Origin of the sequence: Sutcliffiella horikoshii (assembly GCF_021991925.1) — a bacterium.
GTDB lineage: Bacteria > Bacillota > Bacilli > Bacillales > Bacillaceae_I > Sutcliffiella_A > Sutcliffiella_A horikoshii_F.
In genome coordinates this window covers 979,606-1,037,276 of sequence record NZ_RXZI01000001.1, presented here as the reverse complement: position 1 = coordinate 1,037,276, position 57,671 = coordinate 979,606, and the positions used below count along the sequence as shown (strand labels likewise).

At 39.7% G+C, this 57,671-nt stretch carries 56 protein-coding genes, 1 pseudogene and 1 riboswitch (2 of these 58 only partly in view); of the genes and pseudogenes, 50 read left to right on the top strand and 7 right to left on the bottom strand.

Going from position 1 to position 57,671, the window contains the following annotated elements:
- From EKQ44_RS05075 to paaX, 5 genes are all read left to right on the top strand, one after another.
- Positions 1–680, top strand: the 3' portion of a protein-coding gene (locus EKQ44_RS05075) for an enoyl-CoA hydratase-related protein (protein WP_237662455.1). Its footprint begins 94 nt before the window's first position; only the last 680 of its 774 coding nucleotides appear in the window; the start codon falls outside the window, past its left edge; it ends in the stop codon at positions 678–680.
- A gap of 24 nt (positions 681–704) precedes the next feature.
- Entirely contained in the window at positions 705–2,222 is a 1,518-nt protein-coding gene (locus tag EKQ44_RS05070) for an aldehyde dehydrogenase family protein (protein WP_237662454.1), read from the top strand.
- An 82-nt stretch (positions 2,223–2,304) separates the two neighbouring features.
- Positions 2,305–3,150 (top strand): 3-hydroxyacyl-CoA dehydrogenase, encoded by an 846-nt coding sequence (locus EKQ44_RS05065; protein ID WP_414491243.1) that lies wholly within the window; start codon positions 2,305–2,307, stop codon positions 3,148–3,150.
- A 21-nt stretch (positions 3,151–3,171) separates the two neighbouring features.
- Positions 3,172–4,383, top strand: a complete 1,212-nt coding sequence (gene pcaF, locus EKQ44_RS05060; RefSeq protein ID WP_237662452.1) for a 3-oxoadipyl-CoA thiolase — start codon at positions 3,172–3,174, stop codon at positions 4,381–4,383.
- A 152-nt stretch (positions 4,384–4,535) separates the two neighbouring features.
- Positions 4,536–5,411, top strand: a complete 876-nt coding sequence (paaX, locus tag EKQ44_RS05055; protein ID WP_237662451.1) for a phenylacetic acid degradation operon negative regulatory protein PaaX — start codon at positions 4,536–4,538, stop codon at positions 5,409–5,411.
- Between the two features lie 482 nt (positions 5,412–5,893).
- On the opposite strand, the gene EKQ44_RS05050 is transcribed toward paaX, so the two are convergent.
- Positions 5,894–6,412, bottom strand: a complete 519-nt coding sequence (locus EKQ44_RS05050; RefSeq protein WP_237662450.1) for a gamma carbonic anhydrase family protein — start codon at positions 6,410–6,412, stop codon at positions 5,894–5,896.
- A gap of 79 nt (positions 6,413–6,491) precedes the next feature.
- Between EKQ44_RS05050 and EKQ44_RS05045 the strand changes: the two genes are divergently transcribed.
- The 16 genes from EKQ44_RS05045 to EKQ44_RS04970 all read left to right on the top strand — a co-directional run bounded on the left by EKQ44_RS05045 (position 6,492) and on the right by EKQ44_RS04970 (position 24,740).
- A complete protein-coding gene (locus tag EKQ44_RS05045) occupies positions 6,492–7,439 on the top strand; it encodes an NAD(P)H-dependent flavin oxidoreductase (RefSeq protein ID WP_237662449.1) in 948 nt (315 codons plus the stop codon).
- 462 nt (positions 7,440–7,901) lie between these two features.
- Positions 7,902–8,900: an ABC transporter substrate-binding protein gene (locus tag EKQ44_RS05040; protein WP_237662448.1), complete on the top strand. Its 999-nt coding sequence runs from the start codon at positions 7,902–7,904 to the stop codon at positions 8,898–8,900.
- A 34-nt stretch (positions 8,901–8,934) separates the two neighbouring features.
- Complete coding sequence (locus EKQ44_RS05035) at positions 8,935–9,957, top strand: ABC transporter permease (RefSeq protein WP_237662447.1); 1,023 nt, start codon at positions 8,935–8,937, stop codon at positions 9,955–9,957.
- Positions 9,935–10,729, top strand: a complete 795-nt coding sequence (locus tag EKQ44_RS05030) for an ABC transporter ATP-binding protein (RefSeq protein WP_237662446.1) — start codon at positions 9,935–9,937, stop codon at positions 10,727–10,729. The genes EKQ44_RS05035 and EKQ44_RS05030 overlap by 23 nt, the downstream gene beginning before the upstream one ends.
- A 997-nt stretch (positions 10,730–11,726) precedes the next feature.
- The gene (locus EKQ44_RS05025; protein WP_237662445.1) at positions 11,727–12,110 is read left to right on the top strand and encodes a thioesterase family protein; all 384 of its coding nucleotides are present in this window, start codon (positions 11,727–11,729) and stop codon (positions 12,108–12,110) included.
- A 35-nt stretch (positions 12,111–12,145) separates the two neighbouring features.
- Positions 12,146–13,282, top strand: a complete 1,137-nt coding sequence (locus EKQ44_RS05020) for a Leu/Phe/Val dehydrogenase (protein ID WP_237662569.1) — start codon at positions 12,146–12,148, stop codon at positions 13,280–13,282.
- Between the two features lie 16 nt (positions 13,283–13,298).
- On the top strand, positions 13,299–14,363 hold the full coding sequence (pdhA, locus tag EKQ44_RS05015; RefSeq protein WP_237662444.1) for a pyruvate dehydrogenase (acetyl-transferring) E1 component subunit alpha: 1,065 nt from the start codon (positions 13,299–13,301) through the stop codon (positions 14,361–14,363).
- Positions 14,363–15,358 (top strand): alpha-ketoacid dehydrogenase subunit beta, encoded by a 996-nt coding sequence (locus EKQ44_RS05010; protein ID WP_237662443.1) that lies wholly within the window; start codon positions 14,363–14,365, stop codon positions 15,356–15,358. The genes pdhA and EKQ44_RS05010 overlap by 1 nt, the downstream gene beginning before the upstream one ends.
- A gap of 18 nt (positions 15,359–15,376) precedes the next feature.
- Positions 15,377–16,630, top strand: a complete 1,254-nt coding sequence (locus EKQ44_RS05005) for a dihydrolipoamide acetyltransferase family protein (protein ID WP_237662442.1) — start codon at positions 15,377–15,379, stop codon at positions 16,628–16,630.
- Positions 16,631–18,067: a dihydrolipoyl dehydrogenase family protein gene (locus EKQ44_RS05000; RefSeq protein ID WP_237662441.1), complete on the top strand. Its 1,437-nt coding sequence runs from the start codon at positions 16,631–16,633 to the stop codon at positions 18,065–18,067.
- A 311-nt stretch (positions 18,068–18,378) separates the two neighbouring features.
- Positions 18,379–19,497 carry a 4-hydroxyphenylpyruvate dioxygenase gene (gene hppD, locus EKQ44_RS04995; RefSeq protein ID WP_237662440.1) on the top strand — a complete coding sequence of 373 codons (1,119 nt, stop codon included), beginning with the start codon at positions 18,379–18,381 and terminating at the stop codon, positions 19,495–19,497.
- A 58-nt stretch (positions 19,498–19,555) separates the two neighbouring features.
- Complete coding sequence (hisC, locus tag EKQ44_RS04990; RefSeq protein ID WP_237662439.1) at positions 19,556–20,644, top strand: histidinol-phosphate transaminase; 1,089 nt, start codon at positions 19,556–19,558, stop codon at positions 20,642–20,644.
- Between the two features lie 19 nt (positions 20,645–20,663).
- Entirely contained in the window at positions 20,664–21,272 is a 609-nt protein-coding gene (locus EKQ44_RS04985) for a flavin reductase family protein (RefSeq protein WP_237662438.1), read from the top strand.
- A gap of 19 nt (positions 21,273–21,291) precedes the next feature.
- Positions 21,292–22,203, top strand: coding sequence for a fumarylacetoacetate hydrolase family protein (locus tag EKQ44_RS04980; RefSeq protein ID WP_237662437.1), 912 nt, complete (start codon positions 21,292–21,294; stop codon positions 22,201–22,203).
- 171 nt (positions 22,204–22,374) lie between these two features.
- Positions 22,375–23,526 (top strand): homogentisate 1,2-dioxygenase, encoded by a 1,152-nt coding sequence (locus tag EKQ44_RS04975; protein WP_237662436.1) that lies wholly within the window; start codon positions 22,375–22,377, stop codon positions 23,524–23,526.
- Positions 23,527–23,903: 377 nt separating this feature from the next.
- A complete protein-coding gene (locus EKQ44_RS04970) occupies positions 23,904–24,740 on the top strand; it encodes a CAP domain-containing protein (RefSeq protein ID WP_237662435.1) in 837 nt (278 codons plus the stop codon).
- Between the two features lie 60 nt (positions 24,741–24,800).
- Here EKQ44_RS04970 and EKQ44_RS04965 read toward each other — a convergent pair whose 3' ends face one another.
- Entirely contained in the window at positions 24,801–25,178 is a 378-nt protein-coding gene (locus tag EKQ44_RS04965; protein WP_237662434.1) for a hypothetical protein, read from the bottom strand.
- Positions 25,179–25,526: 348 nt separating this feature from the next.
- Entirely contained in the window at positions 25,527–26,891 is a 1,365-nt protein-coding gene (locus tag EKQ44_RS04960) for an MATE family efflux transporter (RefSeq protein WP_237662433.1), read from the bottom strand.
- A gap of 604 nt (positions 26,892–27,495) precedes the next feature.
- On the opposite strand from EKQ44_RS04960, the gene EKQ44_RS04955 reads away from it, so the two are divergent.
- The 10 genes from EKQ44_RS04955 (at position 27,496) to EKQ44_RS04905 (ending at position 38,395) form a co-directional block, all read left to right on the top strand.
- The gene (locus EKQ44_RS04955; protein WP_237662432.1) at positions 27,496–28,278 is read left to right on the top strand and encodes a TerC family protein; all 783 of its coding nucleotides are present in this window, start codon (positions 27,496–27,498) and stop codon (positions 28,276–28,278) included.
- A gap of 163 nt (positions 28,279–28,441) precedes the next feature.
- Complete coding sequence (locus EKQ44_RS04950) at positions 28,442–29,314, top strand: ATP-binding protein (protein WP_414491242.1); 873 nt, start codon at positions 28,442–28,444, stop codon at positions 29,312–29,314.
- A gap of 10 nt (positions 29,315–29,324) precedes the next feature.
- Positions 29,325–31,250 (top strand): vWA domain-containing protein, encoded by a 1,926-nt coding sequence (locus EKQ44_RS04945; protein ID WP_237662431.1) that lies wholly within the window; start codon positions 29,325–29,327, stop codon positions 31,248–31,250.
- A 63-nt stretch (positions 31,251–31,313) separates the two neighbouring features.
- Positions 31,314–31,970, top strand: a complete 657-nt coding sequence (locus tag EKQ44_RS04940) for a phosphatase PAP2 family protein (RefSeq protein ID WP_237662430.1) — start codon at positions 31,314–31,316, stop codon at positions 31,968–31,970.
- Between the two features lie 52 nt (positions 31,971–32,022).
- The gene (locus tag EKQ44_RS04935; protein ID WP_237662429.1) at positions 32,023–32,529 is read left to right on the top strand and encodes a YusW family protein; all 507 of its coding nucleotides are present in this window, start codon (positions 32,023–32,025) and stop codon (positions 32,527–32,529) included.
- A gap of 339 nt (positions 32,530–32,868) precedes the next feature.
- Entirely contained in the window at positions 32,869–34,071 is a 1,203-nt protein-coding gene (locus EKQ44_RS04930) for an MFS transporter (protein ID WP_237662428.1), read from the top strand.
- Positions 34,072–34,466: 395 nt separating this feature from the next.
- A complete protein-coding gene (locus EKQ44_RS04920) occupies positions 34,467–35,882 on the top strand; it encodes an NAD-dependent succinate-semialdehyde dehydrogenase (protein WP_331254642.1) in 1,416 nt (471 codons plus the stop codon).
- 422 nt (positions 35,883–36,304) lie between these two features.
- Positions 36,305–36,952: a 5-bromo-4-chloroindolyl phosphate hydrolysis family protein gene (locus EKQ44_RS04915; protein ID WP_237662426.1), complete on the top strand. Its 648-nt coding sequence runs from the start codon at positions 36,305–36,307 to the stop codon at positions 36,950–36,952.
- Positions 36,953–36,971: 19 nt separating this feature from the next.
- Positions 36,972–38,174 carry a toxic anion resistance protein gene (locus tag EKQ44_RS04910; RefSeq protein WP_237662425.1) on the top strand — a complete coding sequence of 401 codons (1,203 nt, stop codon included), beginning with the start codon at positions 36,972–36,974 and terminating at the stop codon, positions 38,172–38,174.
- Between the two features lie 56 nt (positions 38,175–38,230).
- Positions 38,231–38,395, top strand: coding sequence for a hypothetical protein (locus EKQ44_RS04905; RefSeq protein WP_237662424.1), 165 nt, complete (start codon positions 38,231–38,233; stop codon positions 38,393–38,395).
- A gap of 260 nt (positions 38,396–38,655) precedes the next feature.
- Here the strand turns inward: EKQ44_RS04905 and EKQ44_RS04900 are convergent, their stop codons facing one another.
- Positions 38,656–39,192 carry a YhcN/YlaJ family sporulation lipoprotein gene (locus tag EKQ44_RS04900; protein ID WP_237662423.1) on the bottom strand — a complete coding sequence of 179 codons (537 nt, stop codon included), beginning with the start codon at positions 39,190–39,192 and terminating at the stop codon, positions 38,656–38,658.
- Positions 39,193–39,340: 148 nt separating this feature from the next.
- Here EKQ44_RS04900 and EKQ44_RS04895 point away from each other — a divergent pair, with 148 nt between their 5' ends.
- Together EKQ44_RS04895 and EKQ44_RS04890 are read left to right on the top strand one after the other, a co-directional pair.
- Positions 39,341–40,204, top strand: a complete 864-nt coding sequence (locus tag EKQ44_RS04895; protein WP_237662422.1) for an alpha/beta hydrolase — start codon at positions 39,341–39,343, stop codon at positions 40,202–40,204.
- Between the two features lie 58 nt (positions 40,205–40,262).
- On the top strand, positions 40,263–40,454 hold the full coding sequence (locus EKQ44_RS04890) for a DUF2187 family protein (protein WP_237662421.1): 192 nt from the start codon (positions 40,263–40,265) through the stop codon (positions 40,452–40,454).
- Positions 40,455–40,503: 49 nt separating this feature from the next.
- Here the strand turns inward: EKQ44_RS04890 and EKQ44_RS04885 are convergent, their stop codons facing one another.
- Positions 40,504–41,091: a cell wall hydrolase gene (locus EKQ44_RS04885; RefSeq protein ID WP_237662420.1), complete on the bottom strand. Its 588-nt coding sequence runs from the start codon at positions 41,089–41,091 to the stop codon at positions 40,504–40,506.
- Positions 41,092–41,318: 227 nt separating this feature from the next.
- Between EKQ44_RS04885 and EKQ44_RS04880 the strand changes: the two genes are divergently transcribed.
- A complete protein-coding gene (locus EKQ44_RS04880; RefSeq protein WP_237662419.1) occupies positions 41,319–41,771 on the top strand; it encodes a hypothetical protein in 453 nt (150 codons plus the stop codon).
- Between the two features lie 25 nt (positions 41,772–41,796).
- Here EKQ44_RS04880 and EKQ44_RS04875 read toward each other — a convergent pair whose 3' ends face one another.
- The gene (locus EKQ44_RS04875; protein ID WP_237662566.1) at positions 41,797–42,495 is read right to left on the bottom strand and encodes a class I SAM-dependent methyltransferase; all 699 of its coding nucleotides are present in this window, start codon (positions 42,493–42,495) and stop codon (positions 41,797–41,799) included.
- 105 nt (positions 42,496–42,600) lie between these two features.
- On the opposite strand from EKQ44_RS04875, the gene EKQ44_RS04870 reads away from it, so the two are divergent.
- The 13 genes and pseudogenes from EKQ44_RS04870 to EKQ44_RS04810 form a co-directional block, all read left to right on the top strand.
- Positions 42,601–42,804 (top strand): DUF6501 family protein, encoded by a 204-nt coding sequence (locus EKQ44_RS04870; RefSeq protein WP_237662418.1) that lies wholly within the window; start codon positions 42,601–42,603, stop codon positions 42,802–42,804.
- A gap of 117 nt (positions 42,805–42,921) precedes the next feature.
- Entirely contained in the window at positions 42,922–44,028 is a 1,107-nt protein-coding gene (locus EKQ44_RS04865) for a PQQ-dependent sugar dehydrogenase (RefSeq protein ID WP_237662417.1), read from the top strand.
- A gap of 95 nt (positions 44,029–44,123) precedes the next feature.
- Positions 44,124–45,551, top strand: a complete 1,428-nt coding sequence (locus tag EKQ44_RS04860) for a phospholipase D family protein (RefSeq protein ID WP_237662416.1) — start codon at positions 44,124–44,126, stop codon at positions 45,549–45,551.
- Between the two features lie 300 nt (positions 45,552–45,851).
- Positions 45,852–46,481: a cell wall hydrolase gene (locus tag EKQ44_RS04855; protein ID WP_237662415.1), complete on the top strand. Its 630-nt coding sequence runs from the start codon at positions 45,852–45,854 to the stop codon at positions 46,479–46,481.
- A gap of 266 nt (positions 46,482–46,747) precedes the next feature.
- The gene (locus EKQ44_RS04850; RefSeq protein WP_237662414.1) at positions 46,748–47,422 is read left to right on the top strand and encodes a hypothetical protein; all 675 of its coding nucleotides are present in this window, start codon (positions 46,748–46,750) and stop codon (positions 47,420–47,422) included.
- 89 nt (positions 47,423–47,511) lie between these two features.
- Positions 47,512–47,976 carry a DUF3888 domain-containing protein gene (locus EKQ44_RS04845; RefSeq protein WP_237662413.1) on the top strand — a complete coding sequence of 155 codons (465 nt, stop codon included), beginning with the start codon at positions 47,512–47,514 and terminating at the stop codon, positions 47,974–47,976.
- 268 nt (positions 47,977–48,244) lie between these two features.
- The gene (locus tag EKQ44_RS04840) at positions 48,245–48,820 is read left to right on the top strand and encodes a hypothetical protein (protein ID WP_237662412.1); all 576 of its coding nucleotides are present in this window, start codon (positions 48,245–48,247) and stop codon (positions 48,818–48,820) included.
- Positions 48,821–48,920: 100 nt separating this feature from the next.
- Complete coding sequence (locus EKQ44_RS04835) at positions 48,921–49,787, top strand: protein kinase family protein (RefSeq protein ID WP_237662411.1); 867 nt, start codon at positions 48,921–48,923, stop codon at positions 49,785–49,787.
- Between the two features lie 219 nt (positions 49,788–50,006).
- Positions 50,007–50,537 carry a hypothetical protein gene (locus EKQ44_RS04830; protein WP_237662410.1) on the top strand — a complete coding sequence of 177 codons (531 nt, stop codon included), beginning with the start codon at positions 50,007–50,009 and terminating at the stop codon, positions 50,535–50,537.
- Between the two features lie 473 nt (positions 50,538–51,010).
- Positions 51,011–51,454: a hypothetical protein gene (locus tag EKQ44_RS04825; protein ID WP_237662409.1), complete on the top strand. Its 444-nt coding sequence runs from the start codon at positions 51,011–51,013 to the stop codon at positions 51,452–51,454.
- A 70-nt stretch (positions 51,455–51,524) separates the two neighbouring features.
- On the top strand, positions 51,525–51,782 hold the full coding sequence (locus EKQ44_RS04820) for a CPCC family cysteine-rich protein (RefSeq protein WP_237662408.1): 258 nt from the start codon (positions 51,525–51,527) through the stop codon (positions 51,780–51,782).
- A 216-nt stretch (positions 51,783–51,998) separates the two neighbouring features.
- Entirely contained in the window at positions 51,999–52,472 is a 474-nt protein-coding gene (locus EKQ44_RS04815; RefSeq protein WP_237662407.1) for an SRPBCC family protein, read from the top strand.
- Between the two features lie 116 nt (positions 52,473–52,588).
- Positions 52,589–52,780: pseudogene (locus tag EKQ44_RS04810) on the top strand (hypothetical protein); the annotation flags it as partial.
- Between the two features lie 149 nt (positions 52,781–52,929).
- Here the strand turns inward: EKQ44_RS04810 and EKQ44_RS04805 are convergent.
- Complete coding sequence (locus EKQ44_RS04805; protein ID WP_237662406.1) at positions 52,930–54,090, bottom strand: FAD-dependent monooxygenase; 1,161 nt, start codon at positions 54,088–54,090, stop codon at positions 52,930–52,932.
- 1,005 nt (positions 54,091–55,095) lie between these two features.
- On the opposite strand from EKQ44_RS04805, the gene EKQ44_RS04800 reads away from it, so the two are divergent.
- The 3 genes from EKQ44_RS04800 to EKQ44_RS04790 all read left to right on the top strand — a co-directional run.
- Entirely contained in the window at positions 55,096–55,401 is a 306-nt protein-coding gene (locus tag EKQ44_RS04800; protein ID WP_237662405.1) for a hypothetical protein, read from the top strand.
- A gap of 92 nt (positions 55,402–55,493) precedes the next feature.
- A riboswitch (cobalamin riboswitch) is annotated at positions 55,494–55,681 on the top strand.
- Positions 55,682–55,861: 180 nt separating this feature from the next.
- Positions 55,862–56,410, top strand: a complete 549-nt coding sequence (locus EKQ44_RS04795) for a cob(I)yrinic acid a,c-diamide adenosyltransferase (RefSeq protein WP_237662404.1) — start codon at positions 55,862–55,864, stop codon at positions 56,408–56,410.
- A gap of 19 nt (positions 56,411–56,429) precedes the next feature.
- Positions 56,430–57,671: the 5' portion of a cobyrinate a,c-diamide synthase gene (locus EKQ44_RS04790; protein ID WP_237662403.1), read on the top strand. 141 nt of this gene lie beyond the right edge of the window; 1,242 of the gene's 1,383 nt are visible here — the first part of the coding sequence; the start codon lies at positions 56,430–56,432; the stop codon falls past the right edge of the window.

Below are 57,671 nucleotides of genomic sequence, written 5' to 3'. Positions count from 1 at the left end.
ACAAAGAAATTACAAAAGCATTAAAGCAGGCAAGTGCAGATGAGGGTGTTCGGGCCATTGTCATTACAGGTGAAGGCAGGGCGTTCTCTTCTGGCCAGGACCTTGCAGAAGTGGATGAAAATATGGACCATGGGCATGTCTTGCGTACTAGGTACGGCCCGATGATGAAGCAGTTGGCCCGTTGTGAAAAGCCTGTCATCGCAGCGATAAATGGAGTTGCAGCCGGCGCAGGATTCAGCCTCGCCTTAGCATGTGATTTCCGTATTGCTTCTGAAAAAGCAAGCTTTGTTCAAGCATTTATACATGTGGGGTTAATTCCTGACTCGGGTAATCTGTATTTTCTCCCTAAGTTAGTGGGAACTGCCAAAGCATTGGAGTTAGCTATATTAGGGGAGAAGATAAAAGCAGAACAAGCAAAAGACCTTGGACTTGTTACGAAATTAGTTTCTGTAGATAGTTGGAACGAAGAAGTGGAAGCTTTTGCAAACCAACTTGCTAACATGCCTACACAAGCGATTGGACTCATCAAACGATCCATACAAGCTAGTTGGAACGTTACGTATGAGGAGTATTTGGAGCATGAAGCGCATGGTCAGAGAATTGCCGGTCTATCAGAAGACCACAAAGAAGGGGTAACTTCTTTTATAGAAAAAAGAAAACCGGCATTTAAAGGAAGATAATAAAAACTTAAAGGAGATGAGAGTATGTCTACAGTTAAAGAGCAAAAAATGGAACAACTTGATATGAAACGAGACACTTATCAACTTATTATCGCAGGTCAACGCATGGACAGTTCCACAGGAGAAACGTTTACCTCATACAATCCTGCAACAGGAGAAGCGGTTGCAACGATCGCGAAAGCTTCTAAAGAGGATGCAGAAAAAGCAGTCCAAGCAGCGCGTCAAGCATTCGATAAAGGAAAGTGGAAACTCTTCCCTTTAAACAAGCGTGCAAGAACATTAAATAAAATTGCCTCTATCATGCGCTCCCGTTTCAATGAGCTGGTAGAGTTAGAGATTTTAGATACTGGTAAATCCCTTGCAGCTGCACAAGGGCAAGTCATGCAAGCAATCGAAGACTTTGAATTCTATGCAGGTGCAATCGTTGGACACCGTGGATCTGTAAATAACGTACCTGGTCAATTCCACAACTTCACAGAAAAAGAACCAGTAGGTGTTTGTGCACAAATCATTCCATGGAACTATCCATTAATGATGGCAGCATGGAAGATTGCCCCGGCAATAGCAGTAGGCTGCTCCGTTGTCGTAAAACCAGCTACCCTAACTCCGTTGACTGCCATTGTCTTAGGTGAAATTTGCGTAGAAGCAGGAGTACCTGAGGGAGTTGTTAACATCATCCCAGGTGCCGGGTCTGACGTTGGAAACTACTTGGTTGAACATCCTCAAGTAGACAAAGTAGCATTCACAGGCTCAACTCCAATCGGAAAAGATATCATGGAGAAAGCTTCCCAAACACTTAAACGAGTAACATTGGAGCTGGGCGGAAAGTCTCCTAATCTAGTATTTGAAGATGCAGACATTGATGCTGCTGTAGACGGGTCTTTATTTGGGATTTTCTATAACACAGGTCAATCTTGTGAAGCGCGTTCCCGTCTGTATGTCCACGAAAATATTTATGACGCATTTATGGAGAAGTTTGTAGAAAAAGCGAAAAAGCTTTCTCTTGGTAATCCTTTTGCAAAAGAAACCCATATTGGTGCCATTATCAACCAAGGTCAATTAGATGTCATTGACGGGTATGTTCAATCTGCAAAAGAAGAAGGAGCCAACATCGTTTTAGGTGGAAAAGTGGCGAAAGTGGAAGGCTATGAAAATGGTTTCTGGTATGAGCCAACCATCATCACAGGTGTTACGCACGAAATGAAAGTGGTAAAAGAAGAAATTTTCGGACCAGTAGTGGTTGTTATGCCATTTAGCGATGAGAAAGAGGCAGTTAAGCTTGCGAATGACAGCGAATATGGACTTGGTTCCGCTATCTGGACAAAGGACCATGGCCGCGCAACCCGTGTCGCTAAACAGATTCAAGCTGGAATCGTGATGGTAAACTGCCCATTCTCCGCATTCCCTGGGACGCCGTTTGGAGGATACAAGCAATCCGGCTTCGGACGTGAGCTATGCATTGAAACGCTTGATCTTTACACAGAAACGAAGAGCATCATTTCCTATTTTGGAAACCGTCCGCTCAATCCGTTTGGTGTATAAAAAGAATAAATCTTAATCTTTGGAGCAAAGGGGCATGGTCCTCTTTGCTTTTTTTACAGCATGATGAAGGAGGAGAGTTTTGATGGAAAAAGTAGTGGTCATCGGTTCAGGTGTCATGGGACGCGGCATCGCATATGTAAGTGCCCTAGGCGGGTACCATACAACGCTAATCGACGTAAAAGAAGAACAGCTTGCAGGAGCTAGAAAAGAAATAGAAGTCATCATCTCCAAAGGGTTAGAAAAAGGGAAATTAACAGAACAAGAAGCAGGGGAATTAAGGGATAGCCTTTTTTATTCTACAGAACTTGAGGAAGCCGTGAAGGAAGCAAATCTTATAATAGAAGCGGTACCTGAAAACATGGAAATCAAGAAATCTGTCTACGAAAAATTAGACAAAATTGCACCTTCAGATTGTTATTTCGCTTCCAATACCTCTACGATGAGTCCAACTGAAATTGGTAGCTTCACTTCAAGACCGGAAAAAGTGATCGCGATGCACTTTTTCAACCCTGTACATAAAATGAAACTTGTAGAAATTGTCCGCGGTTTGGAAACAAGCGATGAAACGGCAGAGTTTATCCGAGCTGCAGCAGAAAAAATGGGGAAAGAAACAGTTGTAGTAAATGAATTTCCTGGCTTTGTGACAAGCAGAATCAGTGCCCTTGTAGGGAATGAAGCCTTTTACATGTTGCAAGAAGGGGTAGGTACCCCTGAAGAAATCGACAAAGCAATCAAGCTTGGGCTCAATTATCCGATGGGACCATTCGAACTTGGAGACCTGGTGGGATTGGATACACGCCTTAATAACCTGAAATACCTTCATGAAAAATTAGGGGAAAAGTATCGCCCGGCACCTCTGCTCGAAAAGTATGTGAAAGCCGGAAGATTGGGCAGGAAAAGTGGAAAAGGAGTTTATGAATACCAATAAACAACGAGAGAGGTGTCGATTATGAAGGAAGTTGTAATTGTAGATGCTTGCCGTACACCGATTGGAAGGTATAAAGGTGCGTTAAAGGCGGTCCGACCTGATGACCTCGGGGCGATTGTAATTAAGGCTTTGGTAGAAAGAAACCCGAATGTGCCAGTAAACGAAATAGAAGAAGTCGTGTTCGGAAATGCAAATCAAGCGGGGGAAGATAACCGCAATGTTGCAAGGATGAGTGCTCTATTGGCCGGTCTTCCGGTAGAAGTGGCAGGTACCACGATCAACCGTTTATGCGGCTCCGGTCTTGATGCGGTAAATTATGCGGCACGAGCCATTATGGTAGGAGAAGGCGACATTTTCATAGCCGGCGGGACGGAGAGCATGACAAGGGCTCCATTTGTCATGGCAAAGCCAGAAATGGACTATCCCCGCGGCAATATGGAATTGATGGATACGACCATTGGCTGGAGATTCACCAACAAAAAACTTGAAAAAATGTACGGAGTGGACACGATGCCGCAAACGGCAGAAAACGTTGCTAAAGAGTTCTCCGTTTCCCGTCAAGATCAAGATGTATTTGCCTATGAAAGTCAGCAAAAAGCTAAAATGGCAATGGAGTCCGGCCGCTTTAAAGAAGAGATGGTACCAGTCACAATTGTGGATAGAAAAGGTAAGGAAACAATTGTTGACTGCGACGAACACCCTCGACCTGATACAACATTGGAAAAACTGAATAACTTGAAGCCTATTTTTGGCGAAGGTACGACAATTACTGCAGGCAACGCGTCCGGTGTGAATGACGGCGCATCGGCACTGCTTTTGATGAGTGCAGAAAAAGCGAAAGAGCTTGGCTTAAAGCCATTAGCGAGGTATGTCACGTCTGCCGCTGCAGGGCTTACTCCTTCCATTATGGGAATAGGGCCTATCTATGCCACTAGGAAGGCACTCGGGCGTGCTGGGTTGTCTGTTGGAAATCTAGACCTCATTGAGTTAAATGAAGCATTTGCATCCCAATCGCTTGAATGTATTCGTCAACTGGAATTAGATCCAAGCAGAGTGAATGTAAACGGGGGAGCAATTGCGTTCGGACACCCGCTTGGTGCCAGCGGGGCAAGAATCTTAACTACGCTTGTGCATGAAATGAATAAGCGGGACGCACGATACGGCCTTGCGACAATGTGTGTAGGGGTTGGACAGGGAATTGCGACAATAGTAGAGAGAATACAAGAATCATAGAGCATGATGCCCTATGATTCTTTGGGATGTTTTTTGAAGAATACTTGGAGATAAGTTTTCCGTTCCGTCTTTTCTATAACGCGTTACTCTGTTAAAATGAAATTACTGTAATATAGCGATTTATCTTATGTGGTAGAAAGAGGATGCTCGAAATGAATACAAGATCAATGATTTTTACTTTATATGGTGATTATGTTAGACATTATGGGAATAAAATCTGGATCGGAAGCTTAATCAAATTACTTAATGAATTTGGACATAATGACCAAGCCGTGCGAGCTGCGATCTCACGTATGAACAAGCAGGGATGGGTCCAAGCGGAGAAAAAGGGAAACAAAAGTTATTATTTTCTAACAGAACGCGGCGTGAAAAGAATTGACGAAGCGGCAAAACGTATTTTCAAACTGAAGACAGATAGCTGGGATGGAAAATGGCGCATGCTTATGTACACCATACCAGAAGAAATCAGAAGTGTTCGGGATGAACTGCGTAAAGAGTTGGTCTGGAGTGGGTTTGGAACGTTATCAAACAGTTGTTGGATTTCGCCCAACTCATTGGAAAAACAAGTACATGACCTTATTACCAAATACGAAATAGAAGAGTATGTCGACTTTTTCATTTCTGAATATCATGGGCCATATGAGAACGAACGCCTTGTCATGAAAAGCTGGGATCTGAATGAGATTAATGGACGGTACCAACAATTTATCCAAGAGTATAGTCAGAAGTATATCATCGACAAGAATAAGATTGGAAAAGGACAAATGACAGATGCCGAATGTTTTGTGGAGAGGACCAAGCTTGTCCATGAATATAGGAAGTTTTTGTTCGTTGATCCGGGGCTTCCCGAAGAACTGTTACCTGATATGTGGCTTGGTAGTCATGCGGCTTCTTTATTTAGTGAGTATTATAAAGAATTGGCGGAGCCAGCTTCCCGGTTTTTTGAAGAGGTCTTTGAGGACGGTAATGAGTTGGAATTGAAGGATAAGAAGTATGATGTGATGAATCATCCTTATATTATGGAGTGATGGGGGCATTTCCACTAGGTAGTTGGTGGGAGTGCTTTTTTTTTGATTGTTTTCGGGTGGGGGTGAGGGTTTGAGGTAGTTGTTGTTTACATAACATTATTATGATGGATATGTTTTGTGTCGGTTTTTGTTGAAAGGTAGAAGGTCGGCTGAAAAGTGTAGAAGGTTTGTTCTTTGTTGTAGAAGGTTCTTAATAAAGTGTAGAAGTTTCATTTTTAAATGTAGAAGATCATCATAAAGTTGTATAACCTAGCAAACTAAATCTAATAAGAGAGAACCAATAGATAAATCAACTCATCAAATATCGAATCAAACAAAAAAGCACCTTTATGAGGACCTCTCTAATCCTATTTTCCTGTAACTGAAGTCTTGATCAAGTCTATGAGGACCTCTCTACCCTTATCTTCTCGTTAGAGAGGTCCTCATCACGACAAACAAAAAACCGAGCCATCTACACAGCCCGGTCCCACCAAAACTTCCATTTATCCCTCGCCCAATTCCTTCTGATAATCCTTCCCATTTTGCACATATGTATCAATGGACAACTGTATGAGCTCCAAATCCTTTTCTGTTAGTTCACGAATAACCTTACCAGGGGACCCAACAACCAACGAACGTGGAGGAATCTTTTTACCAGAAGGAATTAAAGTATTGGCACCAATAATACTCTCCTCACCAATATCCGCTCCATCTAAGATCGTGGATCCCATTCCTACAATACATCGTTTTCTAACCGTACAGCCATGCAAAATAGCTGTATGTCCAACTGTTACTTCATCCTCAACCACCAAAGGGAATCCTTCGTACAAATGCGCAGTTACATTATCCTGGATGCTGCATCTTTTCCCGATTGATATTGGTCCTTCATCACCACGTAGAACTGCGTTAAACCAAATAGTCGATTCTTCCCCAATCGTTACGTCACCGATAATTCGTGCGCCCGGTGCTACAAATACAGAATCATGAAGTTGCGGTTTTTTTCCTCCAAAAGGATAAATCATTCATCCATCACTCCCCAAATATTATTGTCTAAATTTTAAAATTAGTATAACATTATTTTTACGAGGGGTGAATTAATAGGTGAATATATTACAAGAAATTCTTAAAATAAGCATTCCTATTATCCAAGGTGGAATGGGAAATATCAGTAATGCACCATTAACTGCAGCTGTCTCCAACGCAGGCGGCCTCGGTACAATTGGAGCAGGAACGATGAAGCCGGAAGAAGTGGAAGATATTATCATAAAAACCAAAGAACTTACGGAAAAACCTTTCGCAGTGAATGTTGCTTTGTCGGTTTCTCCATATACAAAAGAGGTTCTGAAGCTCATAATTAAGCACCAAGTAACGGTTGTATCCCTTTCAGCAGGGAATCCAGCTCCTTATATTCCTAGGCTAAAAGAACATGGGATAACGGTTATATGTGTGGTAGCTTCTCCTAAACAGGCAATCAAAGCCGAAAATGCTGGCGCTGATATTATTGTGGCAGAAGGTTATGAAGCTGCCGGTATCAATTCAAATCTTGAAACAACCACCATGACACTTATACCACAAGTGGTAGAGAGTGTGTCCATACCTGTTGTAGCCGCTGGTGGAATTGGGAATGGAAAGGGGCTTGCTGCTGCTATAGCACTTGGTGCCTCTGGAGTTCAGATGGGGACGAGGCTGATTGCAACGAAAGAAGCACCGTTTCATAATCATTATAAGAATTCCATCTTAACGGCTGATGATCAAGGTACTGTTATTGTGGGCAGAACAGTTGGGCGAGTAAGACGGGTCATTCGCACACCATATGCTGATCTGCTTCTTAAGAAAGAGCAGGAAGGGATTACGCTGGAGGAGTTTAATCTATTGACTACGGAGGATCACCATATTAAAGGCGCTGTTGAGGGAGAACTGGAACACGGTTTTATTAACGGTGGTCAAATATCTAGTATCATCCAAACAATACCAAGTGTAAGTGAACTTTTCGAGCAAATGGTTACTGAAGCCAAAGAGCAGCTTCAAAGAGCAGTCGCCCAGTTATAAATGTCAAGAAACCTCTTAATCATTCAGAGGTTTCTTTTTTAATGGCTATTTTCGTAAACTCACTTGCTTTTTCGTATTAACCAACTAACCGTTATATTCCTTACTGTCGTGCTCTTTTCCCTGTTTTTTTTTGTATATTCTACATGTTTATTTTAGAGCAGGTAAGAGGACAAAAAGACCAAATGCCGACTTTTTGCTAGTGGTTAGCAACAATTTTTTAGAAAAGAGCACTTTTATTTTATAAAAAGAAAAAGGGTTTTAGGGAAAAATGGCGTATTTATTGTAAAATAATAAATTTATTTAAATTTTTCGAATATATTGACACTATTTGTTTGTTGGTGTTAATATAACGTTGAAAAAACGAATAACGTTTTGTCCATCATAGACAACAACATCATGTAAACGGTTTCAAAAGCATACATAATTTTATGTAGCTTAAAAACATATATAAGGGGGATAAGTATGAAAAAGTTCAAGATGAAGTCTATTTTGGCAAGTATGGCATGCGCCGCTTTATTAGTCGGCTGTAGCTCCGACTCAACAAGCGGGGATGCAAAGGACCAAGTGGTTGTAGGGGTAACCCAAATTGCTGAACATCCATCTTTGGATGCTGCGTTTGAGGGGTTCAAGAAGGCGCTAGAAGACAATGGATACAAAGAAGGCGAGAATGTCAAATATGATGTTCAAAACGCTCAAGGAGATCCGAATAACAACAAGCCAATTGCAGATAAGTTTGTTGCAGATGAAGTGGATTTGATTTTTGCTAACTCCACTCCAAGTGCACAAAGTGCCTTGCAGGCGACAAAAGATATTCCAATCATTTTTACATCTGTTACTGATCCTGTCGGTGCAGAATTAGTAGAATCCTTTGATAAACCAGGCGAAAATATCACAGGGACTTCAGATACACACCCTGATGCTATTTCTACTACTATCAATTTCATGGTAGACGAGCTGGGTGCGAAAAATATTGGTGTTATCTATAATACTGGAGAACAAAACTCCGTTGTGCAGGTGGAAACAGTAAAAAGTCTTGTTGAGGAAAAAGGCGGAACTTTAGTAGAAGCTTCCGTTTCTACATCTGCAGAGGTTCAGCAGGCTGCAGAATCTTTAATTGGAAGAGTAGATGCGATCTATATGCCAACAGATAACACAGTGGTTTCAGCTATACAATCACTCATTACAGTAGCATCGAATGAAAAGATTCCTTTGTTTGCAGGAGATCTTGATTCCATGGAAGCAGGAGCAGTTGCGGCAAGTGGATTTAATTATTATGACCTAGGTTATGAAACCGGCTTGATGGCCGTTCAAGTATTAAAAGGTGAAAAGAAACCTTCTGAAATTCCAGTATCTTATCCTCAGAGCTTAAAGTTAACTATTAATACAGACGCTGCAGAAGCTCAAGGCTTGGAAGTGCAAGATGCTTGGACTGAGTTTGCAGAATTCCATGATGAAAAATAAGATATTTTAAGACAACCAAGGAGATGATTCTGACATGATAACAGCAATTTTTGGTTCAGTCGAATTGGGAATCATCTACGCAATCATGGCCCTAGGGGTATATCTTTCCTTTAGGGTCCTTGATTTTCCCGATTTGACAGTAGATGGTAGCTTTGTAACTGGCGCTGCAGTTGCTGCGACAATGATTGTCAGCGGATATAGTCCTATCACAGCTACAGTGGTGGCGATGTTTGCAGGATTTATCGCAGGCTGCATTACCGGTTCCTTACATACGTTTGGAAAAATTAATCCACTATTATCTGGTATTTTAATGATGATCGCCCTTTATTCCATCAATTTGCGAATAATGGGAAGATCAAATGTGCCATTATTGAATAGTGATACCTTTTTTACCAACATCCGTTCTTCGTGGGGGAGTACCGGAATAGATGAATTTTTAAATAATATATTTTCAACGATCGGGTTAGGAGCTTTTGTCCCTAGAACATGGGGGATCATTTTCATCATGTTGATCGTCACGTTTGCGATTAAGATACTAACAGATTTATTCCTGAAAACTGAAATTGGCTTGGCAATAAGAGCGACGGGTGATAATAAGCGAATGATTCGCAGTCTTTCTGCCAATACAAGCGGACTGGTTATTCTTGGTTTAGGGATTTCCAATGCCATGGTTGCATTTTCTGGTGCATTGATCGCCCAGCACGGCGGGTATGCAGACGTTGGAATGGGGATCGGGATGATCATCATCGGGTTGGCATCTGTTATTATCGGAGAGGCCATCTTTGGTACAAAAACGATTGCATGGACCACGTTTGCTGTAATCGGTGGCGCTATCATCTATCGTATTGTAGTGACGCTTGCTCTGAGAGTAGAATTTTTAGAAACAGGTGACTTGAAAGCCATTACGGCAACGATTGTTATCTTGGCGCTTATCACCCCTAAATTTATTGATAGCTATAAAGATCGAAAGAGGAAAAAACAGAAGATGCTTAAACTGGCTTCTTTACAACCTGCCAATGAAAAGGGGGATCAACGTGCTACATTTAACACAGATTAACAAAATCTTTAATGAAGGAACACTAGATGAAAAAAATGCGCTTGATACCATCAACCTTTTCTTAAAAAAAGGAGATTTCGTTACCATCATTGGGAGTAACGGAGCCGGTAAGTCTACTTTAATGAATATGATTTCAGGTGTACTGACGCCTGATACCGGCAAAGTGGAGATTGATGGCCGCGATGTCACCTATATGGCAGAGCACAGAAGAGCCAAATATATCGGAAGGGTGTTCCAGGACCCGATGGCAGGAACGGCTCCTACGATGACGATTGAAGAGAATTTGGCAATGGCCTATTCACGGAATAAAAGCCGCACCTTAAAAATGGGCGTGACAAAAAAGAGAAAAACATATTTTAAAGAGGTGCTCGAAACGCTGCACCTTGGTTTGGAAAATAGATTGAGTGCAAAAGTGGGATTGCTTTCAGGTGGGGAAAGGCAAGCTTTGTCCCTTTTGATGGCAACATTCACGGAACCGGATATTCTGCTTTTGGATGAGCATACTGCAGCTCTTGATCCATCTCGTGCCGAATTGATTACTAACATCACAAAAGAAATCGTTGCAGATAAAGGGTTGACGACACTGATGGTAACCCATAACATGCAACAGGCACTTGATCTTGGGAATCGTTTAATTATGATGGACAAGGGACAAATCATACTTGAAGTGGGAGAGGAAGAAAAGAAATCTCTTACCATTGAACGATTGCTAGCTGAATTCCAACGAATACGCGGTCAAGCAATGACTAACGACAGAGCATTATTAAGTTGAATATGTAGAGGGGAGAATGACCTGGTCATTTTCCTCTTTTTTAGTTTAAGAATCTATATAAAGCGGTTGATTTCCGTTCCAGCCGCTTCGCTTGCCTGCGGGCTGCCCGTGAGCCTGCGGAACATTGTAGCCAGATAGATTGTCTCTATGGCTCTGATGACGACAATCTCAACGGAGAATCCATCTCCAGAATGTCTTTATAGCACTGATGACGACAATCTCAACGGAAAATCCATCTCCAGAATGTCTTTATAGCCCTGATGATGACAATCTCAACAGAAAATCCATCTCCAGATTGTCTTTATAGCCCTGATGATGACAATCTCAACAGAAAATCCAACTCCAGATTGTCTTTATAGCCCTGATGATGACAATCTCAACGGAAAATCCATCTCCAGCATGTCTTTATAGCACTGATGATGACAATCTCAACGGAAAATCCAACTCCAGATTGTCTTTATAGCCCTGATGATGACAATCTCAACGGAAAATCCATCTCCAGAATGTCTTTATAGCACTGATGATGACAATCTCAACGGAAAAACCATCTCCAGAATGTCTTTATAGCACTGATGATGACAATCTCAACGGAAGATTGCTTCCTCCCGCAGGGGCTGCGTTCCTTCTTCCGATTCAATCAACAAGAAAGCTACTTTTATCCAAGGGTTTATGAAAAGGCATCTAACTGATGAAGTAGCCTATTAAGCATTCACTTACCATATATGAGATTAACAGTTGTGCATGGAAGCAAGTGACGAAGACTCCAGCGGGGGAAAAACGGTAGATTGTGACCCCTGAAGCGTGGTGAGGAGGCTCAAGCACCGTCCCGCGGAAAGCGAAGCCATTTGCGGAAAGGAACAGCGGTGATAAACCAATCAACTTAACTTCTCACCATTTATGATTGACTATTTATAAAATTTCTACAATTTATTGACTGTTCATTTAACGAAATGTTATTATAGCGTTGAATAAACGTTATACGTTTTGAGGTGAACACATGAAGCCCGAAATAACCATAGGTACGAAACATTCCATTCAAATCACCGTTACCAACAAAATGTTTGCCCAGTTTGAAGGGGAACTAGTGCATCCCGTGTATTCCACAGCAATGATGGTCTATCACATGGAATGGGCATCAAGACAGATAATTTTAGGGATTTTGGAAGAGACAGAAGAAGGAATGGGTGCAGAAGTTAAAGTAAAGCATCTGGCACCGGCAACAGAAGGAACTATTTTAACAATAGAAGCAACGGTAGTGGCTCTTAAGAAAAACTTCATCATCACAAAAGTCCTAATATTTTCTGAAGATCGCGTTGTTGGTGAAGGGGAAGTTACGCAAGTGATATTACCAAAAAGTAAAATTCAAGCAATGATAGACTAAAAGAATAAAGAAAAAGGGTGGTTCTTTTGACAAATATGAAAACGCTTACTTCTGAAGTTGGGGGAATGGAAATGTTCGATAAAATTCAACAACACCAACAAGTAGTTTTTTGTAACGATCCGGATACTGGGTTAAGGGCCATTATTGCGATACATAACACAACATTGGGTCCTGCTCTAGGTGGATGCCGTATGCAGCCTTACCAATCTGTCGACGCAGCCCTATATGATGTTCTTCGTCTTTCAAAAGGGATGACATATAAATGTGCTGCGGCGGATGTGGATTTCGGTGGTGGGAAGGCAGTAATCATCGGCGATCCCAACAAAGATAAAACACCGGAACTTTTCCGTGCATTCGGTCAGTTTGTAGAATCATTGAATGGGAGATTTTACACTGGAACAGATATGGGGACATCTCCCGAGGACTTTGTTCACGCTTTAAAAGAAACAAACTGTATTGTAGGAGTAGATGAAGTTTATGGTGGAAGTGGAGATTCTTCCGTTCCAACGGCACAAGGCGTCATTTACGGAATTGAAGCAACAAACCTCACCTTGTGGGGCTCTAAAAATTTGTATGGAAAAAGTTATGCAATCCAAGGACTTGGAAAAGTCGGAGCAAAAGTGGCAGAGCAATTGATGACTGCCGGTGCTGACATATATGTATCGGACATCAATGAATTCGCCATCAATCAACTTGTTGCGAAAGCTAAGGAAATAGGAGCAGGCATTAAAGTGGTAGGTGGGGATGAAATCTATTCTGTGGATGCCGATGTATTCGTTCCTTGCGCACTCGGAGGAATCATCAATGATCAAACTGTGGAACAACTGAAGGTAAAAGCGGTTGTAGGTTCTGCCAACAACCAGCTTATAGAAAATCATCACTGTGCGATGCTACAAGAAAAAGGGATCCTCTATGCTCCAGATTACATCGTCAATGCTGGTGGACTCATTCAAGTGGCAGATGAATTATATGAACCAAATAAAGAGCGTGTTCTTCGCAAAACGATGGCTATCTACAACTCTTTGATGGATGTATATAAAGAAGCAGAGAAAATGAATATTACGACAGTGGAAGCGGCAAATAATTTCTGTGAACAGAGATTAGTAGACAGAAGCAGAAGAAACAGCTTCTTTACCCATTCCAAACGACCAAAATGGTCAGTACGAGTTTAATAGAGGGGGAAATAAGTTGAACGATCAATTTCCTATCATTCAAATAATCGATAATCAGGGCAATATCCTTGATAAAACGTATGAAGAAAGAATCACAGAAGATTTGGCAAAGGCCATGTATAGACATTTACTTAGAATTCGCACCTTTGACAAAAAGTGTATAAGTCTTCAACGCCAAGGACGTATCGGGACATATGCACCTTATGAGGGTCAAGAGGCTTCACAAGTCGGCAGTGCGTTGGCTCTAAATGAAGATGACTGGTTATTTCCTTCCTACAGGGACCATGGAGCAACTATGACGTTTGGCCACTCCCTTCGTAATATCCTTTTATTTTGGAACGGCAGAAATGAAGGGTGTATTCCGGCAAACGGGAAAAAAGTCTTTCCGCCGGGTATTCCTATTGCTACTCAACTGCCGCATGCTGTAGGCGCAGCGTATGCAGAGAAAAGAAAAGGCACTAAAAATGCTAGTATTGTTTATTTTGGGGATGGAGCAACATCTGAAGGGGATTTCCATGAAGGGTTAAACTTTGCAAGTGTTCTGAAGGCGCCGGTTGTGTTTTTTAACCAGAACAATCATTTTGCCATATCCGTACCCCTATCCAAACAAATGAATACGGCAACAATTGCTCAAAAAGCCCTTGCTTATGATATGAGAAGCGTTCGAATTGACGGAAATGATATTTTTGCCGTTTATTTTCATACGTTAGATTCATTAGAACAAGCGAGAAACGGGGAGGGGCCAGCTTTAATTGAAGCGGTAACCTGGAGATATGGCGCCCACACCACTGCGGATGATCCAACCAAATATCGAGACCAATCTGAAAATGAGAAAAGACGAGAGAATGACCCTATTTTACGCTTAGAACGCTTTATTAAAAATCAAGGCTGGTTTACAGAAGACGAGAAAGAGTCATTGTTAGTGGAGCTTTCTCAAGAAGTCGATACTGCGATAGAAGAAATGGAGAATTTTCCAAAGGCAGATCCAGCTGACATGTTTGACTACGTGTTTGAAAAACCAACATGGGGAATTGAGCAACAGAAAAAAGAACTTCTTCAACTGATGAGAGGTGAAGCATAGTGGAAACGGCATTGAAAACGAAGACATTGACAATTGTTCAAGCGATTACGGATGGACTTGATACTATGCTCCGCGAAGACGAACATGTACTTCTAATGGGTGAAGACATTGGGGTAAATGGCGGTGTTTTCCGGGCCACTGAAGGCTTGCAACAAAAATATGGCGAAGACCGTGTCTTGGATACTCCGTTAAGTGAAGCAGGATTCATCGGCGCTGCAATCGGAATGGCGATAAATGGGTTCCGTCCGGTTACAGAAATCCAATTTCTTGGATTTATCTATCCTGCATACGAACAAATCATGACACATGCTTCAAGAATCAGGGCTAGAACGATGGGGCATTACACCGTCCCTATGGTCATCCGTGCGCCATACGGGGCAGGTGTAAGGGCGCCTGAAATTCATTCAGACAGTACAGAGGCAATTTTCACCCATATGCCTGGTATTAAAGTGGTGTGCCCGTCTAACCCATATGATGCGAAAGGATTATTGATTGCTGCCATCGAGGATCCAGATCCGGTACTATTTTTGGAGCCGATGCGCTGTTATCGATCAGTCAGAGAAGAAGTGCCAGAAGGAAAATATACAGTTGAAATCGGAAAAGGAAAGATTTGCAGGGAAGGGGAAGATGTCACCATTATCGCGTGGGGAGCGATGGTTCCTGTGGCCCTTCAATCAGCAAAAAAACTAGAGTCTGAGGGTGTAAGTTGCGAAGTAATCGACCTGAGAAGCCTCTACCCGATTGATAAAGATATCATTGCGGAATCTGTCCAAAAGACGGGAAGAACGGTTATTGTGCACGAAGCGCATGCGGCAACAAGTGTAAGTGGTGATGTGCTTGCCATCATAAATGAAACATCATTCCTTTATCAAAGGGCGCCCGTAGAGCGAGTGACAGGGTTTGACGTTCCTGTTCCTTATTTTGGATTTGAAGACTATTACCTGCCAACTACTGACAGAGTCGTTGCGGCAGTAAATAAAGTGATGAAGTTTTAGTGAAAGGGGGTTCAACATATGATCGAGGTCAAACTTCATGATATTGGCGAAGGCATGACACAGGCTGATATTTTATCTTTCTTTGTTAAAAAAGGAGATAAGGTAAAGCCTGATGAGCCTCTAGTTGAGGTACAAACAGATAAAATGACTGCTGAAATACCAGCACCATATGCAGGAGTAATTAAAGAAATATTGGTGAAAGAAGGGGAGACCATTCCTGTTGGGACCACCTTATTTCTATTAGAAGCTGAATCAGCTGGGAAGGAATCCATCACTACTCCCAACCCAGCACATACAAACACTTCCACAAAAACTGTCGAAACAACAAGAGAGCATCAACCTTCAACAAAGTTACATTCATTTAGAATCATGGCAGCCCCTTATACAAGAAAAATTGCAAGGGACGCCGGGGTTGATATTGAACAAATCGAAGGAACCGGTCCTGCTGGTAGAATCACAGATGAAGATGTATATAGATTCATAGAAAGTAAAAAGCAACCTGCACTGAAAGTGGAAGTTAATGAAGAGGAAGCTCAACAAGTTCAATCAAAAACAGAATCGAATAACCAGCAAGAGCCTTCTACAATCATTCCATATAGAGGCCGAAGAAAACAAATAGGCAAAAAGATGTCACAGTCCCTGCTTACCATCCCGCATTGCACACACTTTGAAGAAGTTGATGTAACCAATATATTAGAACTAAGAGAAATATGGAAAAAAAGCAATCAAAGCATATCAGCAACTTCTCTATTTTTAAAAGCCATATCCATCGCCCTGAAAGATTATCCAATATTTAATGCAAGATTGAACGAACAGGAAGAGACAATCGAGCTTGTAAAAGAACATCATATTGGAATCGCCACAGATACAGAAGACGGTTTAATTGTCCCTGTGATTCGTAATGTGGAAAAGAAGTCATTAAAAGAAATCCATGCCAATTTAAAAGAATTAACGAAAAAGGCCCAGGAAAATAAGCTTTCCATGAAAGAATTGACTGGGGGCAGTTTTACTATCAGTAATGTTGGTCCTCTTGGTGGAAGTATTGGCGCCACACCGATTATCAACCAACCTGAAGTAGGCTTGATCTCCTTTCATAAAACCAAAAAGCGTCCGGTTGTAAATGAGCAGGAAGAGATTGTGATAAGGTCCATCATGAACATCTCCATGTCATTTGATCATCGTGTGGCAGATGGAGCTACAGCAGTCGCCTTTACCAACAGGCTGACTCAACTTTTAGAAGAACCAAAATTATTGATGCTGGAGCTGGTTTAAATGGTTGTAGGCGAACTTACTCAAGAACGGGATGTAATGGTGATCGGCGGCGGCCCTGGTGGTTATCACGCTGCAATCAGAGCGGCTCAGTTGGGCCGACAGGTTACCATCATTGAGAAAAACAAGCTTGGCGGCGTCTGCTTAAATGAAGGATGCATTCCATCAAAAGTACATACCGCAGCAGCGCAGGTCTTCCAACGGATGAAACCTTTTCAGCAGCTCGGCCTGGATACAAGCGGAGTCACATTCGACCTTCCAAGATTACAGGAACACAAACAAAAGGTAGTGGAACAACTGTTTCAAGGTGTCGTGGCATTATGCAAAGCAAATAAAATTGAGATCATAGAGGGGGAAGCCTCTTTTATATCCGCCAGTAAAATAGGGGTGGAGAATGGGCATCAATATGATACTTTCACCTATAACGATGTCATTATTGCAACTGGGTGCAGTAAGAAGCCAATTGCTGAAATAAACCCGCAAGCTTTAACACCAACATCCATATGGAATCTCGAAGAATTGCCAAGTGAACTTATTTTATATGGAAATGATGATTTCACCCTTGAAGCCGCAACAACATTTAACAGCCTAGGTTCAAGAGTGACTTTGATTCTTCCGCCAGGTCAGCATGAATTTACATTTGATCCATCCATAAACAAAGAGCTGCAGAGACAGTTAAAAAAGCAAAAGATAAAGCTCTATAAAACTGAAATAACTCCCAAGTTCAGATTCGAAGAGAACCAGTGGGAAGTGGTATTTGAAAACGATAAGAATGAATCAGTTATTCTAGAAAGTTCACATCTTTATTGTGCTGAAGAAAGATATCCAGTAACGGAATCACTTGGTATTCAGCGAGCAGGAATTCATATAAGTGATGAAGGCTTTATAAAAATTAATGAAGCTTGTCGTACAAATAATACTTCCATTTATGCAATAGGTGATATAACAGAAGGCCCTGCCTTGGCTGTTAAAGCAATTAAACAGGGTAAAGTGGCAGCGGAAAACATGGCAGGCTATCAATCGGAGTGCGATTTTACGTTTCTACCTAGAATTATTCAGACCATTCCTCCGATTGCGGCAGTCGGAATGACGGAAACAAATGCGGTTGAAAATGGGTTTGAAGTGAAAATAGGGGAAAGCACTCTCCAAACAAATGGGTATGCAAGCATTCTTGGACAAAAAGAAGGCTTCAGTAAAACGGTAACAGATACGAAAACAGATTTAGTCTTGGGTATTCATATGATGGGCGCCCAAGCGGTAGAGATGATCAGTACCGGGACGCTTGCTTTAGAAATGGTGGCAAGACAAGAGGATATGCTGTTTCCTTCCTACCCGCACCCAAGTGTAAATGAAAGTATGTGGGAGTCGGTGGAGGATCTCGATGGAAAAGCAATTCATAAGGCTCCGAGAGCCACAAAACAAAAAGTAACATCTTCATGACACGTTGTCGCGTCAAAGCATTCTAGCTTTAAACGAGACTCTTGCGGACGTTGAAAATTTTAGATTATATTATATTCAGAATAATAATATTTTTTAGATAAGCTTTGTTAAAGTATATTGTTGATTTTAGAAGCAACCTAGCTGTTGTTTGGAGCAATAGGCGAAGACTCCTTAGGGAGATAGCGTATAGGGGAGACCCCGCAGGCGAAGCCGAGGAGGCTCCCCAAACGCCCCTAGGAAAGCGAAGCCTATTGCGGAAATCAACAGCGGTCTTTAACAGAGCCTTTAGATAAAAATCAGGAGGGATATTTATGAACGTAGAAAAAACGATGCAAGTGAAAGATCAAGTAGAAGAAGTATTCCCAGTAAAAGATGTTGACTATTTGGAGATCTACACAGGCAACGCTAAACAAGCATCACACTTCTTTGCTACCACATTCGGTTTTCAACCTATAGCCTATTCTGGTTTAGAAACAGGCAATAGGGAGACGGTTTCCTATGTATTAAAGCAACGTAATGTACGACTTGTCATTACAGGTTCACTTAAACAGGATACAAAAATTTCGGAGTTTGTTAAAAAGCATGGAGACGGGGTAAAGGATATCGCACTTGTTGTGGAAGATGTTGAAAGTGCTTACAACGGAGCGGTGGAAAGAGGAGCTATTGCCATCCAACCTCCACAAGAACTGACAGACGAGAACGGAACATTGAAAAAAGCGGTAATTGGTACATATGGAGATACCATACACACCTTGATTGAACGTAAAAATTATAATGGCGTATTCATGCCTGGATTTAAAGCATATACGAACTCCACACCAGTTAAAGATGCAGGAATTATCGGAATTGATCATGTGGTAGGGAACGTAGAGCAAATGGAAGAGTGGGTTGCTTATTACGAAAAAGTGATGGGCTTTAAAGAAATGACTCATTTCACAGATAAAGATATTAACACAGAATATTCCGCGCTAATGTCAAAGGTAATGCACAATGGCGGCAGAATCAAATTCCCAATCAATGAACCTGCTGAAGGAAAAAGAAAATCACAAATCGAAGAATACTTGGAGTTCTATAATGGTGCCGGTGTTCAACATATTGCCATTTTAACGGAAGATATTGTTCAGACAGTAAGCAAATTAAAAGAAAATGGTGTTGAGTTCTTAAATACTCCTGACACTTACTATGAAATGTTATCAGAAAGAGTAGGGGAAATTGATGAGGAAATTGCAAAGCTTCGCGAGCTGAGCATTCTCGTTGACCGAGACGATGAGGGTTATCTGCTTCAGATCTTTACTAAACCTATTGTAGACAGACCGACTCTTTTCATAGAAGTCATCCAACGTAAGGGTGCAAAGGGCTTTGGTGAAGGAAACTTCAAAGCATTATTTGAATCCATCGAAAGAGAACAAGAATTAAGAGGAAATCTGTAAGCAAGTCACAAAAGGGAGGACCAGTTTCCTCCCTTTTTTATAGGAGGTAGATGAACCAATGGCGGTAAAAGTAAAAAGCCGAGAAATTCTCCAGCATATTGCTGCCTACCCTTTAGGGAAAAGCTTGCAGGATATACAGTCGGAATTAGGAATCGCGACGATAAGGAACATGTCTGAAATTGAAAACGTGTTCGGTTGTTCCCCGCTTGTAAAGAAACAACTAATGCAAAGGCTAGATTATTTATTTACATACCCTGACGGTTCCGCGAGAGCTCTTTCTAGCAGATTGGCGGATTTTTTAGGGGTAGCCCAAAATCAGTTGTTCATTGGAAATGGTTCAGATGAAATAATCAGGCTGCTGATCCGAGCTTTTCTAAATACAGAAGAAGAAGCCATAATGGCTGATATTACATTCCCGAGATACAAAACCAACGTCTCCATTGAAGGCGGCAAGCCAGTGGTCGTTCCATTAAAAAATGGCGTACATGATTTGACGGCGATGCTTGCTAATATTACAGAACAAACGAAAATGATTTTTGTCTGCAATCCTAACAATCCAACAGGGACAATTGTAAATAAGGAAGAACTTACTTCCTTCATTGAAAAAGTCCCGGAACATATCTTGATTGTGTTAGATGAGGCGTACTATGAATATGCAACAAGTGAGGAATATCTCCAATCGACCCCTTTATTAAAGACACATGCAAATCTTGTTATTTTAAGAACGTTTTCTAAAGTATATGGCCTGGCTGGATTAAGAATTGGCTATGGCATCATGGACCCTTCCATAACAGCAGAATTAAACAAAGTAAAAGAGGTATTCAATGTAAATCAGCTTGCTCAAGCAGCTGCGATGGAAGCCATTAAGGATCAACAATTCAGAAGAGAGTGTATCCTTCGCAATGAACAAGGGAGAGCATACTTGGAGAAAGAATTAGACGAATTAGGTTATACCTATTTCCCTACACAAGCAAATTTCATGATGATACATATTGGCAAAGATGGAAATGAAATCACTCAAAAATTACTAACAAAAGGGATCATGGTTAAAACAGGAGCAGCTTTGGGGTATCCGAACAGTATAAGGGTCACCATTTGCTCCATGGAGGATAACCGTTCTTTTATTGAGGCGTTAAAAAATTTGTAGCAAAGTGCAGGTGACATACATGGATATTCAACCAAGCAATCTTGCCTGGAAAGATGCATACAAGCTGATGGTGGGTTCTATCTTGCCAAGACCCATTGCACTTGTTTCTTCTATTAATAAGGAAGGGATTGCAAACATCGCTCCTTTCAGTTTTTTTACAGCTATCAGTGCAGAGCCGATGCTTGTCTGCTTTTCTCCTATGCGAAGAGGGACTGATGGTTCAAAAAAGGACACCTTAATGAATATTGAAAGCACAAAGGAGTTTGTCATCAATATTGTCAGCGAGGAAATTGTGGAACAGATGAATATTACTGCAACGGAATTCCCAAGTGATGTGGATGAGTTTGAAGAGTCTGGCTTCACAAAAGAACCTAGTTTCATGGTTACACCACCGCGGGTGAAGGAAAGCCTAGTCCAAATGGAATGCTCACTACATGAAGTGCTCCATTTCGGTGATGTACCAGGTTCCGGCAGCCTTGTTATCGGAAAAGTAGAGAGTTTCCATATTTCAGATGACCTGTATTTCGAGGGGAAAATTGATACAACAAAATTGAACCCTGTAGGAAGAATGGCAGGAAGTATGTATACAAAGGCCATTAGTGATATGTTCGAGCTTCAACGTAAATAAGGAAATGTGAGGGTTTGTCATGAAGTATATTACTTTTAAAAATAGCTCTGGTGAGATCAAAGCCGGCTGGATCAATCATGACATTGTTGTCGACATGAACGAAGCATCAGATGGTCTATTACCAACCGACCTTCTTACATTGGTAAACCATTATGAGAAATATAGAGATATTGTAACACTTCATTTAGAAGATGATCATTCTAAAGGAAGATACAAAAGAGAGGAAGTCACCCTTCTTGCACCTTTACCTAGACCTGTAAGTGTTCGAGATTTCTACGCGTTTGAGGAGCATGTAAAGACTGCGCGCGCCAGAAGGGGATTGGATGTAATTCCGGAGTGGTATGAGTTTCCCGTTTTTTATTTTACCAACCACTTGGCCATTAAAGGCCCCGGGGAAGGGATCGATAAACCATCCAATTGTGAGTGGCTGGACTATGAGCTGGAAATTGCCTGCATCATTGGAAAAGAAGGCAGAAATATTAAAGTGCAGGATGCCGAGGATTACATTTTTGGCTATTGCATCATGAATGATTGGAGTGCAAGGGACCTTCAAGCAAAAGAGATGAAGGTTGGTTTGGGTCCTGCAAAGGGAAAAGATTTTGCGACATCCTTAGGGCCTGTCATTGTGACACCTGACGAACTTGAATCTTTTAAAACAAGTAGAGGCTACAACTTAGAAATGACTGCTTCTGTAAATGGAAGTTTACTTTCAAAAGGGAATGTCGAGCAGATTCACTATAGCTTTGCTCAAATGATTGAAAGAGCATCAGCCGATGTTACCTTATACCCTGGAGAAGTGATAGGATCAGGGACTGTTGGTACCGGTTGCATCCTGGAACTAGGTACAGAAGTACACCGCTGGTTACAACCTGGTGATGAAGTAGAACTATCGATCACTGGCTTAGGAACATTGAAAAACACTATAAAATAAGTGTGTTTAGAAGCGTAAGGCACTCGGCTCCGGCGGGAGGTAGCGGTAGACATGGGACCCCTGAAGCGTGGTGAGGAGGCTCAAGTACTGCCCCGTGGAATGCGGGTGCCTGCAGCGAAAAGGAATGTTCAAGTTTTAAATAACAACTAAACAATATAATGAGGTGAGCTCATGTATTATCGTAAAATGGGAGAAATACCACATAAACGCCATACGATGTTCAAAAAAGAAGATGGCACATTGTATAGAGAACAGGTAATGGGTACCAAAGGTTTTTCAGGTACACAATCCATCCTCTATCATCACTACCTGCCAACAGAAGTGGTAAAATCCACGGTACTTGGCAGCTATATTCCGAAATATGAAGAACAAGAAGCTCTGAATCACCGTCATTTACTCACCACTTCACTAGAGACCAAAGGAAATGCCCTTGATGCCAGAGAATACTTATTAGGAAACAGTGATTTATTAATAGGAACAGCGCTGGTTACAGAAAAGATGGAGAATTACTACCGAAATGGAGACGGAGACGAACTGCTATTCATCCATTTCGGTTCAGGTAAAGTAGAAACCATGTTCGGGACCATCACCTATCGTCCCGGGGATTATGTGACCATACCAATCGGAACCATCTACCGTGTCATTCCTAATGAAGAAACTAAAATTCTTTTCATTGAATCTTTTAGTCAACTAACTACTCCTAGAAGGTATCGTAATGAATATGGCCAGATGTTAGAACACAGTCCATTTTGCGAACGTGACTTCAGGGGGCCTGAAACGTTAGAAACATATACAGACAAAGGTGAGTATGAAGTAATCACCAAAACAAGGGGTTATTTGCACTCACACGTACTTGGACATCACCCCCTTGATGTAGTGGGTTGGGACGGTTATCTCTATCCATGGGTATTCAATATAGAAGATTTTGAGCCTATTACAGGCAGGGTTCATCAGCCACCTCCCGTCCATCAAACCTTTGAAGGGCATAACTTTGTTGTCTGTTCCTTCGTACCAAGATTGTACGATTACCATCCAGAAGCAATACCGGCTCCGTATTACCATAGTAATGTGAATAGTGATGAACTGCTTTATTATGTGGCAGGTAACTTCATGAGCCGCAAAGGTATTGAGGAAGGGTCCATTACGTTACACCCATCAGGTATCCCACATGGCCCGCATCCTGGTACGACCGAGGCTAGTATCGGAAAGAAGGAGACCTTGGAACTTGCAGTCATGATAGATACATTCAAGCCTTTAAAGGTCGTTAAAAAAGCTCACGGTATCGAAGATAAAAAGTATATGTTTACTTGGATAGAAAAGTAAATCATCGTAAAACACCAGGCTTTCCAAAGCTTGGTGTTTTTATGGTTATATTATCCAAAAAAGTAAGATTTCCTGTAATGAATGTAACATAAAAGTACTATCTTGTAATAAAATGGACTGTATCAAAACTTGTCAATACCGTTTTTTTAGTATAATTTTAATCTGTTTCATTTTACTGGAAAAATACTTAAAATGCATCGATGTATACTTTTTAAATAATCCGTTGATACATAAAGATTCTTGTAGTATATGGATAATTATAGAAAATCGATATTGTTGATATCCACAATATTCCTCTAATATTACACAGATCCCGTGTTATGATTTTCGTGTAGCAAGAAAGCAACACAAAAAAATTTCAAGGGGGAAACACACCTATGAAAATCAACAAAAAGTCTTTCATCACTGCTGTAACAACTGCAGCTGTACTAACTGCCGCACCATTCGGAATGAATGCGAAAGCAGAATCTAACGCTCCAACAAAACCAACATGTGACTTAACAAATAAAGTCACTTCATTTAATAGTAACAAAGCTTTCACTAACCAAGAAGATGCCAAAGCGTTCTTAGATGGATATGTAAAAGAATTGGAAGAAAAGTATGGTGTTAAAGTAAACATGAATGGCGCACCAGCTGCTGAAGCAAGTGAAAAAGAAGCTCCAAAACAAGCTGAGCAGAAACCAGCTGAAAAAGTAGAAGCTCCTAAGGAAGAAAAAGCGGAAGCTCCTGCTCAAGCACCTAAACAGGAAGCACCAAAGCAAGAAGCTCAAGCACCACAACAACAAGCACCACAGCAAAATGCTGAAAAACCAGCAACTGAACAAACTGCTGGCGCTGTAAGTGAATTTGAAAAGAAAGTTGTAGAATTAACAAACGCTGAGCGTGAAAAACAAGGTTTAGCTCCGTTAAAATTGGATGAAGAATTAAGCAAAGTAGCAAAAGAGAAATCTAAAGACATGCAACAAAACAACTATTTCTCTCATAACAGCCCAACTTACGGTTCTCCATTTGACATGATGAAACAATTCGGTGTAGATTACCGTACTGCTGGGGAAAACATTGCACAAGGTCAACAAAGTCCTGAAGAAGTAGTAAATGCTTGGATGAATTCTGAAGGCCACCGTGCTAATATCATGAATGCAAACTACACTCATATCGGTGTTGGTCATGTAGAAAATGGAAACTACTGGACTCAAATGTTCATCGGTAAATAAGATGTGTTTATCTAAAGGCAGCCAATTTGGCTGCCTTTTTTAGTGTAACAGAAGAAAATTCTATTCGTTTTCATTTAGATCACTATCATAGCGCTCCATGAAGAAATATGCCTTTCTAACCTGTAGGACAACCTTATGTATACTGTTGGGATTTATACGGTTGATTCCTATATCCTGAAGAAAAGCAGAAGTGACTGCCAATGATGGTAGCAGGTGGTCAGAAACCCAGAGATTAACGTCATATTGTATCAAGATTTTGATTTCTCTTTTTAGGTCATTCTTATAACGCTTAAATTCAGCAATCAATTCTGGATATAAGTTTTTCTTTGTTTCAAAATCCGCTGTTTCATATCTTTCGAGCAGGCATAAGAGTATGCTCAGCTGATGACGAAAATAACTTAAAGAAGTTAAGACTTTTTTATTATCGTAATTGGTCATAATACAACCCCTTTTTACAAATTGTTATATGACTTATTTCGACAATATACTACAATTTCCTTTCGTTATTCCTATAAGAATAGTCTCTTTTAAAAAGACCCTCCCCTTACGAATAGGAGAGGGCCTCTGTGTGTAGACAAAGTCCAAAAATGATAAAAACCTCTAGTTGATCGCAGTGGAAGGAGCGGAGACTCCTGCGGGAGGAAGGGACATGGAAGACCCCGCAGGGCGTAGCCCGAGGAGGCTTCCGGACCGCCCGCGGAAAGCGAAGCTCCTGCAACGAAGATCAACACTTCCAACAGATAACCTAATTAATTTATAGTTTGTCAACAGTCTGAGACCCTCTCCTTAGGAGTAGGAAAGGGTCTTTTTCATATATCTATTTTGTAAGATGTATAACCGCCATGCGAGTCCAACAGCACCGGCAGCTAAGCCACAAATCAGGCCGATCCAATATCCAAAAGCACCAAACTGAGTATAGTTGGCCAGGGCAAACCCTATCGGGAGTCCGATTATCCAATACGATACAAAGGCAAGCATAAAGGTGACGTTCACATCTTTATATCCTCGCAAAGCCCCTTGGATTGGTGCAGCAATGGCATCAGAAAGCTGGAAGAAAATAGCATATAAGAGAAACGCTGTCGTTAGGGTGATAACATCAGGATCTTTTGTGTACATATAGGCGACTTCTGCTCTGAAAAAGTATAATAAGATAGCACAAATGGACGAGAGAAGAACCGCAGACACCACTCCCATATAGGTGTACTGTTTGGCATCCTTAATGCGTCCAGCTCCAACCTCAAAACCAACCAAGATGGTTAAGGCCATCGATATACTCAATGGAATCATATAGAGCAGCGAAGCAAAGTTAAGTGCAACTTGATGTGACGCAATTGTAATGGTATCAAAGGAACTCATAAGCAGTGTTACAGCTGAAAAGATACTTGTTTCAAAAAATATGGACAGTCCGATTGGAACCCCGATAAGTAAAATTTCTTTCCACTTGGATAGGGAAACTGGATAAAGTTTCTTAAATAGTGGAAATGCCGTAAATGGACTCTTTTTTAGAACAATATATAACGAAATAAATGTGATAAGCCAATAAGTTAATGCTGAAGCAACACCTGCGCCGATTCCGCCAAGGGCAGGGAGTCCAAGTTTACCGAAAATCAATAAGTAGTTCAGCAGAACATTTATCGGTAAGGAGAGCAATGTGATGATCATGGAAGTTCGAGTATGCCCCAATGCATCGATGAAACATCTTAATACGGTATATGCAAATAATGGGACGATACCAAATCCAAGCGCAACGAGATAGTATTTGGCAACGTGTCTTACTTCAGATTCAAGACTCATGGCAGAAAGGATCGGATTAAGGGATATGGCTCCAATCCCAATAACGAGTACACTCATTGCAACAGCAACATACATGCCCTGAGTTATCGAAAAAGGGACATTATCTGTATTTTTAGCCCCAACCAATTGAGCCACTATCGGTGTGATGGATAAGAGAATGCCACTGAGTCCCGTATACACAGGTACCCAAAGTCCAGCGGCAATGGCCACACCTGCCAAGTCGCTTGCTCCAACATTTCCCGTCATCATGATATCAAAGAGATTCATGGAGAAAAGTCCGAGCTGCGTAATTAGAATGGGGACGACAATTTTGATGAATATATGTATACGCTCTTTATAGGAAAGTGCTTGATGCATATCTTGCCACGACCTTTATTTTTGGAATGATGAACTTCACAATGAAAGGATTATAACATATTATTTTTATTTAGAGTGTAGAAATAATTATTCGGATTTTTTTGATTATATGAAGATCTTTCTTCCTATATAAATGTGTTGACACATATCTGTTAAGCTACTAGAATAGGTATATATTAAAACTACATACGCACAAGCCCAATCAAAGGGGAGTAGCTATGAGAACGATATAGTCGTCATGACGTGACTGATTAATCAGCACCGGCTTTATCGGCAACAATTATGTTGTTAGCAAGACCTTTGCCTAAACTGGAAATTGGACAGTTCTAGGTAAAGGTCTTTTTATGTGTTCATAAAGAGCCTTTACCGTTTCCGGGTAAGGCTTTTGTTATGTAAAAGGCTCTTTTCGTAAACTTTGTTGCTTTTTCGGATGGATACATCAACCGTTATTTTGCTTACTGTCGTGCTCTTTTCCCTGCCGTACTTAAGAAACTACTTGCACCTTATATAGTATGAGAGCAGTAAAAAGTCCAAATGCCGACTTTTTACCAGTAAATAGCAACAATCTTTGAGAAAAGAGCCATGTAAAAAGGAGAGGAAAACCATGGAATTATCATTATTATTGGAATACGGCTGGGTTCTTCTTGTCCTGATTGCACTTGAAGGTATCTTAGCGGCTGACAACGCACTAGTACTAGCAATTATGGTGAAGCATCTCCCTGAAGAAGCCCGCAAGAAGGCTTTATTTTACGGTCTTGCAGGAGCATTTGTTTTCAGACTTGGATCATTATTTGCCATCTCATTCTTAGTATCAATCTGGCAAGTGCAAGCAATTGGAGCTGCTTACTTGCTGTTTATCGCACTCAATCATATATGGCGAAGGTATGCAGTGGCGAAAGTGGAACATGCAGCTGCGGTTGACAAGCCCAAGAAGCAATCTGGTTTTTGGATGACAGTCTTTAAGGTGGAAGTGGCGGATGTCGCTTTCGCGGTGGATTCCATCCTGGCAGCTTTTGCATTGGCTATGACTTTGCCACAAACAAACCTTCCGCAAATTGGAGGCATTGATGGAGGACAATTTATCATCATCTTCCTGGGTGGATTTATCGGGGTAGTCATCATGCGTTTTGCTGCTACATTGTTTGTTAAATTGTTAAAAGAAAGACCGAGTTTGGAAACCGCAGCTTTCCTGATTGTGGGATGGGTTGGTTTCAAACTGGCAATGTACACATTAGCGCATCCAAGTGTTGGTGTACTTCCATACCACTTCCCGCACAGCCCACTATTTAAAGCGATGTTCTGGATCGTCTTGATCGGTATCGCTGTTGGTGGTTGGATTGTATCAGGGAAGAACAAAGTGGTTCAAGAAGTGGACAGCATTAAGTAAGATAAATCTTTTCACTTCAAGAATAATGGATTAGTTGATATAATGTACTAGGCTGTTGACAAACTATTGTCAGCAGCCTTTTTAACTAGGTGAAATATAACAATCCATAACTCCCACAAAAAGTGAAATACTAAAAGTACTATGTGAAAAAGGAGACTGAAGTGTGTTTACAATAAATCAATTACCAACAGAAATTCAAGAAAAATTCAAAAGAAACAAAGATAAAATCGAAGACAGTTCCCTTATTGGAACAGCAGGTTATACAGCAACTGATAATGATATCATGTATGATTGCATCATTGCCTTGGCGATGGGAAAGAACGTTCTTCTAAAAGGTCCTACCGGTTCCGGAAAGACGAAGCTTGCTGAAACGATATCTTCCATTTTTCATCAACCAATGCACAGCATCAACTGTTCGGTCGACCTCGATGCAGAGGCATTACTTGGTTTCAAAACCATACATAATGTCGAAGGAAAAGCTTCCATCGAGTTTGTCTCTGGACCTGTCATCAAGGCGATGAAACAAGGGCACTTGTTGTATATCGATGAAATTAACATGGCAAAGCCAGAGACATTACCAATACTGAACGGAGTGTTGGATTACCGGAAAACAATCACCAATCCATTTACAGGAGAGGTTGTAAAAGCGGAACAGGACTTTGGTGTCATTGCCGCTATCAATGAAGGATATGTGGGAACGGTTCCACTTAATGAAGCCTTGAAGAATCGGTTTGTGGTCGTTGATGTCCCTTATGTGCAAGGAGATATACTGCTTCAAGTGTTAAAAAGTCAATCGCGTTTGAACGATGATAAATTGCTGAAGAAATATGTCACATTGTCATCCGATCTTATAGCTTTGGTGGAGAACGGGAATCTTTCTGAAGAAGCCGCTTCCGTACGCGCACTTTTAGACACGTGCGACCTTAGTGTGTATTTGCCACCAATCCGTGCCATTAAGCGTGGGATTGTAGAGAAATTGGAAGATGATAGAGAAAAAGCGGCCATTTTAAATATCGCACAAACTTTGTTTGAGTGAGGGATAAATATTGAGACCAATCGTTTTTAATGATAAAAAAATAGACTCATTCCTGTTTATGGAGCTATCCGACTTGGCAACTTCCCTTTCCAAGAAAAAGAATCTAGAGGTGGAATATGCGTTCAAGTCGTACTATGATCCCTATGGCAATAAACTCTTTATCAGCCTGTTTTGGGACAATCACCCACCATACGAGAAATTGCACGGAATGAAAAGTGATGTTTATTTGCGTAGCATCGGATCTGTCCCGCATACGGATTATGAAGTAATCCAAGAGCTGTTTCTGTTTATGAAAAACACTCATTTGAACAGCTTTTGCAGGCAGCTGTTCATACTCCTTGAAGATTTGAGACTTGAGGAATATTGTAAAAGGGAGCGACCGGGTACAACCAGGACCTTTTTGATCCGAAGAGCGGAGTATAGAAAGTATTTTCGCAGCCAGTTAACAGTCAATGCGGAGAGAAACATCCTGACTGATGCACTATATAATCTGCTGTATCTACTATTGACGACAGATAACCCGTTGGAGGAAGTACCTTCATTGAATGAGGATCTTGACCTTGCGATTCCTTTTTTAAGAGAAGAAGCTTCCAAATGTTACGAAGCGAAAAGTACAAGTGAAATTCTTAGAAGTGTAAAGGTTATCGTGGAAGTACTGGAAGAGCTGCTGGAAAAGGATATGCTTAATACGTATTTCTTCCTTCCCGATTTTACGGAAAAACTAGAAGAAGAGCATGGCCCAACCTTTGATGAGATGAAAAGAAAAAGCGACTTGAAGAATGATGATATAAAGCAGAAGGATAAGCAGGATGATGAGGAAGATGTGCACGAAGACAAGCTTCCCACCTGGCACCGGGAATCAGAAAGTAACAATAAGAGCTTCCTTCAATTCGATATGGAGCAAGGAACTAAGACGGACTTGATGGGAGAAGGGGTAAGAGAAGGGGAAGATGGAGACCAGGCGATGGGCTTCGTTCAAGGGGAGAGCCAACAAACCAATAGAAACGACTACTCGAAACTTGAGGCGCTTGATGTACTCAACGATACAAAAAAAGAAGGTGGAAAGGGTGCTGAGTTTGGGAAAGAGAACAAGTATGCATACCCAGTATTCTTAAAACCCGGTGTTGTTTCTAAAGAACAAAATCGTGAATACGAAGAGTATAAGCAGTTTGTTGCTTCTTATCAAAAAAAACTGAAGCAGCTGATTCAGAAAACATTGGAGCACAAAAAGATTCTGCCAAGAAGTGACCTCCCATTCGGCAGGCTCAGTAAGAAACTCATCCCTTGGTTAACAGATGACAACCCGAGAGTCTTCTATAAAAAAGATAATCCATCCATTGAGATCGATGCAGTGTTCTCTCTCTTGGTCGATTGTTCGGCATCCATGTTCGATAAAATGGAACAGACTAAGTATGGAATCACTCTTTTTCATGAAGCATTGAAATCGGTATTTGTTCCTCATGAAGTGGTGGGGTTCTGGGAAGATACCAATGATGCTACGTCAACAAGTCAACCAAATTATTTTAAAACGGTCATTGATTTCTCCTCTAGTTTGAGACAAGCATCCGGCCCTGAGATCCTGCAACTGGAACCTGAAGAAGATAACAGGGATGGATATGCAATCAGGCATATGACCAAGAGGCTTGTTGCTAGAAGTGAAAAACAGAAGTTCCTTCTTGTATTTTCAGATGGCGAACCTGCAGCGATGGACTATGAAAAGAACGGCATCGTAGACACTCACCAAGCAGTCATGGAAGCAAGAAAGAAAGGCCTGGAAGTCATCAATGTATTTTTGGCTAATGGTGAAATCGATGAAGGTCAAGTCAGAACCATTCAAAACATGTACGGAAAATATAGTATATTAGTTCCGGATATTGAGGAACTGCCAGATGTGCTTTTTCCGCTTTTAAAAAAGTTATTATTGAAAAGTTTATAAAACAGATGATTAGGCTAACTCTAAGAGATAAGGAGTTAGCCTTTTTGTCTGGAGTGAATTGTTATGTTTCTTAAAATAAGACCTGAAGCATTTTTTAAAGCAAGCATCATACTTTTTCTTCTTTTTCTTTTGGTGGCAGGATTAACCTTGGTTGAGGCAGCTGTCTCTTTCGACACTATGCTTGGAGAAAAAATGTATAGGTTTGCAGAAATGGATAGGTTATTTATTTTCTTATCATTTATCGGATCTAGGCTGTTTTTCTATCCAGCTCTCATTGTCCTATCAGTTGTCTTACTTATTAAGAGGAAGTGGTCTTTGGTGCTGTTTACATGGTGTAACTTAGTTGGTGTACGCCTCTTAAATACTTTTTTGAAAACCTTATTTTCGAGGGAAAGGCCAACATTGGACCATATTGTCGAAGCGGGCTATTACAGCTTTCCAAGTGGCCATTCCATGAATTCAATGGCATTCTTCGGTGCGATCGCCATCCTGAGTCTCATAGTGGCCCGTTCCGACTGGCTCAGAATAACTGTTGTCATGTCATGTATAGTCTTAATTTTTTTGATAGGTTGGAGCAGGGTGTATCTAGGCGTTCATTTTCCTCTGGATGTACTTGGTGGATTCTTGATGGGGGCATCTTGGCTGTTTTTGGTTTCAGCAATCTTGCTAAAATTCGAACATCAGAATAGAAAATTGTTTTCTTTCCATAATAATGGGTAAATATGATACAGCTGGTAAAAATAACTTTATATACATAAGGAGCTGAATGGTAATGGAATGGTTTAATAAAAAGCCTATAATGGCTGTAATTAGTTTGGTATTGACTGCGGGAATTGCTACAGGGTGCGGAACAGACAACGAGGATCTATCTGCTCCACCGGAAAATGAATCAGCACAAAATGACGGAACAGGCACGGAAGAAACGAATCAAGGAACACCAACGGAAGAAGAACAAGCAGGAACGGGTCATCGTTTTACCAAGTTTGAACTTGAAGTGGAATATGATAACAATGTGAAGTACGAAGCGGATTACGAGGCAGAAGGAAATGGAGAGGCAGAAATAGAAGATGATCTGAACGAAGTCTCCCTTAAAGGTGACGAAGCATACACCGAACTTTCCCCTCGTTTGGAACAGCTGAACTTTGACAGCAACTCAGACGATCAAGAAGTCATCTCGCAAGTAATGGAAGTATTCGGGCTGCAGGACGATTTTAAGGAGTTTGAATTGGAAGTAACTTTCGAAGATGGTACCAAAAAGAAATATGAAGAAAAACGATAAATCAAGAAACACTTGAAGATGGCAAAATGACCTGATTCAAGTGTTTTTTTGAATGGCTCAGTTAAAGCATACTGTTGATTTTGCAAAAACCTAGCTGTTGATTGGAGCAATAGGCGAAGACTCCGGCGGGGAGACATTCTTGAGACCCCGCAGGGCGTAGCCCGAGGAGGCTCAAGGTCGCCCTCTGGATAAGCGAAGCCGTTTGCGGAAATCTACAGCGGTGTTTAACAGAGCCTTTTGAATAAATAATTTAAAATAGGGTAGAAATTTCGAGTAGCGAATTAATCCTTTCCATGGTATAGTTTTCTTACAACAACCCAAGTGAACGGAGAAATCAATATGTGGAAAAATCGTAATGTATGGATTATTTTAATTGGTGAGTTTATAGCGGGCCTGGGGCTATGGACAGGTATTATAGGGAATTTAGAGTTTATGCAGGCTTTGGTGCCCTCTGACTTTGCCAAGTCACTCATCCTGTTTGCAGGACTACTGGCTGGAGTGATGGTAGGTCCAGTTGCGGGAAAGGTGATAGATGCTTCAAGTAAAAAAAGAGTTATGTTGATATCAGGTTTTGGACGGATGATCAGCGTTGTATTCATGTTCATGGCGATTGAATTTCAATCCATAATCTTCATGATAATCTTCATGATTGCCATCCAGATTTCAGCGGCCTTCTATTTTCCTGCATTACAGTCTTCCATTCCGATGATTGTAAAAGATAAGGATCTATTAGAGATGAATGGGGTCCACATGAATGTCTCCACGGTTTCCCGAATTGCTGGAACAGCTTTAGCAGGGGCGATGCTAGTGGTTATGAGCTTAACCTCTTTATACTTGGCATCCATGGTTGCATATGGAATTCTTTTTGCATTAACTTTTCTATTGAACTTTGAGGACACTTCCACTAAGCAGGAGGATGGAAACGGTAAAAATACAGGAAGTTTTAAAGAGGTGTTGCCTGTATTAAAAGAAACGCCGATTGCTTTGACAGTTTTAATACTTACGTTCATTCCTTTTTTATTCATTGGCGGCTTCAATTTGATGGTCATTAATATCAGTGAAATTCAGGATGACCAAACGATTAAAAGTCTTATCTATACCATTGAGGGAATATGCTTTATGATCGGTGCCTTTGCCGTGAAACGCATATCCAATGATAGGAATATGATTCCGTTAATGTTCGGTTTTGTAACACTTATTGCGATTTCTCATTTAAGCCTCTATTTTGCAGATATCATGTGGGTGACTTTATTTTCCTTTGGACTATTCGGTTTAGCAGTTGGCTGCTTTTTTCCGATTGCAGCGACCATCTTCCAAACGAAAATTCCAAAAGAGTATCACGGAAGATTCTTTTCATTCCGTAATATGTTAGACCGGGTACTCTTTCAAGTTGTCCTTCTTGGAACGGGGCTTTTCTTGGATACCATTGGCCTTCAAATGATGGCAATTGTTTTTGGCCTTTTATCTTTAACCTTAATTTTATTCTATGGATTAAGATTATTCCGACAGCCGGTTGCTATACCTCAACAAAAAACACCGTAATCGGTGTATCAATGTGTAGACAAAGTTTATTATGATGAGATTCTCGTGTTGATCGTAGTGAAAGGCGCGGAGACTCCTGCGGGATGGAGGGACAGGGAAGACCCCTCAAGGCGTAGCCCGAGGAGGCTCAAGGTCGCCCTGCGGAAAGCGAAGCCTAGTGCGGAAATCAACAGCGGTATGGAACAGATTATTAAATTATGAACTTTTCGGTGGCCTGGGACGGAGCCCGTGGAGGCTTCCGGGCGTAGGTAAATGCAAACCTAAAGATTAATAGGTTTTGTCAACAGTCTGAAACACCCTAACCGGTGTTTTTTTCTTTGGAATAAAGGGAATGACCATTAAAGAGTGAATATATTAAAAGAGTAATACCTGACATTTTGCTAGGAGGGATGAAGGTGGAACAATATTCAATGTACATAAACGGTGAATGGATCAAAACCGAAGAAGTGATTGAGGTAACCAATCCTGCAACAGGTGAAGTAATCGGTACGGTACCTAGCATTTCTGAAAAACAACTGGAAGATGTGGTCCAGTATGCCAAAGATGCTTTTCAAACATGGAGAAATTACACGGCATATGAACGTGCGGATTTGCTTAACAAGTGGTTTATGCTATTGGAGGAAAATAAGAAGCTAATCGCCGAAACGTTGACAAAAGAACAAGGAAAACCTTTCCGGGAAGCTCTTGGAGAAGTGGGTTATGCCAACAGTTTTGTAGAATGGTATAAAGAAGAAGGAAAAAGAATTTATGGGGAGACAATTCCTTCCTCTTCAAAAGATAAGCGTGTTCTCATTCAAAAACAGCCAGTTGGTGTGGTGGCGGCCATTACACCTTGGAATTTCCCTGCTGCCATGATTACACGAAAGGTGGCACCTGCCCTTGCAGCAGGATGCACGGTAATTGTAAAGCCTGCGGGGCAAACTCCACTCACTGCACTATTGTTAGCGAAATATGCAGATGAGGCAGGTATTCCAAAAGGGGTTCTACAGGTTGTAACAGGAAAATCCAGTGTGATTGGTGAGTCCTTGATGAAACATAAGGATGTCAAAAAGCTGACTTTCACCGGATCCACGGAAATCGGAAAAAAATTGATGGAACAGGCGGCACATACCGTAAAAAAACTTTCCCTGGAACTTGGAGGGCATGCACCTTTCATTGTGTTTGAGGATGCGGATCTTGAAAAGGCAGCGAAAGGACTCGTACAATCTAAATTCAGAAATGCAGGCCAAACTTGTATTTGTGCCAATCGAATCTACGTCCATGAAAGTGTCGCCGAAAAATTCACCTCTTACTTCGTGGAGGAGGTTTCTAAATTGAAAGTTGGAAACGGAATGGAACGAGGAGTGGACCTTGGACCCCTTATTGATGAAGATGCCCTTGATAAAGTGAAAGAACATCTAAATGACGCAAAAGGGAAAGGAGCTTCTGTTGCGTACGGTGGTGTAGTGAAGGATAAGACGTTCATGGAACCTACTGTCATCACAAATGTGAATGATGACATGCAGTGTATGCAGGAGGAAACGTTCGGGCCCCTTGCGCCAATTACAACGTTTAAGGACGAGGAAGAAGTAATACAACGAGCAAACAACTCACCATATGGCTTGGCAGCTTATGTTTTTACGGAAAAGATGTCAAGAATTTATCGTGTAACGGAAGGTCTTGACTATGGAATAATAGGTGTGAATGATGGGGCACCATCTATAGCACAAGCACCATTCGGTGGACTGAAAGAAAGTGGAATTGGACGTGAAGGTGGCCATCATGGCTTAGAAGAATATCTGGAAGTAAAGTATGTTTCCATCGGAATATAAATGATGAAGAATGAACCGTTCAGTGTGTAGACAAATCTAAAAATAATGAAATTCTCTAGTTGATCGCAGTGGAAGGAGCGAAGACTCCTGCGGGAGGAAAGGACATGGAAGACCCCGCAGGGCGTTAGCCCGAGGAGGCTTCCGGACTGCCCGCGGAAAGCGAAGCTCCTGCCACGGAGATCAACTGTAACAACAGATAATAACCGAACTTATTCTATAGTTTGTCAAGAGTCTGAATCCTTGATCCTGGAATCAAGGGTTCTTTTTTGTTCTCTCTCATTTTCCAATCGACTACTAACAAAACATTTCGTATTCCAACCAATTTCCTATATAATAAAACTATACAAAGTGAAACCTTTTCCTCAGTGATACGTAAATAAAGGTACAGTTTAAGGTTTTTTCAAAAGGTGAGGAGTGAAAATATGAAACGCTTCATGCTGCAGAGCTTTATTGTCATAGTTTCTATCAATTTAGCAATTGTAGGTTTTTTTATAGCATTTCTACTAACGGGTAATCAACTACAAATAGGTGTATTGGGAGCTTTTGCCGGATTTCTTCTGAGCTATTGGGCTTTAAAAAGAAAGCTGCTTCCCAATAACGATTTGGATAAAATTGAGCGGAAAGAAAAGAAATATGTCCATGCACAATTGAGACAGGCGAAGGATAAAGCAAAGAAAATCAACAGTTCAAGATTTCGGGTCCGATCCATCTTTGTCTATCAGACCATTACAAAAATCTCTAAGATATCAACTAAAATCATTAAAATGGTGGAAAAGGAACCTGTTCGTTACCGAACTGCACAGAATTTCTTTCATCAGCATTTGGATTCATCGGCAATTATCACGGAAAAATATGTTCACCTATTAAATCAACCAGTCCGCACTCATGAAGTTTCCCTAGCCCTTCGCGAAACGGAAGAGGCATTGAAACAACTGGAGCGTAATATGGAAAAAGAAATGATAGCAGTCCTTTCTGGTGATATGAACAACCTCAACACGGAAATACAACTGATGAACCAAACAAACTTTCAACAGATAGAAGCAAATAACAAAATAATTGAAAAGAAGTAGCTTATGGGGTGAAATGACAATGAATAATAATGATAAATTCAAAGAACAAGTTAAAGATGAGACGCTGAACGACCTATTGAAAAATCCATTCTCCACTCCAGAGGTGGAAAATGAGATGATTCCTCACCGGGAAACCAATGCGCAGCCTGAACCGCAGAAAGAAAAAGTGATGGATTCCTTATCAGCGGAATATAAGGCCCGTGCTTTGGAAATTGCGAAACAAATAGACCCGACAGATCAGCAAGCCATTTCCTCCTACGGGATTACGGCCCAAAACGAGCTTTCTACCTTTTCCAACTCGATCCTGTCCCATGTGCAGGCAAAAGATGCCGGTCCAGTTGGGGAAGTTGTCTCAGATTTGATGAGAAAGATCAAAGAAGTGAAACCTGGGGAGCTGGAGCCTCAAAAGAAAGGGTTTTTCGGCAAGCTGTTTGGAAATGTAAATAACTCTGTCCAACAGTTATTCGCCAAATATAGAAAGATCGGTTTTGAAATTGACAAAATCTCCGACCAGCTGGAAAGCTTTAAAAAAGTGCTGCAACGTGACAATATTATGCTGGAATCCCTGTATGATAAAAATAAAGACTATTTCCAGGCATTGAATATTTACATTGCAGCTGCAGAACACAAATTTGATGAAATCCAAGCCACCATTATTCCTGAACTGGAGCGGAAGGCAAGGGAAACAAATAATCAGATGGATGTACAGGCAGTCAGTGACATGATGCAATTTGCAGATAGACTTCAAAAAAGAACACACGATTTGAAAATCAGTAGGCAGATCACCCTACAGATGGCTCCACAAATCAGAATGATCCAGCATACTAATCAAACATTGGTCGAGAGAATACAATCTTCCATTCTTACTGCGATTCCATTGTGGAAGAATCAGCTTGTTATTGCAGTATCCTTGTATAACCAACAGAAAGCAGTGGACACGCAGAAGAACGTTTCCGAAACCACCAATGAGCTACTTTTACGGAATTCCGAAATGCTGAAACAGAATACCATTTCAGCTGCAAGGGAGAATGAAAGAGGGCTAGTGGATATAGAAACGCTGAAGAAAACCCAAGAGAATTTAATCGAAACCTTGGAGGAAACATTGCAAATTCAACAAGAAGGTCGTGAAAAGCGCCATCAGGTGGAGCTTGAACTAGTCCAGATGGAAAACGATTTGAAGACCAAGCTGCTTGAAGTCCGTTCCAAAGCCAAGAGAGACTGACATTTTCCTGATATTTATTGCCTTTCCTGTGAATAATAGGGAGTAGAGGTGATAATATGCGTATAGGTGAGGCCATATCTTTTGCAACCGTAGCATTGGAGAAATTGGGCTATTCCCCGTCGGAAATTGAAAAAATAACGAACAAGATGGTAGAAGTCATGAATACATCAACAGTTGATCATGTAGAAGCAAGAGCGGACAAAATTATATACGAAGATTAACAACTCTTTCAAATAGGCTTTTTTCTAAAAGATTGTTGCTATTTTATAGTAAAAAGTCGGCAATTGGACTTTTTACTGATTAGAATCTTTAAAGTACACAGTAATAACTTTAGTGCTACAAGGAAACGAGCATGATAATAACGGATATAAAGGCGATTTTATCAATACGTAAAAGCAACAATGTTTACGTAAAGAGCCTTCAAATAAAAACAAGAGGGAACCTAACAGGTCCTCTTGTTTTTATTAGTGGTATTTAAATGTTATCTCGGGTTAGGAAAAACACGTTGAACCATTTCTGTAAACTCATCGAAAATACCTCTGATTGGACGACCTTGATTAATATCATTTGTATAACCTTCCATACGGTCAACAAATTCAGGGTTCACAGATACATATACATTACGGATGTTACGATCTGATTGTCGAACTTCATTAGCAATCTTCTCTTCAACATCCTTGCTCAAATCCGTATTTTCTTGACCTTCCAATACAGCTGCTACATAGGCGTTACGGTTGGTAACGAGAACATTGCAGGTTCTTACTTCTTTAAGATCCGTGATACGTTTGGATGCTTCGTCGGCAACTTCCAGGCGTGGTTGGTTTGTTTCATTGACACGTCTTGGGTTGACGCCATCTCTTCTTACATTTTCTGTATAGCGCCCCATGTTATCGTAATTAACATTAAGCGCATCTCCTTGATTACCTCTTCTTGCAGTTCCATAATCATCTACATTCCCACAACCAGTAGCAAGCATGGTGAGAGCAAGTCCAGTAACCACTATACCTTTTATCTTCATACCTTTCAAACACCTCTTTCTTAGCATTTACTGTTATGTTTTGATATTGAGCAAAGAAATATACAATTTTTTTGTTCATAATAAGGTAAGATAGGTAAGTAAGTTAAAAAAGCATTGTACCAATAGTATTAAGTTGAGGATGATTCCTATGGAAAATTTTGATAATAATGAATATCTGCTTTATTACGGTTTAAAACAGTGGGCTTCCATTCATGAAAGTAACCGTATCGTCCATAAACATCTTGATATTTTCGTCCAATCCTTTGTTCCTAATAAAAGAAAAGGGCTAGTAACCATCGTGCATGGCTATCTGGATCATTCTGGTGCCTTTTCAAAACTGATTGAATCTTTATTGTCTGAGGGCTATGGTATTGTTACATTTGATTTACCAGGCCATGGTCACTCCTTTGGAGATAGAGGCGATATCGAGGAGTTTAATGACTATTCAACAGCACTCCATGCGGTGCAGTGTCATTATAAAAAACAAGGTTTAAACGATTCGAAATGGTCAGTCATTGGGCATAGCACAGGAGCTGCGATCGTTCTGGATTATATCAACAACGGAGTAAATTCTTTCAACAAAATAATCATGGTTTCCCCTTTAGTACAACCATATCTGTGGTCTTTTTCGAAAATTGGTGTTAAAATCATTGGGAAGAAAGTGAAGCATATAAAAAGGACTTTCCGTAAAAACTCATCGGATTTGGACTATCTCAAATTCGTAAAAAATGATCCCCTTCAGTTTTCTGCATTGCCAGTAAATTGGCTGCATTCTTTCACGAAATGGCATAATAACCTTCCGAAACTTCCAATTAGTAACGAGAATCTTTTCATCGTACAGGGGAATAAAGATACTACGGTTGATTGGAAATACAATATCCGTTTTCTATTGGACAAATATCCTCTTTCGAAATGTATCCTAATAGATGAAGGAAATCATCAGCTTTTTAACGAAAATGATGCCATCAGGGAGACAACTTTTTTTCATATAAAAAGATATTTAGCGGAATAAGGGGATAATAAAGGATAGATAGTACAATAAAAATTGAGTAGTAAAGGTGGAATTTATCATGGAAGAAACGAACACGACCAACGTTCAAGTCGGGGATATGATACAGATAAATAAGGGATCAAAAAAAGGAAGTAAGGGAACAGTCATTGTTGTACGAGATAGCTCAGTGATTGTGGAGTTAGGGAAGAATCCTAATACCGGAGAACCAATCCGGACAGTAATCAATCATAAAAACTATAAAGCCATATAAAAACGAGGTGTTGGATAAGAGATCCAACACCTCGTTTTTGTTTACTAACTTATTGGGCAAAGACATGATTACCAATTGTTTTCGTTACTTTTCTAGTACGAATCCATTGGTCACTTGTTTTATCTGGGTTAAAAAAGTATAGAGAATTGTTTCCGTCCCCACGGAAGGCAATTGCTTCTTCTACTGCTTTAAGTGCTTCTTCATCAGCAGCTTTATCTATTTGTCCGTTTCCAACTGGTGAGAATTGATAAATGCCACCAGGAGAGGTTTCATAAATGACTTCCTTGATGGAATCCGGGAAAGTCTCACTATCTACACGATTTAATACTACCGTTGCTACTGCAACTTTTCCTTCATATGGTTCCCCTTTTGATTCGGCATGAACAAGTCTAGCCAATAATTCTTTTTCTCCATCGGAAACTTTCTCAGGTAATTGCAATGCCTCACCAGGGAAAATCAGATGGTTATTTTTATTGTTCATTTCTTTCATTTCCTTTACGGAAACTCCGTACGTTTTACCTATATTCCACAGCGAATCGCCGGATTGTACTTTATGTGATTCTGCTGCTTGTGCATGAAAGCCTGTGCCTGCAAAAAAGGCTACAGCAGCAGTTGAAATTGTAATAAATTTTTTCATAAAGAAGTTCCTCCTTGTTGTGTTAATCATCAACTCTCGGACACTCTAATTAACATCCTAACAAGAAAGTACATGGGTTTCACTATATAAATGTTGCCATGGGATGATATATATTGTAGATATTACCTAGTTTTCACAAAAATAAGGATGAAATTGGAATTTTATTGGGAGAATAAGTACAGGTAACCAAACTTACCCTACTTTGGAAGGAACGGAGGAGTATGTCTATGACCTACCATGCTAAATATCCCACTGTTGTTCACAGTTTTATCTTATCACTAATGTTGGTTCAGGGTATCTATCAACTTCTTCATGCTAATTACGGTAGAGCGCTTGTACAATTATCCATTGCTTTTATCATCGTTTTTTCTTATTTCATTCGTTATCAAGTGAAAGTGAATGATTCTTCCATTCACTATCAAGTAATGTTCTTACATATTGTTCTTATCACCAACGAAATTGCTTGCACAGACATACGCAAAATTGTCTTTAAACAGATAGGTCGATCCTCTAAGGGGGCCTATATTTTCACAAACAAGTTTTTTCCTGTTCGGTTAGTGAATTTCAAGCCTGACAGTTTGTATAAGGAGTTACATGTATTCGGGAAAAGTAATCTCCTTACCATGGTGATGAAGGACGATTTCCAAAACAAAGAAAAAAAACTAGCAAAAGAAAGCTAAAGCCGGGAAGAGGTGGCTTTAGCTTTTAACGTTTTGCTCTAATAATACTAAGTTCTATATGTTGCTGGGATTCCTGAGTCAATTTTTCATGCTGATGCATAATTTCAAATAAGGATTCATCTATATCAGCAGAAGGATCGATATCCGGTTCAGAAGGCTCAAGTTCCTTTAAGGATAAAGTGGATATAGCTACCGTGCGAAATCCTGATGAGATGAAACGTTTTTTCCATTCTTCCGTGGTCCATATAGACGGCATGCCATAGAATTTTCTCATGTTTTTTTCAAGTTTTAATGGGAGGGACGACTTTTTTGTCATTTCTACAGCAACTAGCATACCGTCATCCTTTAGCACTCGAAATAGTTCTGGTAGGGTTTTAGAGGTATTGGTAAAAGATAGGACAGATTCGGAAAGTATAAAGTCAAAGGAGCAGTCCTTAAACTCGCACTGTTCAACATTCATTTGCAGGGCACAGAGTTCCATGTTTTCCTCGGCAAACCTTTTATTTGCCTTTTGTACCATGAGAGGATGGTTATCAATGGGTGTGATATCAATCCCCAATGACCTGATAAAAGTGGAAGATTGTCCTGTCCCACATCCAACCTCTAAAAGTTTCTTACCAGAAATCCCCTCTTCCAGCAGTATTGATTTTGTAAGCTCAATCCCACCAGGGTGTGCACCACCTATCCCAAACAATGCCAGTAAGTCCGTATAAGTATGGTTCATCACTAAAAAATCACCTCAAGTAATCATATGTGTTAGGACTTATGATTGTTCTTCAGGATTGGTTAAGGTAAAATATAGTCGTAAAGATTTTGGAGGTGTTGATCAATGATACATAATACTTGGGATAAGAAGGAATCAATCAAAAAAGTGAAATGTGTACATACCGACGCAAAAAAATACCTTGTGAACAATATGCTTACTGTCGGGAAAATATACGATGTGAAGAATGAGACAGAAGAATTTATATTTGTAGAAGATAACAGCGGACATATTGGTGGGTATTACAAAACATACTTTGAGCAGGTTTAAGTCATTAAAAAGCCTGACGACTACAAGACGTAAAAAAACGTCTTGTTTTTTTGTATTTTCCTTTAAAAGTTGGATTAGACTCTATTAATGGAGGGAAAAGAATAGAGGGGTGTATCTGTGAAAAAGAAACTATTTATATTAATTCTTCTTATATTAATGTTAACTGCTTGTACCCTAGGTAACCAGTCGGAAAGCGAAAATGAATCAAAAGAGACGAACGCTACACCAAAAGAAGGCGTACAAGAAACAGTATTTAGTGCATCCAAAAGGGAAGTGCTTGCGACAAATTTACAAATTCCTTGGTCTATCAGTAAAAGTGAGGATTCTTTCTATATTACAGAGAGAACAGGCGCCATAGTTAAGGTAGATGGGGAAGGGATGAAAAAGGAGGAAGTCATTCTCAATGAGCCACTGTTGGTTTACGGGGAAGGTGGCTTGCTCGGTATGGCATTGCATCCTGATTTTGAAAGGAACGGACTTGCATTTGTTTATCACACCTATGGAACAGAGCAGGAAGTGAAAAATAGACTGGTAGTGATAAAATATGATCAGGATAAGTGGATAGAACAAAAAGTGCTTTTAGATGAGATAGAAGGTGCTATTTTCCATAATGGGGGAAGGGTAAAAATCGGACCAGATAATAAATTATATGCAACAATAGGCGATGCCAACAAACCAGATCTTGCACAAGACTCCGACACACTACCTGGTAGTATAATACGCATGAACTTAGATGGCACGGTACCTAGCGATAACCCGTATCCCAATTCTTACATTTATAGTTTTGGTCATCGTAATCCGCAAGGTGTCGCCTGGAATGAAGAGACAGGGGAGATGTATGCCTCAGAGCATGGTCCCTCTGCTTTTGATGAAATCAATCAAATCAAAAAAGGGAAAAACTACGGTTGGCCAAAAGGCACAGGAGATGAACATCCCGAAGGCATGGAAGCACCATTATTCCACTCAGGTTCACAAACATGGGCTCCTTCAGGTTTAGTATTTAAAGATGGTGTGTTATTGGTTGCAAACCTAAGAGGTGAAATGATCCTGGAATTCGAGTTGCGTTTTGGTAAGCAAGCAACAATTTGGAATCAAAACGGGAGAATCCGGGATGTATTCGTTGACGGAAATAATTTATATTTTATAACGAATAATACGGATGGAAGAGGGACCCCGGGACCAGATGATGACCAATTTATAAAGCTTGACATAAGTCCTGAGTAGGGATTTAAGAGGAAAAAAGATAGGTGAAAAAGCTTGTAGAGCAGGCAAGCTTTTTTATTATGCATCTGTTTTTATGATATATAGGGGGAAATTTAATGAAGAAATGGATAATGAAAAATAGAGGATTAACCATTTTATTAGTGCTTTTTTTGATTGTTGCTCTTACAAGCATCTATCACAGTTATAAGCCGTTGCCTGAAGGTGTTTCCTATGAAGGAGATATCCACTATGTGACGGACGTGGATTTCCTCTACGATTTAACATATGGAGAGAAAGATGATTTTCAAGTAGAACATGAAATTTTTGATCGAATCTACAAAGTGATCGAAGAGGCAGAGGAATTCATTGTGTTGGATATGTTTCTTTTCAATGGATATAACGATGGAGAGATGGACTATCCTCCATTGAGTGACACATTAATGAAAACCCTGCTTTCAAAAAAAGAGGAGAATCCTGAGGTGGAAATTGTATTCATAACGGATGAAATCAACACCACGTATGGGTCGCATGAAGCGGAGGAACTTAAAAAGTTAGAAGAGAATGGAGTAAAAGTCATTGAAACGAACGTAAAAGTCTTAAGGGACTCCAACCCCTTGTATTCAGGACTTTGGAGAGTGTTCTTCCAATGGTTTGGACAAGGTGGTTCTGGATGGATACAAAATCCGATGGCCAAAAGTGCCCCTGATACGACGGTCCGTTCCTATCTTAAACTGATGAATATAAAGGCAAACCATCGTAAGGTGATCGCCACCGATAAAAGTGCCATCATCTCTTCTGCCAATCCGCATGATGCAAGTGGACTTCATTCAAACACCGCTTTTGAGGTGAAGGGCCCAATCATAGGGGACATATTAAAAACAGAACAAGCTGTCCTTGATTTTTCGGGTGGTGGGAAGTTGCCTGTATATAAAGGTAAAGAAGAGGAAGGCGAAATTGCGGTCCAACTTCTGACCGAACGGAAGATTCTAGATCATACCCTTGAAGAAATTAAAAATTCTAAAGATAAAGAAGAGATATGGGTCGGTATGTTCTATTTAGCCGAGAGAAAGATCATCGAGGAGCTGATTGCTGCAGCGCACCGTGGAGTGACAATAAACTTGATCCTTGATCCAAATGAACATGCATTTGGGCAGCAGAAGATAGGACTCCCTAACAGGCCTGTGGGTGCAGAACTTGTAGAGGAAGGACAAGGAAATATTGAGTTAAGATGGTACAACACACAAGGGGAACAATACCATCCTAAAATGATATATTTTAAAAGAGAAGCGGAATCAACGATCATCGGAGGTTCAGCAAATTTCACAAGAAGAAATCTTTATGACCTCAATTTGGAAACCGATATTAAAATAACAGCCTCAAATGATGAGCAGGTGATGAAGGATATGAACGAATACTATTTAAGACTTTGGAGTAATGAGGATGAAATGTACACACTGCCCTTTGAATCGTATAAGGATGAGATGACGATAGTTAATAAAGCAATGTATCGTATACAAAAGGTATTAAGGTTTACAACCTATTAAACTTTATCAATTAGATTCGCGCTATACCACGGTTGATATATGCAAGGACTTTCCTTCAACTAGGCACTTCGAAGCTTGACTCTGCCTAGCTGAGGAAGCTCTTATCGACATTTATGACTTCCACTTTTAAAACACCAGCTAAAGAAAAACAGTGCAAGGTGAGGGAGCAGGCCATGTTGGTTAAGAATTTAATCAATCTAGTTCTTTCTCTCTGTTTATACAGGAGTATTTCCTCAAAAAATGGAAATAAAGTTTTATATTTCTTTTGCTGGTGTATATGTACAAAAAGGAGGTTGTTATATGTCGAATAAAATGAAATTATTAAGCTTTGTGTTTGCTTCCATTCTGGCAGTGTCGTTTTTTCCGAAAGAATCATTTGCAAATTGGAATTCGCTGCAAGTAGGAGATCAGGGACAGCAGGTGACCGCTCTGCAAGAAAAACTGGTATTGTTGGGTTATCTAGAAGTTGCCCCTACAGGATATTATGGACCTTTAACAGAGGAAGGTGTCCGGCTTTTGCAACGGGATTTTGGACTTTCCGTCAATGGAGTGGCTAATCCGGAAACATTGTATAGACTAATTGAGATTGAAAAGATGGCTAAGATCGTTTACGGGGAAGCCCGGGGAGAAACTTATAAAGGTCAAGTAGCTGTAGCCGCTGTAATAAAGAACCGATTGCATTCCTCTGAATTTCCTTCGACGATAGAAGGTGTCATTTACCAAAGAAATGCCTTTACAGCTGTACAGGATGGTCAATACTATTTAACACCTACATATATAGCATATCACGCTGTTAAGGATGCTTGGAAAGGCTGGGATCCAAGCTATGGATCTACATATTATTATAATCCTCAAACCGCTACATCTGAGTGGATTTTTGTAAATACTACACCAAACTTAAGAATCGGCAGACATTTATTTGCTTACTGATAAGGAATGCGAAATGGAAAGTACACTCCTGTTGACAGGGGTGTACTTTTTGATTTTGTAATTCTGGTTTGAGACGATCAGCCTAATACAATTAGCAATAGGATTTTTCTTATTCCATTAAAGGGCCAGATAATTGAATAACACTTGGATAGTTAATTTGATATTTAGCTAAAAAAATAAAAATTGTGAAAAGAGTGTACTTAACAGGTCAGATTAGCATAATAAGAAATTCTCTTAGGGAACACTAAAAATGAGGTGTTCAACTAATGAAAAAATACATTATTTTTATATTGGCATTTGTTCTTATGAGTGCCCCTAATAAAGCAGCTTCTACGATTGAGGGATATCATGTTGTTTCTGAGTTAAGCAAAGATAACATAACCTTGTATGCTAAAAAAATGAACGGCTTATATCAAGACTTCAAAATTAATTTCAAGGGGGAAGTTTACTCAAGACCTTTTTGGAGGAACGTTACTAACCCTACATACGCCCCGGAAATGTATTACGAAGACATCAACAAAGATGAAAAGAAAGAGTTAATTATAATCTTGACGAAAGGTTATGGTACTGGTGTGGTACAGGAAGAAGTTTACGTATATAGAAATACAAATGGATTGATTGATGTTCTTGTTGATAATCCTTTGGCAATTATATATAAAAACGTAAAAACAAAGCTGTCGACTGAAAGAGCCGAAATTAGTGTGGGAGAAAAGGTATTTACAGTTGATATAGCCCCTTTAGAAATACCACCGACAAACTTATTTGATAATGTAGCGTTTGGCAGTATTACTAAATACGAAGTAAAAGACAATAAACTTATTGTGAGGGTTGATTGTCGAGTTTCTCCAGCTGGTTATATTGGTGAAATTGTTATTGTTTATGAATATCTAGATAACATGTTTCAAGCCAATTCAATTGAATTTCAACCAGCAAATTTATGATTTGTTCAACTAACGGGCGCGAGTCTGAAACAAAAAAGCATCAGAATAATTCATCTTATAGTTGGAAAATAAAACTTGAGGTGAATTATATGAAGAAAATCTTGTTGGTTTTTGCTTTTTTAATTCTCTTTTGTTCTATACCGACTAATATTGGTCAGGCTACAGTACATCCAAGTGGTAAAATTAAGAAAGAAATATATGCTTCTTCAGACGAACTATTGGTAGATGTGCTGAATCCCTATATTACAAAGGTAGTTCGTGAAGAATGTGGAAAGGATGTAAGTTGGACTTTTGAGAGATTCCAAAATCTAAATTTGATTGTTGACCATACTGGTTCAAAATCGAAAAGATGGTATGAAGTAAGCATTATGATCAATACTACAAATCCTGAAAATGAAGAAAACGTCTGGGGAATTGATGTTGTTACATTTAATATAGACCCGAAAACATATTTCGGTTCCTCTGAATTAGAGAGGGAAAATCTCAATGATGTATTTATTGAGTTAATGGAATATGAACACCTTCACGATCACAAATTAGAAAAGAATCTTTAGGAGTGCCAGAGCTGTCGTAATGACAGCTTATTTTTATTTATTAAGTATAAGTGTTCTTAAACAATCGGGCGCGATCCAGGAACAAGGATTAGCGCTCTTTTTATTTTAGCCAAAGAGAATTTCATATTGTAGGAATTATTCGATTATGAAATAATTGGAATTAAGCAAACGGGCAGGATTGCGGAATAACTTTAGATGTAGTTTAAATTAAATACTTAAGGGAGTTTCGAAGGTATGAACATAAAAAAACAATTAGTGGAGTGTCTAAATGGGAAATATTGAAGTCCAAGTTCATGTTACCCCTGAAGCTTGCCGAGAGATGATTAGATATTCGACATATAATAAAATAATTTACTGGTTAGTAATGTTATTACTATCACTTATGCAGGTTTGGTACCATGTCAAAGCGAGATACGATAATTCAATCATTTATAATAATCCAGAAAGATTAATAGCAGCAAATAATGTAGATTTGTTATTCACTTTCATCACAATATCAATACTCTTATTAACATTCCATTACATGTGGAAGTACATTTGTGTAAGAATACTTGGAGCGAAGCTGTACAAAGCATATAGAAACAAAGATATTTTAAATATTTACGCTGAGTTCAATTCGTTTTCATGTAAATTCTTATTAAGACATAGTAACTTGGACTTAAGCGGAAAACCTACAATATACTCCACTAAAAATTATTATCTTTTTTACTATAAGACTAAGAACCTCAGAGAAGTTTCATTCTTCTTACCAAAGCATGGGGATGATGAATTCAAGAACAAAGTCGAGAAAATAATTAAATCATGCAAAGCTAATCTAAAAACACCTATTAAAAATAAAACTTAGCTTGTACTTAAAAAAATATTAAATTAATGTCTTCAACAATCTAGGAGCGATAGCTGAATTATAATTGTTGTAGTTTAAATTAATCTATTGGAGCTGCTTTATGGAAAAACCCGATAAAATAATAGATGTTTTAGAAAGTGAAGGAATGTTAAGAAATGCTGAAATAGTGTTAAAACGCATGAATAGTGGTACTACAAGAGGAGTCATATATACTCTTTTACTAGAGAATAACCCTACCTATGTTATCAAAATAGATGATCCGAAAATCATAAGTTCAACTAAAGATTTCCTGCTGTCATACAATGAAATAAGTGTAATACCTGATGTGATTTATGCGGATGAAAATGATAATTACATAGTTTACACATATATCCCTGGAGAAACTCACTACAACCGTGGTTCTAAATTAGATTGGATGACCATTTTAATCCGAGAATTATTTACTAAATATAAAAAGATAAATAATGATACATCATGGGGAAGGGTTAATGGAATACATAGAAGTACCTGGTCAGATTTTAACAACATTAGTTTTAAGCTTGCTCATGAAAGCATAGGAAACCATCTACCTAATGGAGACCATAGAAGAGTTAAAGAATTAGTGGAGAAACTTAGAGATTATCATAATAAAGAAGAAAAATATTATCTTCACGGAGATACAGGGATCCACAATTTCGTCTATCATTCAAATAAATTAGTTGGGGTTATAGATCCTTCACCTTTAATTGGTCCAAGGATTTATGATTTTACGTATGCATTCTGCTCATCTCCAGATAGCCTGAATATAGAAACGCTGCTGCCATTATTTGCGCTATGGAAAGTTAATACACCCTTCACAGAAGAACGGCTTATAGATGAAGTGATTTTTCAACTGTATACCCGTATTGGTGTATGTATTAAAGTACACCCTCAGGACTTAAGTAGCTATATGAAAGCTTGGACTGAATGGAGAGAGTATCTTAGTTGACCAAATTAATTAGTACATAAATAGGAGGGCCATTATTCACAATCGGGCGCGATTACAGCATAGCTTGATTGCCTTTTCTTATTGAGGAATGGGACAGGATTGTTTAATATGAACTAAAACCATGTAAAATGGGGGTGGAAGTGATGAAGATTGATATTGCGATTGCTACTAATAATCATTTATTTCCATTTGCATTTGATGGAAAAGTACCTTTCCTTTATGATGTTTGTTTCTCTTTGGCAAAGGAAAGACGCTTCAGATGTTGAAGAGTTTGTTTCTAATTGGGTTAATAATATAAATGATTTTCCTGTATTCGCCTTTTTTGAGTGCTTTGACTTTCAACAAGAAGAAATTGATAATGAGTGTTTAACACACTGTATTGAATATACGAAGTCCAAATGGGAAGAAGGCAGCGGTTATTACAACAAAATCAAAATTAACAATATTGTTCAGTTTAAAGTAATCTTCCCCTATTTATATGGAAATGGAAGTATGAACAATTTTGCTTGTCTCTCACTTGGGAAAGACGTTTTTAGTATCGGTTACAGGTACCTTAAAACAGTTTGGGGAGAAAACAAAAAAATGGAAACTCCTATTGTTACAGTAAATGAATTTTCGACTGTGCTTTGGGTTGATTATGACGGTGATGGTCTAGTTTTTATTTCAAATAATAATAGATACTCTCATTTAGATTTAGTAATTAAAACCCTTCCCAGCACAACTGATTATTCAATTGTTGAATATGATTGATTTTTCCTTTTTCAACAATCGGGCGCGATTGCTGCATAGTGAATCGCTCCTTTCTTAAGAATTGGGAATTCTAGTTGAATAAGAAATAATTAGTAAAACAATACTTTAGAAGAAGGAAAACAGGCTTATAAAAAGGCTTAATATATGGAGTTGGAATGGTGTGAACCTTTTTAAGTTTTTTGTTTATCAAGTCATTTTTTCTATGGTTGGTATAGCAAATAATTATTATTTTAGAGACTTTATTTATGAACATTTCCATATCAATAATAAATTTATTGTTTCACTGATTAAGACACCTATAGATTTAATAATCCTTTTTTTCACCTTTGGATTATATTTTTTATTTAAAATAAAGTTGAGATATAAGATTTTAATTCACATAGGTGCTTTCATTGTTGGGTTTGTAATTTTAGGGTTATTACTGAATCAAATAGTTTTTTATAAATGAAATTTACCAACTAAGGAGGGTAAGTATGGAATGCTCTTGGGAAGGGTTTTTAGATATAATTGGTTTAAATCAAGATATAAGACAAAAAGCTGAGTTGAAGACATTAATTGAATTCCCATTAGCAGAACCTAAAACAGACTTGTTAATAAGCTTATTCGAATACATAAAATGTATTTTCGGATCCGGAAAATGCACGATTCTTTGGTGGTATGAACCAAACAGTATTAATGGTAAAAGTATAAGTAATCCATATACTGAAGTCATTAGCAAAGATGATCTGAAATTTTTACAGGATAAATGGCATAGAATTGCTGGTGATTATATTTTGTTTTTGCCTGAAGAATTCAATCCAAATGTAGATACTAATGATGAAGAAGATTTTATTGGAGTTTGCTTAACTAAATATTCTCAATTGCTACTAAAAACTCCTGATGCAAATGAAGTATTGTATTTACGCATAAATGAATGAATTATTCTATTAAGATATAAATGATAGCGATTGTTCAAATTTGAAGAGTTAATATAGGCAAGGTGAACAGATGAGAAGAAACAAATTTTTTTGTCCATGCTGTGGTTATAAAACATTAAAAACTAAGCCACCTGGAACTTTTGAAATTTGTGAAATTTGTTTTTGGGAAGATGACGATTTACAATTTAATAATCTTGACTATGCCGGCGGCGCAAATGAATCTTCTTTACGGCAATATCAAAAAGGTTTCTTAGAAGGACGTTTCATTAATCGAGAACCTAGTGAAAATCATGAGCGTAAAAAGAACTGGAAACCATTTAGAAACTAAAATCTTCATCCTACTAAATAAAACTTCGACTTTCCGCAATCGGGCTATATCAAGGTACAAGAATCAGCACTCATTATATTTTTTTTTGGCGGAAGATCACGAAACTGAGTTTCATTTTTTTTTAGTTATATAAATGTTTGGTACGATAAGTATAGTTAGTGTTTGACTGATCCTATAGAATAGCAAGACTACAAGAGTATAGATAAGGGTGATGATATGTTAAATGAATTTGGTACATTACATGAGTCCAACGGTCGTTATGCTTTAAAATTTGAACGGTTTTTTCCTCATCCTCAAGAACAGGTTTTCTGTGTGATTACAAACCCTAGTTCCTTTTCCCAGTGGTATCCATTTGCAACAGGAGAGATGGATCTCAAACTTGGTGGTAAGATTGCCTTTAATGACGGTGAAGGAACGACATATGAGGCTACCGTTACAGAGTTAGAAAAACCATATTTATTTGGTTTTCGTGAAGTTGATGATCTGATAAACATCTCATTACATGAAGAGGAAAAGGGTTGTCGAATGATCTTTACCCATACTTTTATCGATGGTGCATGGGCAGTTAATACAGCGGCAGGATGGCATAGATGTCTTGATGTACTTTATCAGATAGTTAATGGACATCAAATTGAATGGGAGGATAATTCAGCTGAATTAAGGGATTATTATCGGGAAATATTTAATTAAATGATAATTTAGAGAAAGTTACGGTAAGGTATTTATCCAAAGGTTCTTACCCCATATGAGGGGGCAATCCAGGAAAAAAGTTTAACGCTGAATTTTTTATATATTGGCTGTCGATACTCAAAATGCCATTAACAACCGATCGAGGAGATCAAAAGAGTTACATCTATGCAAACTTTAATTCAACATACGCTCAAATGGCTATAACGGTACTGAGGACGTACTATAACTTTTGTTTGCCTTATAAGGCGGGAAAAGAAAATAAGACTCCAGCTCAACGATTAGGTATCGGTGATAAAGTTCTGAACTGAAAGATATCTTATATAAGGTGATTGATGCATATCTAAAAATACCTAAAAGGGAGCTTGGATTTCCAAGCCCCTTTGTTTCATTATTTATTTATTTATTCAACGCAAACCCGTTATTTAAGTAATTACTTTAACATAAGTGTGTATTCTTTTCATACCTCATGTCCAATCACCCATTCCAAACGCTTTATTTGAACGGAGTCTGGCATTGAACGAAGCATTAGGTTCCGGAAATCGATCGCTAACGGATTTTCAAGCTGCATTAATCTCGCCATTGCTCTTGAGCCACGTACCACTTGTGTGGTGCGGGGAATCCTAATTTTTTCATACATTATAAAAGCTTGCTGCACGTTGTTAGGGTATTTTTCAAGGGAACGGGATAATACTAGTGCATCTTCTAGGGCTTGGGCTCCCCCTTGTCCGAGGTTAGGAAGCATCGGATGAGCAGCATCTCCGATCAACGTAGCCCTGCCTTTACTCCAATATTTTAGAGGACTCCGATCAAAGATTTCATGCAGGAGTATGTCTGATTCATTGGTAGACTCAATGACCGCTTCAATTGGCTCGAATGAACTCTTAAATGTCTCCAAAGCAGCTTTCTTCCGATCCTCGATGGTAATCATCGTTCCTTGCGGGGTATTAATTGCTGAAAACCAAAATATTCGGCCACTGCCCAGATGGGAAAATCCAAACCTTTTACCAGGACCCCAAGCTTCAAAGCCTCCGCCAAGTTCGACTGGAAAGCGGTCATCATCAAAATTGGATATCCCTCGAATAGCAGTGAACCCAGAATAACGGGAAGGTGTTGATCCGATGATAGATTTCCTTACTTCAGAGTGTACGCCGTCAGCTCCAATTAATAGATCTCCTTCTGCTTCCTCTCCATCTTCAAAAATCGCCGTGATTTTGGCTGCATCCTGTTCTATACGAATTAACTTTTTTCCGAAAATAACGGTTTCTTGTTTTAATTTTTCATATAAAATGCTTTGCAGATCAGGGCGATAAATCAGGTAACTATAGGTGCCATAAAGTTTCGCTTGTTTATGAACAGGTACATTAACGAGTAGCTTTCCATCCCATGTTCGTATCTCTGCTTTTTTTACGGGGGAGCCGATCTTGCGCACTTGTTCTGCGACCCCCAATTTCTCCAAGGCTTTGATGGCATTTGCGGATAAAACAATTCCTGCACCCAATTCCTTAAGTTCATTTGCCTTCTCATATACAGAGACGTTCCATCCCAAATGCTGTAAGGCTAAAGCAGCAGAAAGTCCAGCTAGCCCGCCACCAATAATCAATGCTGTTTTAGATACCATACTAGTTATCCTTTCTATTCCTCAGTGAAAAGCATCACTTAAATTTAATTTTATAAGTTTGACAATGAAGATAGTTGAAACTGTAAACCAGGCCGACGATATTTAAGACAACGAAAAAGTAGGCTGGAAGAAGGTGAACAAAAATAAGTGTATCCAATATAAAAATGAGTACCGATTCGCGCAGTATATCCAGGTAGTCCGATAGTCCCCTTCGCCTTAGGTCCTGGGGGTCCCATCGTATTTGAATCCACCGGAAATGAATTTCCTGCTTCAACATGCACCTATTTGGGGTGGTACGCCTTCATAGTGCAAGGACATTCTTATCCCAAAGAGTAGGTCCCAACTCTTTCTGGAATTAACATTTGTAACGTTTCCATTCAAAAAAGCTCATTAAGGCAAGAGGTAAAGTCAAGAGGAAGCTAATAATCATTGCTTGAAGGGTATAAATCATCGATTTTTTCACCTTCCTTTATTTTGTTGATATTTATGATTTTGTTCTGTCTTTATTCTACCATTTGCTTTAGCACGAATTCTATTTCAATCTCTAAGTCTTATAGTTAAAAAGTCGCTAACAAACAAAAAGGAAAAGTTCATCCAAAAAGAAAATCCCAAACTTTCCATAACCATCTATAGCACGCGTATTATAAATCTAAGTTATTACTGCTATTCAAGAATCTAGGAGCTTTTCAAAAGTCCTGTGTAGCCTTTACATTAATCATCGATGCTCAGAAAAACGGGCGCGACCCTTTATCAAGGTGCTACGTTCATTTTAATTATGCCCATGATAAAGAATTACATATTGTAGGAATTTTCAGTTTATGAAATAATTGGTATTAGGCAATGGGGCAGTTTATCAGATGAAACTACTTAAACTAAAAAGCTAGTTTGTTCATTAAGAAACCCCAAAAGGAATGGATGTATTAATGTCTAAAAAATGATCATGTGAAAAATTGAGATGACGCTCATTGTTGCATGTCATAAATAAAAAAATATGGAGGAACAGTTATGTGGGTAATATTAGGGGTAATTGCAATAGTGCTAACTTTTATTAATCTATATATGTATGCAGCAGGAAAGGATTATAAGCTGGCTATGGCGATGGGATTATCATTTACAGCATTAACACTTTGTGCAGAATACAGTCTTATTTCAGAGTGGGTAAAAAGGGAAGATTGGTCGGCTTTAATGGATGTAGTACCTGGTATGGAAAGGGCATTATGGTTTTTGACAATTGTTTCTATCTTATTAAATATAGCACCAATACTTTTAGAACGAAAAGGTAAGAAATTTCAAAAGCCGAAAAATTCTTAAAGACATTCAAAGGAAAATAGGCTACAATAAATGCGTTGTTAATTTAAGCTTTTATCGTGTAAATGCAATAATATAAAATTTAATAATTGATTGATACAATACAACATTTAGGTGCCTTTATGAAGAAAGGTTAAAAGGGAAGCTGGTGAGAATCCAGCACGGACCCCGCCACTGTAAGCGTTGAATATTGCCGAGATTATCCACTGTGCAACAGCATGGGAAGGGTCGGTGATGTGCTTGAAACGCAAGTCAGGAGACCTGCCTATTTGTTTTTAAGGATTCTGCGAGGAAAGAATGCTTAAAGTGACATTCATTGATTTTTCTCCAGTTTTCATTTTGAAACGAAACTTCGTGGAAGAGTTTTAAAATAGTAATCTGGATTTGGATGGACCTTTAAACGTCTTTTTGCAACTAGCAGAAAGGCGTTTTTTTGATGGAAAAAAACAGGGAGGCATGTTATATGAGTAGGAAATCGAAACAAAAAGGCTTGACACTGGTGTACACCGGAGATGGAAAAGGCAAAACAACTTCGGCAATTGGTTTGGCGGTTCGCGCGGTAGGCAGAGGGATGAAGGTGAAGATCTTTCAGTTCATCAAATCACCTGAGCGCACATACGGTGAACAGATTTCTCTGAGTAAACTAGGAGTGGAGATGGAGCAACTAGGGATTGGCTTCACTTGGACAAAGACTCCTGATGAGCATCGTGAAGCACTTCGAATAGGTTGGCCAAAAGCAAAAGAAGCTGTCATGAGTGGGGATTACGACATAGTAGTATTGGATGAATTGAATAACGCTTTATCTATTGACGGTTTTCCGATAGATGATGTCCTTCCATTGACAGAGGTCATGGAACTAATCAGGAATAAGCCTGAGCATGTTCATCTTGTCATTACTGGAAGAGGGGCACCTGAACAAGTCCAAGCTGTAGCTGATTTGGTCTCGGTCGTCCATGCGGAAAAGCATTATTACGATAAGGGGATCCCCGCTGTTAAAGGTGTGGAATTTTAAGCAGAAAGTGGTGAAAAAAATGGGGAGCAGAAGAATTCTAATAGCAGGCACTGGCAGTGGTGTAGGAAAGACAACCATTACGATCGGCTTGATGGCAGCGTTGCGAAGGAAGGGTATATGTGTCCAGGGATTTAAATGCGGTCCAGATTTTATCGACACCTCTTACCATACAGCCGTGACAGGCCGAAAGTCGAGGAATTTGGATAGCTGGATGCTTTCGCCTGATTATGTGAGAGAAGTTTTAGTCCGTGCAAGTGAGGGCGCTGATATCTCCATCATAGAAGGGGTGATGGGATTCTATGATGGGAAAGATCCGCTTTCCGATGAGGGAAGCAGTGCAGAAATAAGCATCCTCACCGGCAGTCCTGTGGTGCTTGTGGTGGATTGTTCCGGCATGGCAAGGAGTGCGGCTGCAATGGTCAAAGGGTATCAGGGTCTGTCAGGTCAAGTGAACATAGTTGGGGTGATTGCGAATAAAGTGGGAAGCGAAGGACATTTTCATTTAATTAAGGCTGCGGTCGAAGCGGAATGTAAGATTCCTGTTATTGGTTATATGACAAGGGACTCTGAATTCGAAATGCCTGAGCGACATTTAGGGCTTGTCCCATCCATTGAACGAGGGGAGCTTAATGATTTTTTTTGTGCTTTGGGTGAAAGTGTTGCAACCACGGTGGATGTGGGTCGTTTATATGAACTATCAGAAAAAGCTCTGGAGCTTCCAAAGCAGAATGTATCTTCCCTGTTTACCACATACACCAACAAAAAGGTACGAATAGCGGTCGCTTATGATCCGGCCTTTCATTTTTATTACGAAGAGAACTTGGAACTTCTGCAAAAGAGGGGGGTAGAGTTAATCTTTTTCTCCCCCTTGGAAAATGAGGTGGTCCCACTGGATGTGGACGGGTTGTACCTTGGTGGGGGCTTCCCGGAGGAGTTTGCACCGAAACTTTCTTCTAATGCAAACTCCATGGATAGCGTCTATCACGCAGTAGTCAAAAGGGGAATCCCTACCTTTGCGGAATGTGGAGGCTATATGTATTTATGCAAGGAACTTGTGACAGCCGGAGGAGACAGTTATCCCATGGTAGGGGTCATTCCTGGTATCGTGCAAATGCAAACTAGGCTCGCTGCTCTTGGATACAGGGAAGTCAAAGGAATGAACAGGAATTTTCTTCTAAAAGAGGGGGAGGTTGCAAAGGGACACGAATTCCACTATTCCACCTTTCATCACCAAACAGATCTGCCGGCCGCCTTCGAAACA

Bases quoted from the DNA above. Each gene is read 5' to 3' on its own strand.
- EKQ44_RS05000 (WP_237662441.1), top strand. From the start codon at position 16,631: ATGGTTGTAGGCGAACTTACTCAAGAACGGGATGTAATGGTGATCGGC.
- EKQ44_RS04910 (WP_237662425.1), top strand. From the start codon at position 36,972: ATGAATAATAATGATAAATTCAAAGAACAAGTTAAAGATGAGACGCTG.
- EKQ44_RS04980 (WP_237662437.1), top strand. From the start codon at position 21,292: ATGAAGTATATTACTTTTAAAAATAGCTCTGGTGAGATCAAAGCCGGC.
- EKQ44_RS05040 (WP_237662448.1), top strand. From the start codon at position 7,902: ATGAAAAAGTTCAAGATGAAGTCTATTTTGGCAAGTATGGCATGCGCC.
- EKQ44_RS04885 (WP_237662420.1), bottom strand. From the start codon at position 41,091: ATGAAAAAATTTATTACAATTTCAACTGCTGCTGTAGCCTTTTTTGCA.
- EKQ44_RS04960 (WP_237662433.1), bottom strand. From the start codon at position 26,891: ATGCATCAAGCACTTTCCTATAAAGAGCGTATACATATATTCATCAAA.
- EKQ44_RS04840 (WP_237662412.1), top strand. From the start codon at position 48,245: ATGGGAAATATTGAAGTCCAAGTTCATGTTACCCCTGAAGCTTGCCGA.
- EKQ44_RS05025 (WP_237662445.1), top strand. From the start codon at position 11,727: ATGAAGCCCGAAATAACCATAGGTACGAAACATTCCATTCAAATCACC.
- EKQ44_RS05065 (WP_414491243.1), top strand. From the start codon at position 2,305: ATGGAAAAAGTAGTGGTCATCGGTTCAGGTGTCATGGGACGCGGCATC.
- EKQ44_RS04835 (WP_237662411.1), top strand. From the start codon at position 48,921: ATGGAAAAACCCGATAAAATAATAGATGTTTTAGAAAGTGAAGGAATG.
- EKQ44_RS04795 (WP_237662404.1), top strand. From the start codon at position 55,862: ATGAGTAGGAAATCGAAACAAAAAGGCTTGACACTGGTGTACACCGGA.
- EKQ44_RS04905 (WP_237662424.1), top strand. From the start codon at position 38,231: ATGCGTATAGGTGAGGCCATATCTTTTGCAACCGTAGCATTGGAGAAA.
- EKQ44_RS04970 (WP_237662435.1), top strand. From the start codon at position 23,904: ATGAAAATCAACAAAAAGTCTTTCATCACTGCTGTAACAACTGCAGCT.
- EKQ44_RS05050 (WP_237662450.1), bottom strand. From the start codon at position 6,412: ATGATTTATCCTTTTGGAGGAAAAAAACCGCAACTTCATGATTCTGTA.
- EKQ44_RS04830 (WP_237662410.1), top strand. From the start codon at position 50,007: ATGATGTTTGTTTCTCTTTGGCAAAGGAAAGACGCTTCAGATGTTGAA.
- EKQ44_RS04940 (WP_237662430.1), top strand. From the start codon at position 31,314: ATGTTTCTTAAAATAAGACCTGAAGCATTTTTTAAAGCAAGCATCATA.
- EKQ44_RS04975 (WP_237662436.1), top strand. From the start codon at position 22,375: ATGTATTATCGTAAAATGGGAGAAATACCACATAAACGCCATACGATG.
- EKQ44_RS04875 (WP_237662566.1), bottom strand. From the start codon at position 42,495: ATGAACCATACTTATACGGACTTACTGGCATTGTTTGGGATAGGTGGT.
- EKQ44_RS04985 (WP_237662438.1), top strand. From the start codon at position 20,664: ATGGATATTCAACCAAGCAATCTTGCCTGGAAAGATGCATACAAGCTG.
- EKQ44_RS04955 (WP_237662432.1), top strand. From the start codon at position 27,496: ATGGAATTATCATTATTATTGGAATACGGCTGGGTTCTTCTTGTCCTG.
- hisC (WP_237662439.1), top strand. From the start codon at position 19,556: ATGGCGGTAAAAGTAAAAAGCCGAGAAATTCTCCAGCATATTGCTGCC.
- EKQ44_RS05035 (WP_237662447.1), top strand. From the start codon at position 8,935: ATGATAACAGCAATTTTTGGTTCAGTCGAATTGGGAATCATCTACGCA.
- EKQ44_RS04935 (WP_237662429.1), top strand. From the start codon at position 32,023: ATGGAATGGTTTAATAAAAAGCCTATAATGGCTGTAATTAGTTTGGTA.
- EKQ44_RS04820 (WP_237662408.1), top strand. From the start codon at position 51,525: ATGAGAAGAAACAAATTTTTTTGTCCATGCTGTGGTTATAAAACATTA.
- EKQ44_RS04930 (WP_237662428.1), top strand. From the start codon at position 32,869: ATGTGGAAAAATCGTAATGTATGGATTATTTTAATTGGTGAGTTTATA.
- EKQ44_RS04800 (WP_237662405.1), top strand. From the start codon at position 55,096: ATGTGGGTAATATTAGGGGTAATTGCAATAGTGCTAACTTTTATTAAT.
- EKQ44_RS04825 (WP_237662409.1), top strand. From the start codon at position 51,011: ATGGAATGCTCTTGGGAAGGGTTTTTAGATATAATTGGTTTAAATCAA.
- EKQ44_RS04895 (WP_237662422.1), top strand. From the start codon at position 39,341: ATGGAAAATTTTGATAATAATGAATATCTGCTTTATTACGGTTTAAAA.
- EKQ44_RS04890 (WP_237662421.1), top strand. From the start codon at position 40,263: ATGGAAGAAACGAACACGACCAACGTTCAAGTCGGGGATATGATACAG.
- pcaF (WP_237662452.1), top strand. From the start codon at position 3,172: ATGAAGGAAGTTGTAATTGTAGATGCTTGCCGTACACCGATTGGAAGG.
- EKQ44_RS05070 (WP_237662454.1), top strand. From the start codon at position 705: ATGTCTACAGTTAAAGAGCAAAAAATGGAACAACTTGATATGAAACGA.
- EKQ44_RS04850 (WP_237662414.1), top strand. From the start codon at position 46,748: ATGAAAAAATACATTATTTTTATATTGGCATTTGTTCTTATGAGTGCC.
- EKQ44_RS04915 (WP_237662426.1), top strand. From the start codon at position 36,305: ATGAAACGCTTCATGCTGCAGAGCTTTATTGTCATAGTTTCTATCAAT.
- EKQ44_RS04900 (WP_237662423.1), bottom strand. From the start codon at position 39,192: ATGAAGATAAAAGGTATAGTGGTTACTGGACTTGCTCTCACCATGCTT.
- EKQ44_RS04805 (WP_237662406.1), bottom strand. From the start codon at position 54,090: ATGGTATCTAAAACAGCATTGATTATTGGTGGCGGGCTAGCTGGACTT.
- paaX (WP_237662451.1), top strand. From the start codon at position 4,536: ATGAATACAAGATCAATGATTTTTACTTTATATGGTGATTATGTTAGA.
- EKQ44_RS05005 (WP_237662442.1), top strand. From the start codon at position 15,377: ATGATCGAGGTCAAACTTCATGATATTGGCGAAGGCATGACACAGGCT.
- EKQ44_RS04845 (WP_237662413.1), top strand. From the start codon at position 47,512: ATGAAGAAAATCTTGTTGGTTTTTGCTTTTTTAATTCTCTTTTGTTCT.
- hppD (WP_237662440.1), top strand. From the start codon at position 18,379: ATGAACGTAGAAAAAACGATGCAAGTGAAAGATCAAGTAGAAGAAGTA.
- EKQ44_RS05020 (WP_237662569.1), top strand. From the start codon at position 12,146: ATGAAAACGCTTACTTCTGAAGTTGGGGGAATGGAAATGTTCGATAAA.
- EKQ44_RS04860 (WP_237662416.1), top strand. From the start codon at position 44,124: ATGAAGAAATGGATAATGAAAAATAGAGGATTAACCATTTTATTAGTG.
- EKQ44_RS04965 (WP_237662434.1), bottom strand. From the start codon at position 25,178: ATGACCAATTACGATAATAAAAAAGTCTTAACTTCTTTAAGTTATTTT.
- EKQ44_RS04880 (WP_237662419.1), top strand. From the start codon at position 41,319: ATGACCTACCATGCTAAATATCCCACTGTTGTTCACAGTTTTATCTTA.
- EKQ44_RS04870 (WP_237662418.1), top strand. From the start codon at position 42,601: ATGATACATAATACTTGGGATAAGAAGGAATCAATCAAAAAAGTGAAA.
- EKQ44_RS04855 (WP_237662415.1), top strand. From the start codon at position 45,852: ATGTCGAATAAAATGAAATTATTAAGCTTTGTGTTTGCTTCCATTCTG.
- EKQ44_RS04815 (WP_237662407.1), top strand. From the start codon at position 51,999: ATGTTAAATGAATTTGGTACATTACATGAGTCCAACGGTCGTTATGCT.